Genomic DNA, 44,903 nt, shown 5'->3' on the forward strand with positions numbered 1-44,903 from the left:
GTGTATGCGATGGGGGAAAATTTTAGCGGAAGGGGCGGTGGGCTGGCCCCCGCGGGGCCTTCACATTTTGGAAGAGGGGGTGGCGGCAGGGCCGCGCCCTCCCCCTGCCGAATCAACGGCAACGGCAACAGCAGGCTATCCGTGGGATGGCGGGGTGGGTCCGGTTGCGGGGGACGGCGCAAGTACGTCCATGGCGCTCACGCCCCCGCAACCGGACCCACCCCGCCTTCGACAGTTCTCTGTGATCTGCCGGACGGCGTTCTGCGCTGCTGTTGGTGGGTGCCGACCTTGGTCGGCACACCGGGTTAAAGGCCCTGCATCAATGCCATCTGCGCCGAATGCGGGGCCTCGTCATGGGCCGGGGCGCGCTTGTGGTACACGCCATCGGCATTGAGCTCCCACGCGTTGAGGTTGTCGTCCAGATAGTTCTGCAGCACCTCGCGGTACACCCGCTTGGCCAGTTCCGGATCGAGGATCGGGAAGCAGGTTTCGACCCGGCGCAGCAGGTTGCGTTCCAGCCAGTCGGCGCTGGCACAGTACATCTCCGGCGCGCCGTCATTGCCGAACCAGTACACGCGGCTGTGCTCGAGGAAGCGGCCGACGATCGAACGCACGCGGATGTTGTCCGACACGCCCGGCACGCCGGGGCGCAGGGTGCAGGCGCCGCGGATGATCAGGTCGATCTGTACGCCGGCCTGCGACGCGGCATACAGGGCGCGCACTACCTGTGGTTCGTTCAGTGCGTTCATCTTGGCGATGATCCGCGCCGGGCGGCCGGCGGTCGCGATGCGCGTCTCGCGCTCGATGCGGCCGAGGATGCCGGTGTGCAGCGTGAAGGGCGACTGCAGCAGGCGCTTGAGCTTCATTTTCGAGGCCAGCCCGGACAGCTGCTGGAACAGCAGGTGCACGTCGTTGCCGATATCCGCATCGGCGGTGATGAGACTGATGTCGGTGTACGCACGCGCGGTGCCGCTGTGGTAGTTGCCGGTGCCCAGGTGCACGTAGCGGCGCAGCTTGCGGCCCTCGCGGCGCACGATCAGCAGCATCTTGGCATGGGTCTTGTAGCCGACCACGCCGTACACCACCTGCACGCCGGCTTCCTGCAGGCGATCGGCCAGGCCCAGGTTGGCCTCTTCGTCGAAGCGTGCGCGCAACTCGACTACCACGGTCACGTCCTTGCCATTGCGCGCGGCCTGGATCAGCGCGTCGACAATCAGCGAATCCTTGCCGGTGCGGTACAGGGTCTGCTTGATCGCCAGCACGTTGGGATCGATCGCCGCCTGCCGGATCAGGTCCAGCACCGCGGTGAAGGCATCGAACGGGTGGTGCAGCAGCAGGTCCTGGCGCGCCGCCGTCTCGAAGATGCCGTCGCTGTCGCGCAGCGTGCGCGGGGTCATCGGCGGGTACTTCAGGTCCGGCTGCGCGATCAGGTCGTACAGCTGGATGATGCGGTTGAGGTTGACCGGGCCATCGATGCGGTACACCGCGTTCTCGGTCAGGCCGAAATTCTGCAGGAGGGTGCGCACGATCTCGCGCGGCATGTCGTGGGCGATCTCCAGGCGCACCGCCGGCCGGTAGCCGCGGTCGACCAGCTCGTCGCGCAGCGCCAGCGCCAGGTTTTCCACTTCCTCCTCGTCCACCACCAGCTCGGAGTTGCGGGTGACGCGGAACTGGTAGGCACCCTGGACTTCCATGCCCGGGAACAGCTCATCGACGAAGGTCGACAGCACCGAGGACAGGAACACGAAGTTCTGCGATCCGCCCAGCTTCTCCGGCAGCTGGATGATGCGCGGCAGCGAGCGCGGCGCACGCACGATGGCCAGGTGGCCGGCGCGGCCGAACGCGTCGGTGCCCTTCAGTACCACCACGATGTTCAGCGACTTGTTGAGGATCTTCGGGAACGGATGCACCGGGTCCAGGCCCAGTGGCGACAGCACCGGCATGATCTCGTTGCGGAAGTAGGCGCGCAGCCAACGCCTCTGGCGGTCGGTCCAGGAATGGCGGCCGAGCACGCCGATGCCGGCGTCCATCAGCGCCGGGCGCAGCGTTTCGTTCCAGCAGCGGTATTGCTGGTCCACCAGTTCGGCGGCTCGGTCATGGATGGCATTGAGGATGGCCTGCGGGCTCATGCCGTCCGGTGCCGGCGGCAGGCCGAACTCCTGCGCATGGCGCACGGCGGCGGCGCGGATTTCGAAGAACTCGTCGAGGTTGGTGCAGGAAATGCACATGAAGCGCAGGCGCTCCAGCAGCGGCACCTGCGGGTCCATCGCCTGCGCCAGCACGCGGAAGTTGAAATCCAGCTGCGACAGCTCGCGGTTGATGTACAGCGCCGGGTCGCGCAACGGATCGTTGTCCGGGCTCACGGGGAGGGGGAGGGATCCGAGGCTGCTCATGGCGTCATTCTTCGAGGGTGGTCAGGGGAGCGGACTCACGCGGGCGCACGTGGTCGGCATCGAAATGGCAGGAGAACACCGAGCCCTTGCCGACTTCGCTTTCAATCTCCAGCCGTGCATGGTGCAGACCGAGGATGTGCTTGACGATCGACAGGCCCAGGCCGGTACCGCCGCTCTCGCGCGAACGGCTGCTGGAAACACGGTAGAAGCGTTCGGTCAGGCGCGGCAGGTGGTTGGCCGGAATGCCATAGCCGGAGTCGCGCACCGCCAGCACCGCGCCGTCACCTTCGCGGCGGAACTCCACCGCGATGCGGCCGCCGGCCGGGGTGTAGCGCACGGCGTTGGTGACCAGGTTGGAGAAGGCGCTGTGCAGTTCCTTGGTCGAACCCTGCAGGTCGACACCGGCAAGATCGTCGATGCTGATCTGGTGGCGGCCCTGGCTGTGCGCTTCGGCCTCGCGGCGCAGCGTGGCCAGCATCGGCTGCATGGCCACGGTCTCCTCCTCGCTGTGTTCCTGCGATTCCAGCCGCGACAGGGTCAGCAGGTCTTCCACCAGCTGGGCCATGCGCTGGCTCTGCTTGCGCATTTCTTCCAGCATCGGTCCGGTTCCCGGGAAATCCTCCGGGTCCATCATGTCCAGGTAACCGTGCACCACGGTGAGCGGCGTGCGCAGCTCATGTGAAACGTTGGCCACGAAGTCACGGCGCACCTGTTCCAGGCGCAGCAGCTTGCTGACATCGCGCGCGATCAGCAGCCAGTAATCGGAGGAATAGGGAATCAGGCGCAGGTTGAGGCGGATCGCCGGATCGACCGGCGAGGGTACGTCCAGGATCGGCTCGGCATTGCGGCCGCCGGCCAGCCAATGCGCCAGCGGCATCGGCTGCAGGCGTTCGACCAGCGCTTCGCCGAGGTCGCCGGGGTGGTGAAGGCCGAGCAGGGCAGTGGCCGCTTCGTTGAACCACTGCACGCGCTGGCTGTTGCGGTCCAGCACCACCACCGCATCGGGCAGCGCGGCGGCAGCGGCGCGATAACTGCGCAGCATGTCCAGCAGGCGGCGCTTGCGTACGCGCATTTCCACCTGGTTGCGGTACAGCAGGCGGTCCAGTTCGTTCCAGACTCCGGTGCCTTCTTCGGCGGTGTCCCAGCGCTGGCGCGCGGTCAGCCGGCGCAGCACGCTGCGCAGGCGCCAGTAATGCCAGGCCAGCGTGGCCAGTGCTCCCAGCGCGATGCACAACCACAGGTGGCCCGTGAACCCCCCGACCAGTCCGGCGAACAGCAGTACCGCGGCAACGGTGGCCAGGGTCTTCAACCAGGCAGAGCGGATGTGGCGGGGCATTGCGATCTCGTCGTTGAGGTGCGGCGGTTCACTGGGATGAACCGAGGGTTATAGCAGAGTTGCCGGCACCGGCACCCGCGGGTGCGCGGCGCCGGCACGACGAGACTCAGGTGGCGGTGGAGAAGCGGTAACCGGCGCCGCGCACGGTCTGCACCATGTTTTCGGCGTTGAATGGTTCCAGCGTCTTGCGCAGGCGGCGGATGTGCACGTCGATGGTGCGCTCTTCCACGTACACGCTGCCGCCCCATACATGGTCCAGCAGCTGGGCGCGGGTATAGACGCGCTCGGGGTGGGTCATGAAGAAGTGCAGCAGGCGGTATTCGGTCGGGCCGATCGGCACCGGCTGGTCGTTGGCGAATACCCGATGGGCGGCGCCGTCGATGCGGATCGGGCCGACGGCCACGCTGCCGTCCTCGTCGTCTTCGCGGGCACGGCGCATGACCGCGCGGATGCGGGCCAGCAGTTCGCGTGCCGAGAACGGCTTGACCACGTAGTCGTCGACACCGGCTTCCAGGCCACCGACGCGGTCGTTTTCTTCGCCGCGGGCGGTCAGCATGATGATCGGTACTTCGCGGGTCAGCGTTTCCTTGCGCCAGCGGCGGGCCAGGTCCAGGCCGCTGGTGCCGGGCAGCATCCAGTCCAGCAGGATCAGGTCGGGGACGCGGTCGGCGATCGCAGTCTGGGCCTCACGGGCGTCGCCGGCGTGGACCGGTTCGTAATCGCCCTTGCGGAGGGCGAAGGCGACCATTTCACGGATCGCGGGCTCGTCGTCGACGATCAGGATGCGTTTCTGCACGAGGACACCGTAGGGCTCGGTTACTGGAGTGGTGCCAGTAGACTACGGTTTGATGACATGTTTGTGACTACCTCGCCGGAACCGGCCGCGATTGCCATCGGCCGGTCATCCGCGGCTCAGCGGCGGTCCAGATCCGGGTCCTGCACGCCCTGCCGGCGCAGTTCCAGCACGGTGGGGGTGATCGCCTCGATGCGCGCGTCCACCCGGGCGCGGCCGATGTAGTCCAGTGCCGGGTTGCGCTTGAGCGCCTGCAGCTGCATCAGCGCCTGCTCCGGGCGCCCGCTGAGGAAGGCTGCCTCGGCGTAGGCCTCGCTGGCCCGCACGCTGTCACCGGCCAGCTCGCTGGCACGGGCGTAGCGCTGCTGGAAGACCGGATCGTTACCACTTTGCGACAGCAACGGCCGCAGCATGGCCTGGGCACGCTTGCCGGCCTCGGGGTTGCCCTGCTCGTTGAGGATCCCGGCATAGGTCAGCGCCACCGGGCGGCTGTTGGGGTGCTCGCGCAGCAGCTGTTCGAACCGGCTGTTGGCCTGCGCGGCCTGGCCAGCCCGCGACTCGGCCTCGCCCAGGCCCAGGGCCAGCCACAGGTTGCCCGGATGGTCCTGCAACAGGCCGGCCAGCGTCTGCCGGGCCTGGCCGGCGCCGCTGCGGCCGCCGCGCATCACTGCCAGCGCCTGGCCGTAGCGCTGTGCGTCGTTGAGGCCGTTCTTCTGGCGCTTGGCCAGGTCGGCGTACTCACGCTCCAGCTCGGGGGTCGAGTCGGCGCTGAGCACGCGCAGGCGCTCACGTGCCCAGTCGAAGTCGCCGCTGGCGCCACGGCTGAGCTGCCCCATCGGGACGCGCAGCACACTGGCCGGCAGCAACGGGTTGTTGCCACGCAACAGGGGTTCGGCCAGGCTGGGGTCGGCCGGGTCCACCCGTTCCCTGCGCTCGCCGGTGGGCGTTGTGGTGGTCAGCAGCACCGTGTCCTTCTTCATCTGCTCGGCGCGGGCCTTGGCCTCGCTGATGCGGGTGATGTTGACCGGGTGGGTGCGCAGGAACTCGGGCACGCTGTAGCCGCCCTCGTTGCCACGCATGGCTGCCGACATCCGCTCGAAGAAGCCGGCCATCGCATCCACGTCGTAGCCGCTGCGCGACAGGGTGCGGATGCCCAGGCGGTCGGCCTCGGACTCATTGGAGCGGGTGTAGTTGATCTGCCGCTGCTGCATCAGGCCCATGCCCGAGCTGATCGCCGCCATGGTGGCGTTGCCCGACGAACTGCTGTTGCTGGCCTGGGCGGCCACCACCGCCGCCAGCATGCCCAGCAGGATCGGGATCTGGTCGCGCTGGGCACGTTCCACCCCGCGCAGCACGTGCTGCTGGGTGACGTGGGCGATTTCGTGGGAAAGCACCGCGGCCACCTCGTCCTCGCGCTCGGCGGTCAGCACCAGGCCTGCGTTGACCCCGATGTAGCCGCCCAGGGTGGCGAAGGCGTTGATCTGGCGGTCCTTCATCACGAAGAAGGTGTAAGGCTGGCGTGGCTGGTCGCTGTTGGAGCCGAGCCGGGTCCCCATGGTCTGCAGCCAGTCGTTGACCAGCGGATCATCCAGCAGGTAACCGTAGTTGCGCAGCTCGCGCAGCATCATCGCGCCGTACTCGGCCTGGCGCGCCGGGGTCAGCAGCTCGCCGGCCGAAGAGCCGATGTCGGGCAGCTTCTCCTGGGCCCGGGCCAGCGGCATGGCCAGGGCCAGGGTGACGGCGGTAGTCAGCAGCAGGGCTCGCAAGCAGAAGGTCCTCGGGCGGGGCGCACCCAGCGTGGCAGGGCGGGGGGCAACCATTCGTTAATCCACAGTGTTGCGGCCGTGGCGTGGAAATTCCAGCGCACCGGTACCATATGTAGACCGTCGATCCATCGTGGAGTTTCCCGTGACAGCCCAGACCGCCGGCGGTGCCCCCGCCATCACCATCTATTCCACCGCCGTCTGCCCGTACTGCGTGGCCGCCAAGAACTTCCTCAAGAGCAAGGGCCAGCAGTGGACCGAGGTCCGCATCGACCTGGACCCGGCCGAGCGCGAGAAGATGATGGCGCTGACCCGCCGCACCAGCGTGCCGCAGATCTTCGTCGGCGACGTCCATGTCGGCGGCTACGACGACATGATGGCCCTGCACCGTGAAGGCAAGCTCGAGCCGCTGCTGGCCGGGCAGGGCCAGGCATGAGCGCGGCCGACGACGGCAGCAAGGACCGCATCGCCGAGTTCACCGAGTTCCGCAAGCGCATGAACGAGCGCATCCTGGGCGAACCGAACCAGGTGGTGCGCCGCTTCTTCGCGCTGGACACGCAGACCTACCAGGCCGGCGCGCTGGACGTGAAGACCAAGGAGCTGTTGGGCCTGGTGGCCTCGATGGTGCTGCGCTGTGATGACTGCATCAGCTACCACGTGGCCCAGTGCAAGGACGCCGGGGTGACCCGCGAGGAGTTCTTCGAGACCTTCTCGGTGGGCCTGGTGGTGGGCGGCTCGATCGTGATCCCGCACCTGCGTCGCGCGGTCGACTTCCTCGACCAGCTCGAAGGCGGCGCGGCCGCGCCAGCCGCGCACGAGCACTGAGCCTGACGGGAACCGGCCCATTGCGGACCCCTGGTAGTGCCGGCCAGCGGCCGGCACTACCGCACCCGCAGGGGGCCTCCCCGCGATCCAGCAGCCCAGGAGCCCCCTTGTTGTTCAAGGGGGCGCGCCGACAGGCGCGGGGATAAGGTGGGATGCGCGGGCAATTCTGCCTGAGCCGGGGACTGGGACCATGGTCTATTTGGGACCTCGGCCCCGGCTCAGGCATAATTGCCGGTGAAACTTCCTTTGCGCCGGCGTTTCCGGGCACGTCCGGACGGCGTTTTTCCCCCTGTTCGGAACATCGATCAATGACGCAGAAAATTACGGTCATCCGCGGCGACGGCATTGGCCCGGAAATCATGGACGCCACCCTCTTCGTGCTCGACCAGCTCAATGCTGGCCTGGAGTATGAAGACGCCGACGCCGGCCTGGTGGCCCTGGAAAAGCACGGCGACCTGATGCCGGCGGTGACCCTGGAATCGATCGCGCGCAACAAGGTCGCGCTGAAGAGCCCGCTGACCACCCCGGTCGGTGGTGGCTTCACCTCGATCAATGTCAGCCTGCGCCGTCACTTCGACCTGTACGCCAACGTGCGTCCGGCCCACACCTTCCCGAACACCAAGTCGCGTTTCGACAACGTCGACCTGATCACTGTCCGTGAGAACACCGAAGGTGCCTACCTGGCCGAAGGCCAGGAAGTGTCGGCCGACGGCGAGACCGCCTTCTCCGGCACCCGCATCACCCGCAAGGGTTCCGAGCGCATCGTGCGCTACGCCTTCGAGCTGGCCCGCAGCGTCGGCCGCAAGAAGGTCACCGCGGTGCACAAGGCCAACATCATCAAGTCGACCTCGGGCCTGTTCCTGAACGTCGCCCGTGAAGTGGCCGCGCAGTACCCGGACATCGAGTTCCAGGAAATGATCGTCGACAACTGCTGCATGCAGCTGGTGATGCGTCCGGAACAGTTCGACGTGATCGTCACCACCAACCTGTTCGGCGACATCATCTCCGATCTGTGCGCCGGCCTGGTGGGCGGCCTGGGCCTGGCCCCGGGTGCCAACATCGGCAAGGACGCGGCGATCTTCGAAGCCGTGCACGGCACCGCGCCGGACATCGCCGGCCAGGGCAAGGCCAATCCGTGCGCGCTGCTGCTGGCAGCCGCGCAGATGCTGGACCATATCGGCCAGCCGGAAAACGCCGAGCGCCTGCGCAAGGCCATCGTGGCGACCATGGAAGCCAAGGACTCGCTGACCGGCGACCTGGGCGGCACCGGCACCACCATGAGCTTCGCCAAGGCCATCGCCAGCCGCCTGTAAGCGGCAGGTCGATCGCGGTTGGATCCACAGCGGGGCGCCTTCGGGCGCCCCGTTGCGTTTCTCCGCCGGTGTAGCGTCGAGCCATGCTCGACTGATCTTCGTGTCGGCAACCGCAGAAAGGCCGTCGAGCATGGCTCGACGCTACAGATGTGGCCTGTGCGAACTTCGCACAGATCATGTGCCTCTGTGGGGCTGGTTCGTGCGCCAGGCGCTCCGCATCCTGTGCTCCACACCCATCGCAGGAATCCGCACATGAACCTCACCACCTTCGGCCTGGCCAGCCTGATCGGCATGGCCGCCACCGCCCCGGTTGCCGCCGTTGATCCGGCCCATCCCACCATCCGCCAGATGGCCGGCGCGCCGGTCGCGACCTCGCTGGATGCAGCGAAGACCGCCGTGCTGGTGATCGACTTCCAGAACGAGTATTTCGATGCCAGCGCCGCACCGGGCTTTGCCGGTGGCCGCATGGTCATCCCCGACGGCGTGGCCGCACTGCGCCAGGCGAAGCGGGTGGTCGAATTCGCCGGCGCCAATGGCATCGGTGTGATCCACGTGCAGCATGTGCTGCCGGCCGGCGCGCCGCTGTTTGCGCAGGGCAGCGTCAATGCGGCCTTCCATCGCGACCTGCAGCCGCGCCAGGGCGAGACCGTGGTGCAGAAGGACAACGTCAGCGTGTTCGCCGGTGCGTCCGCCGCCGTGCTCGACCAGGTGCTGAAGAGCGCCGGCATCGACACGCTGATCGTCACCGGCCTGCAGACCCACGCCTGCGTGGCCGGTGCCGCGCGCGATGCGGCCGCCGCGCCGCGCGGCTATCGGGTGATCGTGGCCTCCGATGCCAGTGCCAGCCGTGACCTGGACCTGGCCGGCGGCCAGCGCATCAGCCATCGCGCGCTGCATGAAGCCTCTCTGGCCCAGATCGAGGACACCTTCGGCGATGTCATGACGACTGACGCGATCCTCGCACTGCCGGTGCGCAAGGCTGGCGACGGCGCTTGATAAGCTGGCGGGGCCCGCATGCCGTGGGCCCCGCCAGACGGAGCTGCCCGCCGATGGATCACTTCGCCGCCCTGCGTGCGCTGCGCGCCATCGTTGACGCGGGCAGTTTCACCGCGGCCGCTGAACGCCTGGGGACCACCCACTCGGCGATGTCCCGGCAGCTGCGCCAGTTGGAAGAACACCTGCAGGTGCGCCTGCTCGATCGCAACAGCCGTCGGCTGTCATTGACCGAGGCCGGGCGCGACTACTACCGCGAGGCGGCAACGCTGCTGGACCGCCTGCAGGAGGCCGACGACCGTGCCCGCGCCGGGCAGGCGCAACCCAGTGGCCGCGTACGGATCAGCGTGCCGCAGGTGGTGGCCAGCCAGGAGCTGCCGCACTGGCTGCCCTCGTTCCTGCAGCGCTACCCGCAGGTCACGCTGGACCTGTCGGCGGATGATCAGCTGGTCGATGTGGTGGGCGGTGGTTTCGACCTGGCCCTGCGCATTGCGGCTTCATTGCCGGACAGCCAGCTGGTCGCGCGCGAGCTGGCCAGCTGCCCGCGCATCCTGGTCGCGGCACCGGCCTACCTGGCTCGCCATGGCCTGCCGCGACAGGCAGCAGATCTCGAACAGCACACGCTGCTGGGTTTCAGTCCCACGCCGTCAATGCCGTCCTGGCAATTGCAGGGGCCGCGTGGCGCGAGCGTGAGCGTTGACGCCGGGCAGCGCCTGCGCGTGGATGCCACCCCCGCCCTGTATGCCGCCGCGCTGGCCGGAATGGGCATCAGCCTGTTCACCGCGTTGACCGTGCAGGAGGACCTGCGCGCCGGTCGTCTGATCCGCGTGCTGCCAGCCTGGCATGCCGGCCAGCGGCGCTATCTCGCGCTGTATCCGCATGCACGCGCGCTCGCCCCCAAGGTGCGCGCGCTGGTCGAGCACCTTGCGGCGCACTACGCTGCAGCGATGGGCGCGGCAGGGTAGTCGCGCAGCTGCAACCGAGGTGGTGATGGCGTCGGTGACTCTGCGGGTTGCCCCGCAAAGGGCTGGGATCAGGCTGGGCGGAACATGCGGAAGCGTTGTTCAGCACCGATGCGGAAGTAATCGGCCGGCCCGCCGCCGCGCAGGATCGGTGCCGCCGCCGCGGTGTCGTAGATGCCATCGACCAGCAACCGTGCATCGATATGCACCGCCACGACTTCGCCCAGCACCAGCCAACCGTGGGTGTCCTGTCCGGCGGCATCGCGCAGGCGCACGATCTGGGTGCAGCGGCATTCCATGCTCACCGGGCTCTGTGCCACACGCGGTGGCGCGACCTGCGTGGATGCCAGCGGGGTCAGGCCGGCGAGGGCGAACTCGTCGACATCCGGTGCAACCGCGCGGCAGCTTTCGTTCATGGCCTCGGCCAGGTCGAAGGTGGCCAGGTTCCAGACGAACTCTCCGGTGGCTTCGATGTTGCGCAGCGAGTCTTTGCGGCCCTGGCTGGAGAACCCGATGATCGGCGGGGTGTAGTTGAAGGCGTTGAAGAAGCTGTAGGGCGCCAGGTTCAACGTGCCGCCCGCGTCCTGGCTGGAAATCCAGCCGATCGGGCGCGGGCCGATGATGGCGTTGAACGGGTCATGCGGCAGGCGGTGGCCCTCCGCCGGGCGGTAGCTGTGGAAGGTGTCGGGCATGGGGGCAGGGGACGTGTGGGCCAGCTCGACTCTACAAAAAAGCCGCGACCCTTGCGGATCGCGGCCTGTCGTTTACGGCGTGGCTGGACTCAGCGCTGCTGGATCTTCGAGAGCAGGCGCAGGAATTCCACGTACAGCCAGACCAGGGTCACCATCAGGCCGAATGCGCCATACCACTCCATGTACTTCGGCGCACGCTGGGCCACGCCGGTTTCGATGAAGTCGAAGTCCAGCACCAGGTTCAGCGCGGCCACGATCACCACGAACAGGCTGAAAGCGATGCCCAGCCAGCTGGCGTCGTGGATCACCGGCACGTTGATGTTGAAGAAGCCCAGCACGAACGAGGCCAGGTAGAGCAGGGCGATACCGCCGGTGGCGGCGACCACGCCCATCTTGAAGTTCTCGGTGGCCTTGATCACGCCGCTGCGGTATGCGAACAGCAGGGCGGCCAGGGTGCCGAAGGTCAGCAACACCGCCTGGAACACGATGCCCGGGTACTTCATGTTGAACAGTGCAGACACGGCGCCCAGGAACAGGCCTTCAACCAGCGCGTACATCGGCGCGGTCACCGGCGACCATTCCTTCTTGAAGATGGTGATCAGTGCCAGCACCAGGCCACCGATCGCGCCACCGATGGCGTACAGGCTTGCGCTGCCGGAAATCTGGCCGTACTCGTCGACCGACTGGCTCCAGGCGAACGCTGCGGTCAGCACGGTCAGCAGCAGCAGGAGGCCGGTCTTGTTGGCGGTGCCGTTGAGGGTCATCACCTGGTCGGGGTGGGTCACCACCGAACCGCTGGCGAGATCAAGGAAGGTCGACTCGGAAAGAGCCGGGTTGCCGCTGCGCATGCGAGTTCTCCGTGCGAATGAAAGTCGGGACGGCCATCCGGCCGATGACTGCGAGCATAGCCGATGACCACGCATGGCGCCGTGGCAGGTTCATGACCGGTCTCGCCTGCGTTGACAGTTCGCGATGTGCTTGGCCACAATGAACGACTCCCCGGGCCCGCCCCGAGGGGATTGCAAGACCGGGGTATAGCGCAGTCTGGTAGCGCGCCTGCTTTGGGAGCAGGATGTCGGGGGTTCGAATCCCTCTACCCCGACCAATCCCACATCACGTCGGATTGGACACCGTTCCGGTTCGGGCGCCCGTAGCTCAACTGGATAGAGCACCGGCCTTCTAAGCCGGCGGTTACAGGTTCGATTCCTGTCGGGCGCGCCATCGGCGAGCACCGGGATCGCATCGGCGGATGTGAAGAAGTGCTTGCAAAAGGGTAAAGACTCCACCAGAATATCGGACTCGCTTCGGCGGACCGGAACTTCGGTGACAGTCTCCAGGCAAAGGTTTGAGGTTCCAGCGTCAGCGGTATCGGCGATGGAGTGAAAGTTTCAGTGGTGGCTGTAGCTCAGTTGGTTAGAGTACCGGATTGTGATTCCGGTGGTCGGGGGTTCGAATCCCCTCAGCCACCCCACTGATTCAACCGCATCGGCGCAGCCGAAACGGTATTGCAATAAACAGAAAGCACGCTACAATGTGCGTCTGAGTTTCACGGGCCGTTAGCTCAGTTGGTAGAGCAGTTGACTCTTAATCAATAGGTCCAAGGTTCGAATCCTTGACGGCCCACCAAGACGGAAGCCACCTGGTACGCCAGGTGGCTTTTTTCTTATTAGTGTGACCCTTTCGTTTCGATGGATCACAGGTTGCAGGGCCCCGCCTGGCGTGGATCTGCAACGCAGCGGGATCGCAGTGCTGGTTTCAACGATGTTGAAGAAAGTGCTTGCACCCTCCGAGCGGATCGGGTCATAATTCGCGCCCCGATTTCGGGCTGTTAGCTCAGTTGGTAGAGCAGTTGACTCTTAATCAATAGGTCCAAGGTTCGAATCCTTGACAGCCCACCAGACGAAAGCCACTTGGTTCGCCAAGTGGCTTTTTTCTTGCCTGTATGCCGGGTTGCGCTTCATCCACGCATGGCGTGGATCTACTGAAGCGATGCTGAAATCAGGGGCATACGCGTCATCAGTGTTTTCAATGCTGTGCGCTGCTTCTCAGCGCATCGCGTCCTGCATCGCACCCAATGGATCTTCCGCGCCGATGGCGCATGCACGAAGGAAGATGTTGATGGCTGGTATCAATCGATTGCACCGCACGCTGTGGGTTCCCTTCGCGCTGATGGCGCTGGCTGCCTGTGCGCCGGCCAATGATCCTGCGCAGACCGTCGAGCGCGATGCTGGCACGGAGAGCACTCCGGCGCGCCCGGTCGGTGACGCCCTGCAGATGCGGCCGGCTCAGCCTGCGGAAGGGGAGGTCCTGCCCGACGCGGTGGACGTGCAGCGCAATGCGGATGGTTCGGTGGATGTGCGCAAGGCCACGCCGGAGTCGGTGGCCCTGCGCCGTACCGACGACGGGGGCGTGGAGATCCGCAAGGTGGATCCTGCGGCCGGGCAGGGTGCCGATGCGGCGCCTGCCGAGGCCAGGCCGCAGCACTGAACCACCGCCGCCCCGGCTGAGCGGGCGCTCGCCGGGGCGGTCCCCGCGCGCCAGTCGCGCGGATGGCCATGTTCAGTTTTGTGCAGGCCTTCCGCTTCCTGCGCCCGCCTGCGACAATGAACGCCTGTGCCGGCCACGCGAAAGTGGCGGAATTGGTAGACGCCCTGGATTTAGGTTCCAGTGCCGCAAGGCGTGGGGGTTCGAGTCCCCCCTTTCGCACCAGTGCCGGCCTGTCCCCCGCCCTGATCGGGCCATCGACGCTCCCTTGGCCGGCACGCGCTGGCAGTGCACGCCGAATTGGGCGAAACTAAAGGGCTGCGGCAAGCAGGCGCGTCCCAGACGTCGTGTCCTTACAACCGTTTCATCCCAATCATCGAGCCGGGGGCCTGGGCCACCGGTGGCAGGAGTCAACATGCAAGCTTCGATCGAATCCACCGGCAACCTGGAACGCCGCCTGAGCTTCTCGCTGCCGGAAGACCGTCTGCAGAGCCACATCGCCGGCCGCCTGGGCGAAATCGCCCGTACCACCCGCATCAAGGGTTTCCGTCCGGGCAAGGTGCCGGCCAAGGTGATCGAGCAGCGCTTTGGCGCGCAGGTCCGTGGCGAGGCGCTGGACGGCCTGCTGCGCGAAACCTTCGACGCGGCCGTGCGTGAGCACGACCTGCGCATCGTCGGCAGCCCGCGCATCGACAAGGGCGACGAAGGCGAATTCTCCTTCGTGGCCACCGTGGAAGTGGTGCCGGATTTCGGCGACCTCGACGTCAGCAAGCTGACCGTGGTGCGCCACACCGCTGAAATCACCGATGCCGACATCGACCAGATGATCGAGAACCTGCAGAACCAGCGCCGTACCTGGGCCCCGGTCAGCCGTGGCGCGCAGGACGGCGACCTGGTGGCGGTGGAGACCTGGTCGCAGGCCGGCGAAGAGCGCCTGCCGGCCGAAGGCACCGAGAAGGGTTCGATCGTGCTCGGCCAGGGCATGATGTTCGACACCATCGAGAAGGGCCTGGTCGGCCTGGCCAAGGGCGAAGAGAAGACCCTGGACGTCGATTTCCCGGCTGACTGGCGCGTGCCGGTGCTGGCCGGCAAGACCGTGCAGGTCACCGTCAAGGTCGCTGAAGTGTCCGAGCCGGTCGTGCCGGCGGTGGACGAGGCCTTCATCAAGAGCTTCGGCGTGAAGGGTGGCGATGTGGAGCAGTTCCGCAGCGACATCCGCGCCAACCTGGAGCGCGAGCTGAAGGGCGCGCTGATGAACCGCCTGCGCCGCGAAGTGGGCGAGCAGCTGATTGCCGCCTATTCGTCGGTGGAAATGCCGCCGCGCCTGGTTGAGAACGAAGCCCGCGCCATGCTGGCCCAGCAGGTCGAGCAGATCCGCCGCAACGGCCAGAACGTCGGTGAGATCCCGGCCGACGCCCACGAAGGCTTCAAGGACGCGGCCGCCAAGCGCGTGCTGGTCGGCCTGGTGGTGGGTGAAGTGGCCCGCACCAATGACCTGCGCCTGGAACCCAAGCGCCTGAACGAAACGATGCGTCTGATCGCTTCGACCTACGAAGAGCCCGAACAGGTCATTGAGATGTACCGCAATGACCCCCAGCTGATGTCTGGCCTGCAGAACCGCGTGATGGAAGAGCAGGTGATCGACTGGATCGCCGAGCGTGCACAGCACACCGAAGAGAAGCTGTCGTTCCAGGACGCGATCCGCCAGTAAGCCCGGGCGGATCACCGCATCCCCCGCGCCGTTGCCGGCGCGGGGTTGTTTCCCCCAAAGACAGGTACCTCACGTAATGGACAACCGAACCAAAGCCCTGAACCTGGTTCCGATGGTGGTCGAGCAGACCAGCCGCGGCGAGCGTGCCTACGACATCTATTCGCGCCTGTTGAAGGAGCGCCTGATCTTCCTCGTGGGCCCGATCGACGATCACATGGCCAACGTGGTGGTGGCGCAGTTGCTGTTCCTGGAATCGGAAAACCCGGAAAAGGACATCAACATCTACATCAACTCGCCGGGTGGCGTGGTCACCGCCGGCATGGCGATCTACGACACCATGCAGTACATCAAGCCGAATGTGAGCACCACCTGCATCGGCCAGGCCGCCTCGATGGGCGCCCTGCTGCTGGCCGCGGGCGAAGCCGGCAAGCGCTATGCGCTGCCGAACTCGCGCGTGATGATCCACCAGCCGCTGGGCGGCTATCAGGGCCAGGCCACCGACATCGACATCCACGCGCGTGAGATCCTGACCCTGCGTTCGCGCCTGAACGAGGTGCTGGCCAAGCACACCGGCCAGTCGCTGGAGACGATCGCCCGCGATACCGAGCGCGACAACTTCAAGAGTGCCTTTGAAGCCCAGGCCTATGGCCTGGTCGACCAGGTGCTGGAGCGTCGTCCGGATGAGTCGATCCAGGCCGGCTGACCGGCCTTCACGGGGCCATGGAGGCCCCGTTCCTGCAGGGTCGGGCGGGACTGGTGTCCCCTCGGCCCTGTGCTATTCTCGAATCGAACCCCCGTTCAGCGGGTGGGGCAACTGGGTAAGCGAAGCATGAGCGAAGACCGCCAAGGTCGTTCCACGGACACCGGCAAGATCCTCTACTGCTCTTTCTGCGGCAAGAGCCAGCATGAAGTGCGCAAGCTGATTGCGGGTCCGAGCGTGTTCATCTGCGATGAATGCGTGGAGCTGTGCAACGACATCATCCGTGAGGAACTTGAGGAAAAGGCGCAGTCGGCGCGCAGTTCGCTGCCCAAGCCGCGCGAGATCCTCGAGGTCCTCGACCAGTACGTGATCGGCCAGAACCGCGCCAAGCGCACCCTGGCCGTGGCCGTGTACAACCACTACAAGCGCATCGAGAGCCGGCAGAAGAACGACGACGTCGAACTGGCGAAGTCGAACATCCTGCTGGTCGGCCCGACCGGTTCGGGCAAGACGCTGCTGGCCGAGACCCTGGCCCGCCTGCTCAACGTGCCGTTCACCATGGCCGACGCCACCACGCTGACCGAAGCCGGTTACGTGGGCGAGGACGTGGAGAACATCATCCAGAAGCTGCTGCAGAAGTGCGACTACGATGTCGAGAAGGCGCAGCAGGGCATCGTCTACATCGATGAAATCGACAAGATCTCGCGCAAGAGCGAGAACCCCTCGATCACCCGCGATGTGTCCGGCGAAGGCGTGCAGCAGGCCCTGCTGAAGCTGATCGAAGGCACCGTGGCCAGCGTGCCGCCGCAGGGCGGCCGCAAGCACCCGCAGCAGGAATTCCTGCAGGTGGACACCAAGAACATCCTGTTCATCTGCGGCGGCGCGTTCGCCGGGCTGGACAAGGTGATCCAGGCCCGTTCCACCGACGTGGGCAGCATCGGCTTCGGCGCCAAGGTCAAGAGCAGCGAGCGCAAGCAGGAAGTGGGCAAGGTCCTGGCCGAAGTCGAGCCGGAAGACCTGATCAAGTTCGGCCTCATTCCCGAGTTCGTCGGCCGCCTGCCGGTGGTGGCAACCCTGGAGGAGCTGGACGAACCGGCGCTGATCAAGATCCTGACCGAGCCGAAGAACGCCATCACCAAGCAGTTCAAGAAGCTGTTCGAGATGGAGAACGTCGAGCTGGAGTTCCGTCCGGACGCGCTGTCGGCCATTGCCCGCAAGGCGCTCAAGCGCAAGACCGGCGCCCGTGGCCTGCGCACCATCGTCGAATCGGTCCTGCTGGATACCATGTACGACCTGCCGTCGCAGGAAAACGTCAGCAAGGTGGTGGTGGACGAGTCGGTGATCGAGCACAAGTCCGAGCCGTACCTGATCTACCAGACCCCCGCGGCCCCTGAACAGAAGGCCGCAGGCGCCGAGTGATCCTTCCAGGTTATTGATTGGGAAGGATTTTCAACGAACGCCTTGCATCTGAAAGCCGATGGCCCCATAACGGGGCCATCGGCTTTTTTTGTCTCCGGAAGATGCCCTCCCGGAGGCGGTTTTCCCCTTCCCTGGAGCCCCCATGGCCCGTTCCCCAAGTGAGACCCTCGACCTGCCGGTCCTGCCGCTGCGCGACGTAGTGGTGTTCCCGCACATGGTCATTCCGCTGTTCGTCGGCCGTGACAAGTCCATGCACGCGCTCGAACAGGCAATGGAATCGGACAAGCGCATCCTGCTGCTGGCGCAGAAGTCAGCCGAGACCGACGACCCGCATGCGGCCGACCTCTACCAGGTCGGTACGCTGGCGCAGGTGCTGCAGTTGCTGAAGCTGCCCGACGGCACCATCAAGGTGCTGGTCGAAGGCCTGTCGCGCGTGCAGGTCGCCCACGTCGACGAGCGCAACGGCTCGCTGCACGGCCAGGCGGTGGAGATCGACGCCGTTGACGGTCGCGAGGCGCGCGAGGTCGAGGCGATCGCCCGATCGCTGATGTCGCTGTTCGAGCAGTACGTGAAGACCAACCGCAAGCTGCCGCCGGAACTGCTGCAGACGCTGTCGGGCATCGATGAGCCGGCGCGCCTGGCCGACACCATTGCCGCGCACATCAGCGTGCGCCTGGCCGACAAGCAGCGCCTGCTGGAAACGCTGGCGGTGAGTGATCGCCTGGAGATGCTGGTCGGCCTGGTCGATGGCGAGATCGACGTGCAGCAGATGGAGAAGCGCATCCGCGGCCGCGTGAAGTCGCAGATGGAGAAGAGCCAGCGCGAGTACTACCTCAACGAACAGATGAAGGCCATCCAGAAGGAACTGGGTGACCTGGACGATGCGCCGGGCGAGCTGGAAGAGCTGGCCCGCAAGATCGCCGAAGCTGGCATGCCGAAGGCCGTTGAGGCCAAGGCGCGCAACGAACTGAACAAGCTCAAGCAGATGTCGCCGATGTCGGCCGAAGCGGCGGTCGTGCGCAACTACCTGGAGTGGCTGCTGGGCGTGCCGTGGAAGAAGCGCAGCAAGGTGCGCAAGGACCTGAAGGCCGCGCAGGACACCCTGGACGCCGATCACTACGGCCTGGAGAAGGTCAAGGAACGCATCCTTGAGTACCTGGCCGTGCAGTCGCGCGTGAAGCAGATGAAGGGCCCGATCCTGTGCCTGGTCGGGCCGCCGGGCGTGGGCAAGACCTCGCTGGGCCAGTCCATCGCCAAGGCCACCAACCGCAAGTTCGTGCGCATGTCGCTGGGCGGCGTGCGTGATGAGGCCGAGATCCGTGGCCATCGCCGTACCTATGTCGGTTCGATGCCGGGCCGCATCGTGCAGAACCTCAACAAGGTCGGCAGCAAGAACCCGCTGTTCGTGCTCGACGAGATCGACAAGATGTCGATGGATTTCCGCGGCGACCCGTCTTCGGCGCTGCTGGAGGTGCTCGACCCGGAGCAGAACAACGCGTTCAACGACCACTACCTGGAAGTGGACCTGGACCTGTCCGAAGTTATGTTCGTGGCCACCTCGAACTCGCTCAACATTCCGGGCCCGCTGCTGGACCGCATGGAAGTGATCCGCATCCCCGGCTACACCGAGGATGAGAAGCTCAACATCGCCACCCGCTACCTGGTGCCGAAGCAGATCAAGGCCAACGGCCTGCAGCCGGAAGAGCTGGAGATCGGCAGCGATGCCATCCAGGACATCGTGCGCTACTACACGCGCGAATCGGGCGTGCGCAACCTGGAACGCGAGATCGCCAAGATCTGCCGCAAGGTGGTGAAGGAGATCGCGCTGGCCGGGCCACAGCCGGCAGCGAAGGCGAAGAAGGGTGCGAAGAAGAAGGCGCTGGTGAGCGTGTCCAGCAAGAACCTGGACAAATACCTGGGCGTGCGCCGCTTCGACTTCGGCCGCGCCGAGGAAGAAAACGAGATCGGCCTGGTCACCGGCCTGGCCTGGACCGAAGTGGGTGGCGACCTGCTGCAGATCGAATCGACGCTGGTGCCGGGCAAGGGCCAGCTGATCCTGACCGGCCAGCTCGGCAACGTGATGAAGGAATCGGCGTCGGCGGCGCTGTCGGTGGTGCGTTCGCGCGCGGTCGGCTTCGGCATCGATGGCGACTTCCTGCAGAAGCACGACGTGCACCTGCACGTGCCCGATGGTGCCACGCCGAAGGATGGCCCGAGTGCCGGCGCGGCGATGGTCACCTCGCTGGTGTCGATGCTGACCAAGGTGCCGGTGCGTGCCGACGTGGCGATGACCGGTGAGATCACGCTGCGTGGCCGCGTCACCGCCATTGGCGGCTTGAAGGAAAAACTGCTGGCGGCGCTGCGTGGCGGCATCCGCACGGTCATCATTCCCGAGGAGAACCGCAAGGATCTGGCGGACATCCCGGCCAACGTCACCCGCGATCTGAAGATCGTGCCGGTGAAGTACATCGAAGAGGTGCTGGATCTGGCATTGGAGCGTCCGCTGGCGCCCAAGAAGGCGCGCAAGAGTGCGCAGCGTGTCACTGTGCGCAGCAAGGCCAAACCCAGTGGAAGCGCGCGCGTCAAGCATTGACGCGCGCTGTCCAATGGCCCGAAACCCGCGTCGTTGCTGGCTTTCCAGCTTGCGTGGGGGTAGGGCCGCTGGTATAAAAGCAGCACTCGCGAATGAGTGATCGCTGTCAGCGATGACTGAATCGGCGAACCGTTTCCACATGGCGGCCGCATGCAGAACGCGTGCGGTTGCTTCCCTGTCGAATAAGCGGAACCCACCGCCAAAGGAGTTGTAGAGAATGAACAAGACCGAATTGATCGATGCCGTTGCTGAAGCTGCCGACCTGACCAAGGCCGAGTCCAGCCGCGCTGTCGATGCCGTCGTTGCTGCCGTCACCAAGGCGCTGAAGGACGGCGATGCGGTCACCCTGGTTGGCTTCGGTACCTTCCAGGTCCGCGACCGTGCTGCCCGCACCGGCCGCAACCCGAAGACCGGCGACACCATCAAGATCGCTGCTTCGAAGAATCCGTCGTTCAAGGCTGGCAAGGCCCTGAAGGATGCTGTAAACTAAGCGGCTCGCTGGGGTGCTTAGCTCAGCGGTAGAGCGTCTCCTTTACACGGAGAGGGTCGGGGGTTCGAAACCCTCAGCACCCACCACAGCACCGCGGTAAAAGTTTGAGTGTGGAGCGGTAGTTCAGCTGGTTAGAATGCTGGCCTGTCACGCCGGAGGTCGCGGGTTCGAGTCCCGTCCGCTCCGCCATTACATCGAGGCCCCCGGCCTGAAGCCGGGGGCCTTGTCTTCTCACCGACAGGTTCGGGAAGAAGACGAAAAGGTTCTTGCAAGAACGGAGCGGTAGTTCAGCTGGTTAGAATGCTGGCCTGTCACGCCGGAGGTCGCGGGTTCGAGTCCCGTCCGCTCCGCCATTGCAGAATTCTTAAGTCCCTGTGAAAAAACTTTGAAAAAAGTGTTCATCGGGCTGGGTTTCCAGGGAGTCTTCGGATATACTGGGCGCCTGCAAAGTTTCAGCGCGGAGCGGTAGTTCAGCTGGTTAGAATGCTGGCCTGTCACGCCGGAGGTCGCGGGTTCGAGTCCCGTCCGCTCCGCCAACTCTAAAAGCCCTCGGCGCAAGCCGGGGGCTTTTTCTTTTTGCCTTACCGACGCGGTCGGTGGAGCGGCCGGGGATGGCGGCGCGGATGGGCGCAGCCCACGCCGGAACTGCTTTTGGTCCCTGCCACGAAGCGGGTTACACTGCCGGGCTCGCCAATCAGGCCTTGTGATTCCTCACCATGCTGCAGAAACTCCGCGACAAGACCTCAGGCTGGATCGTCACCGTGATCCTGGGGCTGCTGATGATTCCGTTCCTGTTCGTGATCGACAACAGCTACCTCGGTGGCGTTGGCGCACAGAACGTGGCCAAGGTTTCCGCGCCGCCGACCTGGTGGCGTTCGGCACCGTCGTGGTGGCCGGTGCGCATGCTGTGGCAGCACCACGAGATCAGTGCGCAGGATTTCCGCACCCGCTTCGAGCAGGAGCGCATGCGTGAGCGCCAGCAGCAGGGCGAGAACTTCGACCCGCGCGCGTTCGAAAGCACCCAGAACAAGCTGGCAGTGCTCGACCAGCTGATCGACGAGCAGGTTGTGCGCCTGGTCGGCGAGCAGGCCGGCGTGGTGATCGGTGATGGCGCGGTGCGCGAGTACATCGCCACGATGCCGGCCTTCCTCGATGCGAACGGCAAGTTCAACGAGAACAACTACCGCCTGGCACTGGCCGGTGGCAATCCGCCGCGTACGCCGACCCAGTTCCAGGAACTGGTGCGCGAGAGCCTGCAGCAGTCCGTGATCCCGGCAGGCCTGCAGAACTCCGGCTTCGTTACCCAGGCCGAAACCGAGCGCCTGTTGAAGCTGCTGGGCGAGACCCGCGACGTCGAACTGGCCGCACTGCCGGAAGTGCCGGCCGATACCGCGCCGGTCACCGATGCACAGATCAAGCAGTGGTACGACAGCCATGGCAAGGATTTCCGCCAGGCCGAAACCGTTTCGCTGGAGTATGTCGAGATCAACGGTGGCAACCTGCCGGCGCCGACGCCGGCCGATGAAGCCACCCTGCGCAAGCGCTATGAAGAAGAGAAGGCGAAGTTCACTTCGCCGGAGCAGCGCCAGGCCTCGCACATCCTGATCACCGGTGAGGGTGCCGAAGCCAAGGCCAACAAGCTCGCGGCCGAGGCCAAGGCAGCCGGTGCCGATTTCGCTGCATTGGCCAAGGCCAATTCGGAAGATCCGGGTTCGAAGGCGCAGGGCGGTGACCTGGGCTGGGTCGAGCGTGGCGCGATGGTCAAGCCGTTCGAGGACGCCCTGTTTGCGGCCAGGGCGGGTGACGTGATCGGCCCGGTCAAGACCGACTTCGGCTACCACATCATCAAGGTCGCCGCAGTGCGTGGTGGCGAAGGCAAGTCCTTCGAGGAAGTGCGTGACACGCTGGCGGCCGAGCAGCTCAAGGCCGATGGCGAACGTGGTTTCAACGATCTGGCCGGCCGTCTGGTCGATGCCATCAACAAGAGCCCGAGCGACCTGGCGGCGGCGGCCAAGGAAGTGAACCTGCCGCTGCAGACCCTGGGCCCGATCACCCGTGCCACCGCCAGCGGCATTGCCGCCGATCCGGCCGTGCTGCGCGCTGCGTTCTCCGACGTGCTGGTGCAGGACGGTACCGCCAGCGATCCGATCGCGCTGGGCGGCGCCACCAACCACAGCGTGGTGATCCGCGTGGCCGCGCACACCCCGGAACAGGCGCTGCCGCTGGACAAGGCGCGTGAGCAGGTGATCGCCGCGATCCGTGCCGACCGCCAGCGCCAGGCCAGCGACAAGGCCGCCGATGCCATCCTGGCCAAGCTCAAGGGTGGGGCCACCCTGCAGTCGCTGGCGGCCAGCGAGAAGCTGCAGCTGAGCCCGATGCCGGGCCTGCCGCGCAGCCAGCCGGTGCCGACCCCGGAAATCAACCGCGCGATCTTCAGCGCGCCGGTGCCGGCCGAAGGCAAGCCGAGCTACGGCAAGGTGGATGTCAACGGCCACGCGCTGCTGTTCGCGGTGAACAAGGTCAACCCGGGCGACATCAAGGAAGTGACCGCCGAGCAGCAGAAGCAGCTGAAGGATCAGTTGAGCCAGATCGACGGCATGGCCGCTGCGAAGGGTTACATCGAGACGATGCGCAAGAAGTTCGTGATCCAGACCACTGAAGCGAACCTGTAAGCGCTGCGTCATCCGTGAACGAGAAAGGCCCGGCTTTGCCGGGCCTTTTTTGTCTTCGCGTCGTTTGTGGCGCGCTTGCGCGGGGGGAGTGGTCGAGCCTGCTCGACCGCTTTTTGTAGAGTCGAGCCGTGCTCGACTGCATCTGCCGGGCGCAGGCAAGAAAAAGCCGAGCATGGGCTCGGCTCTACGGGAGTGCCTGGCGGGCGCGTCAGTCTTCGACGCGCAGCACCGCGCCGGGCTTCAGCACGCTGCTGCCGCTCAGGCCGTTCAGCGACAGCAGGGCCTTCACCGGCATGCCGTAGCGGCGCGCGATGGTCCAGGCCGACTCACCATCGCGGACGGTGTGGCGACGGCTGCGCGGACGATCGGCGACCGCGGCAACGGTCTTGGCGGCCTGCGGCACAGGGGCTGCGGCCACCGGGGCGGCGCTGGCGACCAGCGCGGTTGCGGCCTCGGTCACCGTCGCACTGGCAGCCGAGACCGGCGCCAGCACGCGGGTGGTGCCCGAGGCGCGGCCACCGCCGGCCAGGGCGGGGTTGAGGCGGGTGATGCGGGCCGGGTCCAGGGCGCGCTGTGCGGCCCACTGCTGGACGCTGGTGCCGGCCGGCAGGGTGTGGTCCTTCAGCACCGGTACGGTGCGGTCCAGCGAGGCCATCACGCCCGGCTGGTCTTCCACGTCTTCCAGCACGCAGGCCAGGGCATGCAGCTTCTCGACGTAGGCATAGGTAACCGGCGACAGGCCGGGCAGGGCGGACGGCTTGGCGTTCTGCGCATTCATGCCGGCCTTGCGCAGCGACTGCAGCACCCGGTATTCACCGGCGTTGTAGGCCATGGTGGCCAGGCGCCAGTCGCCACCGAACATGCCGTGCAGGGTCTTCAGGTAACGCACCGCAGCCTGGGTTGAATCCACCGCCGACAGGCGGCCATCGTAGCCGTTGCTCATCGGCACGCGGTGGTTGCGTGCGGTGGTGGCGATGAACTGCCACAGGCCGGTGGGGCCGCTGCCGTTGCGGGCGTTGGGCCGGTAGCCGCTTTCCACGAACGGGATCAGGGCGAACTCGGTGGGCAGGCTGGCCTTGCGCAGCTCTTCGACCACATAGCCGAACAGCACCAGCGCATCGTCATCCTGGTTGGCCAGGCGCGAGGGCGCATGGGCGAACTGCTTCTGCCAGCGCGGGCTGGTGGCCTCGGCGTCGCAGCTGGGCTCGGCCAGGCCGTCGCGGAAGCTGGTGAAGATCTCCTGGCCGTTGCGTACCGACGGGGCCGGCAACGCTGACGGATCCAGCGGCAGGGCCGCGGCGGCGGTCAGGTTCTGGCTGATGCCGGCGCCCAGCGACTGCGCGCCCGCGTTCCCGGCCAGCCCCAGGGCAAGCCCCAAGGCCAGCGTCAGACTTCGGCGCATCATGCGCGGAAGCCGTCTTTCCAGTGCCGGAGACCGGCCATCACGTCGACGTCGTCCACGACGTCACGGCCCAGGTGTGCCGACACCGACGCACGGATCGGTGCGGTGTGCACACGCAGGAAGGGATTGCAGTCCAATTCGTTGGCCAGGGTTACCGGCAGGGTGGAACGGTCATCGCGGCGCATGGCCAAAGCCTCCTCTTGGCGCTGCCACAGGGCAGCGTTGGCGGGGTCGACATGCCGCGCGAAGACGGCATTTGACACGGTGTACTCGTGGGCGCAACAAAGCAGCAGTTGCGCGGGCAAGGCACCCAGCTTGCGCATCGACGCCAGCAGCTGGGACGGCGTACCTTCGAACAGGCGTCCACAGCCCAGGCTGAACAACGAATCTCCGCTGAAAAGATGTTCAGCGGTGTGAAACGCGATGTGGCTGCGGGTATGCCCGGGCACGGATAGTACGTGGAACATCTGCCCCAGTGCCTGAACGTGTTCACCTTCGCCGACCCGCTCGGTCGCACCTGCGATGCGCTCCTCCACGGGGGCCACCACCCGCACGCCGGGGAAACGGGCCTGCAACGCGGGCACGCCGCCGATGTGATCGTCGTGGTGGTGGGTGAGCAGGATCGTGTCCACGTGCAGTCCCTGATCGGCCAGTGCGAGCACCGGGGCTGCATCGCCGGGGTCGACGACCACGGCCGCGCCGTCATCGCCGATCAGGGTCCAGATGTAGTTGTCCGCAAATGCGGGCAGGGCAGTCAGTCGCATAGAATTGGACCATGCCCGCGCTGCAGAGCACCCGTCAAGCGAGCCAGGCCCCGTGGTTCGACAGCGAACCGGCGGCGGCCCTGCGCGTTCTGGAACGGCAGGTGCTGTTGCCGCAGCTGTCGGCGCTGCCGACGCAGCCCTGGTTGTGGATCGCGCCGAGTGCGGCCTGGCTGGGCGACGCAGCGCTGGCCGGGCGCGGCCTGCGCCTGTACCGGCAGGGCGGCGGCTATGCCGGCGATACCCGTTGCGCGCTGCCGTTGCCGCTGGCCAACGAGAGCGTCAATGCCATCGTGCTGCAACATGTCACCGCCGCCGATGCGGACCGGCTGCTGGACGAATGCGAACGGGTGCTGATGCCGGGTGGGCATCTGTGGCTGAGCAGCCTCAATCCGTTCAGTCCCTACCGCACGCGCTGGCGCCAGCATGGACTGGTGGTGCGCACGCCGCAGCGGATCCGCCTGCTGCTCGGCCGTCATGGGCTGGAGTGCGACGATATGCGTTACCTGGGCCCGCTCTGGCGCGGCGAGGGCAGTCGCCGCGCCGATGGCTGGGCGCCGCTGCGCGCCGCCTGCCTGTTCCACGCGGAAAAACGCACGCTGGCCCTGCCCGGGCCGAAACCGTTGCCGGTGCGCTGGCACGGCACCGTTGCTACCTGATCCTGGAGTTGTATTGAAAACCATTGAAATCCACACCGACGGTTCCTGCCTTGGCAATCCAGGCCCGGGCGGCTGGGCCGCGCTGCTGCGTTACAAGGGCCACGAGCGCGAACTGAGCGGTGGCGAAGCGCACACCACCAACAACCGGATGGAGCTGATGGCGGCGATCTCCGGGCTGGAGACGCTGACCGAGCCGTGCAACATCGTGCTTTACACCGATTCGCAGTATGTGCGGCAGGGCCTGACCCAGTGGATGCCCGGCTGGATCCGCAAGAACTGGAAGACCGCCGGCGGCGATCCGGTGAAGAACCGCGAGCTGTGGGAGCGCCTGCATGCGGCCACGTTGCGGCACCAGATCGACTGGCGCTGGGTAAAGGGCCACTCCGGTGATCCGGACAATGAACGGGTCGATACCCTGGCCCGCAACGCGGCGATCCAGATCCGCGATTCCAGCCCGGTAAACTGAGCCCATGCGTCAGATCATCCTCGATACCGAAACCACCGGCCTGGAATGGAAGAAGGGCAACCGCATCGTTGAAATCGGCTGCGTGGAGCTGTTCAAGCGCCGCCCGACCGGCAACAACTACCACCAGTACATCAAGCCGGACTGCGAATTCGAACAGGGCGCACAGGAAGTCACCGGCCTGACCCTGGAGTTCCTGGAGGACAAGCCGGACTTCGCGCAGATCGCCGACGAGTTCCTGGCGTTCATCGATGGCGCCGAACTGATCATCCACAACGCGGCGTTCGACCTGGGCTTTCTCGACAACGAACTTTCGTTGCTGGGCCCGCAGTACGGGAAGATCACCGACCGCTGCACGGTGATCGATACGCTGGTGATGGCGCGCGAGCGCTTCCCCGGCCAGCGCAATTCGCTGGATGCGCTGTGCAAGCGGCTGGGCGTGGACAACTCGCACCGCGCCCTGCACGGTGGCCTGCTCGATGCGCAGATCCTGGGCGATGTCTATATCGCACTGACCTCGGGCCAGGAAGAGATCGGCTTCGGGCTGGGGGATGATGAGGGTGGTGGCGCCGGTGCGGCGCTGCAGGCGTTCGACACCAGCAAGCTGCTGCCGCGCCCGCGCGTGGTGGCTACGCCGTCGGAACGGGAAGCGCACGCTGCACGGCTGGAGCGACTGCGCAAGAAGGCCGGCCACGCACTGTGGGATGGCCCGAAGGTGGAAGAAGCCGCCAGCGCCTGATCATCCACGCATGGCGTGGATCCACTGTAGAGCCGAGCCCATGCTCGGCTCATGCGCGGGGCTCAGTGGCAGCGCACCAGGATCACGCTGATGTTGTCGCGGCCGCCGCCATCGAGTGCGGCGGCCACCAGTGTGTCCACGCATTCCTGCGCGCTGGCATCGTCGAAGGCCAGCGTGCGCGCGATGCCACGGTCATCCACCTCTTCGGTGAGGCCGTCACTGCACAGCAGCAGTTGCATGCCCGGGCGCAGCTCACCGCTGGTGGTGGCCACATTCAGATGCGCCGGGTCGGTCACGCCCAGTGCCTGGGTGACGACGTTGCGATGCGGGTGCGCACGCGCCTGTTCGGCGGTCAGGTTGCCCTGCGCGACCAGTTCCTGCACCACGCTGTGGTCCTGGCTGAGCTGGGCGAGCTGGCCGTCGCGCCACAGGTAGGCACGGCTGTCGCCGACCCAGGCCACCTCATAACGATTGCCCTGCACGCGGGCGGCGACCACGGTGGTGCCCATCGGCAGGGTGTCGTTGCGCCGCCGCGAGGCACGGATGATCTCTTCATCGGCGGTGCGGATGGCCTGCACCAGCGATGCACCGCGCCGCACCTCGCGGACAATGGTCTCGCGTGCCAGCGCGCTGGCCACTTCGCCGCAGGCGTGACCGCCCATGCCGTCGGCCACCAGCCACAGGGCCAGCTCGCTGTCACCGTAGTAGGTGTCCTCGTTGAGCTCGCGGCGCAGGCCGGGATGGGTGAGGTGTCCGAATTCGATCATGGTGGGTCGTGGGCGGGGTATTGCGGGGGGAGACAGGCATCATCGGGGGGCTTCAGCCATCCGGCAAGGCATGCACGCAGGTATTTTTCACTTCGTGGGCCGGAATGACTTGTCGCCGGGCTCACTTCCTCGTATGATGCGCGTCCCCGGTCCGCCGGGGACCACCCGGAGAGGTGGCAGAGTGGTTGAATGTACCTGACTCGAAATCAGGCAGGCGTTTATAGCGCCTCGGGGGTTCGAATCCCCCCCTCTCCGCCAGATAAAGAAAAAGGGCTGCCGAAAGGCAGCCCTTTTTCTTTATCTGGCGCGGGATGCGACGCGCAGAACGCGTCGCCCCACACATTGCTGCGCAACGTGTGGGCCCCTCCCTTTGCCTGCCTCTCCCCGCCCCTGCCGGGGCAGCCCCTCAACCGAGGGGCTTGTTGCTGCGGAGGGTTCCGCGCGAGGTGGATCGGAGGGCTTTGATGAATTCTCCTTATCTGCAGGACAGGAGAGGGCGGACAAAAGGCAGCCCTTTTTCTTTATCTGGCGCGGGACGCGACGCGCAGAGCGCGTCGCCCCACACATTGCTGCGCAACGTGTGGGCCCCTCCCTTTGCCTGCCTCTCCCCGCCCCTGCCGGGGCAGCCCCTCAACCGAGGGGCTTGTTGCTCCAGATGCATCAGTAGATCCACGTCATGCGCGGATGCTGTTCCTGCTGGCAGCCTCATCCACTGATGGCATGGCGCTGCCTGGCCGGTCTGTTCGGGCGCTGCGGGTTACGATATGCCCATCACCTGCTGGAGCCTCTCCCCATGACCGCTGAAATCCTCGTTCCCGTTTCCTTCGGCGAGCTGCTGGACAAGATCTCGATCCTGCAGATCAAGTCCGAGCGCATCAGTGACGAGGGCAAGCTGGCCAATGTGCGCAGGGAGCTGTCGGCGCTGGAGAAGACCTGGATGGCACACCCGGCGGCGGTGAAGGACATCGCCAAGCTGCGTGCCGAGCTGAAGGCCGTCAACGAACAGCTGTGGGACATCGAGGACGACATCCGCCTGAAGGAGAAGGCGCAGGCGTTCGACCAGGGCTTCATCGACCTGGCGCGCAGCGTCTACCTGCGCAACGACGAACGCGCGCGTATCAAGAAGGCGATCAACCTGGCGCTGGGTTCAGCGTACGTGGAAGAGAAGTCCTACCAGGATTACGCGCAGCGCGCGTGATCCCGCGCAGCCCGCCGCTCACCCCAGGTGGTCGGCGACGTAGCGTTCGAAGGCGGCGATGCCGTCTTCCACGGTGATCAGTTCCATGACCTCGTCGAACTCGATCTTGGTGCCCCATTTCAGATCGGCGGCCTGCTTGCCAAGGTATTTGCGCGCTGCATCGTCATAGCGGTCCACGCAGTAACGGCGGTCCGAGTAAGGGCCGCTGCGGTGCGGGTTGCTGGCCGCATGCAGGCCCAGCACCTTGGTGCCCACCGCGTTGGCGATGTGCATCGGGCCCGAGTCAGGTGTCATCACCAGGTTGGCGCGGGCCAGCAGCGCGGGCAGCTGCTTGAGCGTGTCCTTGCCGACCAGATCCAGTGCCGGCGTCTGCAGCTGGGTCTGGATGGCGTCGGCCATGCTGCGTTCCAGCTCGCTGCGGCCACCGCACAGCACCACCTGCCAGCCGCGCTGGGCGGCGTGGTTGGCCACGGCAGCATAGCGGTCGGCGTACCAGTTGCGGCGCACGTGGCTGGAACACGGGGAAATCATCAGCACCGGGCGACCGTCGTCCTGCCACTGCGCGGCAGCCCACTCATGAGCCGACGGCGGCACGGCCAGGTCCCAGCTGACCTCGGTCTGGCGCAGGCCCAGCGGTTCGCAGAAGCTGCCGATCGCATCCAGTACGTGGATGCCCGGGCGGTCGGGGATGCGTTCGTTGATGAAGAGCCCGTGCAGGTCCTTGGAGCGGCTGCGGTCGTAGCCGATGCGGCGATCGGCCGGAATGAAGGCCGACAGCAGATTGGCGCGGAATGCGACCTGCATCTGCAGCAGCGCTTCAAAGCGCCCCGATGGCAGCTCCCGGCGCAGTTCCTTGACCCCGGCCATGCCGCTCTTCTTGTCGTAGGCATGGAAGGTGACGCCCGGCAGGCCATCCAGCAGCTTGTGGCCGGCCTTGTCGATGATCCAATGGATCGGCGTATCCGGGCGCGCGGCCTGCAGCGTGCGCACCAGGGGCACGACGTGGGTGACATCGCCGAGTGCGGACAGGCGCAGGAGGCACAAGGATGAGGACGCTGATGCCATGTGTTGTTAGACTCAATGAAATGGTCGCATTCGACGCCAATGAAGCGCTGACGCCATGCCGCGAGGGTCGCGGCATCGGGGCCATTCTGTTCGACCGCGAGCGGCTGCGGCAAGCCGAGATCGGCCTGTTCTCGCCACAGCACTGGGGCAGCAGGGCCCGGCCGGTGGGCGAGGGGGGCCGTGGCAGTGCCTGGTTCGTCGATGCACCGTTCGGCGCCAGCGTGCTGCGGCACTACCTGCGGGGGGGCCTGGCCGCGAAGCTCAGCCACGACCAGTACCTGTGGCGCGGCTCGGACCGGACCCGCAGCTTCGCCGAATTCCGGCTGATGCGTGCGCTGCGCGAGAAGAAGCTGCCGGTGCCCCGGCCGATCGCCGCGTTCTACATGCGCGAGGGCCTGCGCTACCGGGCCGCGATCCTGATGGAGCGGATCGAGGGCGTACGCTCGCTGGCCGACCGCGCACTGGTTGCCGGCCGCGGCGCGCCGTGGGAGGAGACCGGTCGGCTGATCGCCCGCTTCCATCGTGCCGGGCTGGACCATGCCGACCTCAACGCGCACAACATCCTGTTCGATGGCAACGGCCACGGCTGGCTGATCGACTTCGACCGTGGGGTCATCCGTATTCCGGCCACCGCCTGGCGCGAACGCAATCTCAAGCGCCTGCTGCGCTCGCTGATCAAGCTGCGCGGCGAACGCAGCGTGGAAGACGTGCAGAAGGACTACGCGCGGCTGCGCCGCGCCTATGACATGGCCTGGAACCGGGGCACCTGATGGACTGGTCGTTGCGTTTCCTCGGTGTCGGCAATGCGTCGGCGGTCGAGCTGGGGTCGCCGATGTCGGTGATCGAGCGCGATGGCCGGCCGTGGCTGACCATCGACTGTGGCGGTGAAGGCCTGACCGCGTTCAAGGCGCACTACGGGCACATGCCGCAGGCGCTGTTCGTGACCCATGTGCACCTTGACCACGTGGCCGGCTTCGAACGGCTGTTCGTCGATACCTTCTTCAATGCGCAGCGGCGCGGCAAGGTGCGCCTGTACGTGCCGGCCACGGTGGTGCCGCTGCTGCACAGGCGCATCGGTGACTATCCGAACGTGCTGGCCGAGGGTGGTGCCAACTTCTGGGACGCGTTCCAGCTGATCGTGGTGGGCGATGCGTTCTGGCACGAGGGAGTGCGCCTGGAGGTGTTCCCGGTGCGCCATCACTGGCCGGAGACGGCCTATGGCCTGCGCCTGCAGGGCGCGCTGACCTGGAGCGGCGATACCCGGCCGATTCCGGAGATGCTGGCCCGTTTCGCCAGCGACAACGAGCTGATCGCCCACGACTGCGGCCTGCATGGCAACCCGTCGCATACCGGCGTGGATGACCTGGAGCGCGAGTACAGCGCCGAGCTGCAGGCGCGGATGATGCTCTACCACTACGCCAGCGTGGCCGATGGCAGCGCTTTGGCGGCGCGCGGGCACCGCGTGGCGCAGCCGGGCCAGTGCGTGCCGCTGGCCGCCCCGACCGCGCCGCACGTGCTGGCGCAGGATCCGCCGTGAGCGGAGTCGGCCAGCCCGCCGATACGGCGCTGGCCGCCGAACTGGAGGCGCTGGAGCGCGCGCTGCATGCACCGCAGGTGCGTGCGCAGCGTGAGCGCCTTGCCGCGTTGCTGGACGAGGATTTCAGCGAAATCGGCAGTTCCGGGCGGTGCTATGGCCGTGATGCGGCGTTGCAGGAGATCCCGCTGGAGCGCGCGCAGGTGCTGATCGAGTCCGATCAGTACGCGGTGTGGGTGTTCGCCGAGGGGCTGGCCCAGGTGCGCTATCGCAGCCGCCATCACGTCGATGGCCTGGCGCAACGCTGGGTGCTGCGCAGCTCGCTGTGGCGCCGGCATGGGGACGGATGGCGCATGGTCTTCCACCAGGGCACGCCGGAAGCACGATAGCACCGGGCCATGCCCGGCGAAGGGCGCCAACCAGGGTTGGCATCTACCAGAGGCGGGGCGTCGCCGCAAAAGGCGGTGGCCCCGCCGGCTGGCCTCGGCGCCCGCGTCGATCGATACCGTTGCTGCCTTCCGGCCCTGGCGGGGTTTTCGACCTAGCGTCGCGAGGGGCCGAAGGGGCCACCATAGAGACGTTGGCCGCCCGGTGGGCGGCCAGTTCACGGATCAGGGGAAGCAGCGCGGGTTGCGCCGGAGACCACAGCCGGACTGCGCATCGGCTGGCCGATGGCAGGCGCACATTCTACCGCAGGCGCACGCACCGGCGCCAGCTTCACGCACTGAATCGGCTGTAACCCGTTCCCGGCCAGGCCGGCCGCGGCAGTTCCCCGTTGCTAGAATGCCGGCCAGGAGGAACGGCCTCCCCCACATCGGGAATCAAAGACCAGGACGGCCTGGCCCTACCAAGAGGAGGGCCGTCATGGCCTGGATCTATCTGTTGTTCGCCGGCCTGCTGGAAATCGTCTGGGCCGTATCCATGAAGCAGTCCGAAGGCTTCAGCAAGCTCACCCCTACCGTGGTGACCCTCATCGGCATGATCGCCAGCTTCTGGCTGCTGGCAGTGGCCATGCGCAGCCTGCCGCTGGGTACCGCCTACACGATCTGGACCGGCATTGGTGCGGTCGGTGCATTCGTGGTCGGCATCGTTTTCCTCAGCGAACAGGTCAGCCCGATGCGGATTGGTGCGGCCGTGCTTATCGTTTCCGGCCTGGTCCTGATGAAACTCTCCAGTAGCTGAGGGTTTATCCCGCCCGGATTATGCAGTGCAGGTTCGGCCTGCTGTGAATATGCGATGTGCATTTCCGGCAAAATGGATTTACCCACCCGTTTTATTTGACGTACGTCATGAAATTTCGGTGGATGATTCACGCGGCACTGGCGGCGCCGGTCGCACAGTGCCGCCATTCGTTGTGCGGAATCGGGGAGTTTCCGTGCGGAGGAATACGCTGGAATGCCGCTCCTGATGCGGGTCCGCGTGAAGATGTGAAGATTTTCCGAAGTTAATGCAGCAGGCCTTGTTTCCGTGGCGGGAACCGGGATGGGCTGCATCGTCTTCAAAAAAACCTGCCCGCAGTGCCATCCGGTCTTTTCATGGAGATTTACCGATGAACCGCATTTACCGTCTGGTTTTCAATCGCTCCCTCGGCGTAATGCAGGTTGCATCGGAGGTTGCCCGGAATCCTGGCGGTAGCGCGGTTGCCACCGAGCGGCCACCGCGCCTGCGGGCGCATCAGCTGGCGGTTGCTCTGGCCGCCACGCTGGCCAGCGGTTCGGCGTTCGCGGCGTGCACGGGAACCACCACGGTCAATTGCGATAGCTCAACCAACATCACCAACTACGTCAATGGTACCAACGGGCTGACCCTGAACATCGCCAGCGGCGCAGTAATCAGCGTGCCCGTGCTGGTGGGCGGCAACGCGGTGACGCTGACCGGCAGCAACACCACCGTCAGCAACGCCGGCACGATCGATCCGTCCGTGACCGGCGGGCTGAGCCTGGCCGCCGCCGGCCTGGTGGTCGGCAACAGCGCCGCCGGTGGCAGCTTGATCACGGTCAACAACGAGACCGGTGGCCAGATCAAAGGCATCTTCAATATCGGCACGCTGCTTGGCTTCGGCGGCCAGGCGGTGGTTGCGCAGAATGCTTCCGGTGGCACGACCACCCTGGTCAACGACGGTTCGATCGGAATGTCGCTGCTGGGGTTGGGCCAGGTGGCCGACGCAACCTCGGTGGTGACCTACGGCGGTGCACAGGCCAATGTGACCAACCGCGGCAGCATCACCGGTCGCGTCGGCCTGGGTGCTTCGGCGGGAAATACCTTCATCAATGCGGGCACGGTCAGCGGCAGCGTGCATCTGGGTGATTCCACCGGGGGCAATACTTTCACGGCCGTAGCCGGCTCCAGTGTTGCTGCGGGGGGAGGCCTGGCTGCAGCGGGCACGCTGGTTGGCGTGACCGGGGTGAAGGTGGCCGCTGCGGGAACCGTCGATGCCGGCGCCGGTACCGGTGCGGCCAGCAACACGCTGGTGCTGCAGGACAATGCCGGCAACAACGGACCGGCCACGAGCATCGGCTGGAGCAACTACCTCGGGTTCCAGAGGCTGACCGTCAACAGCGGCACCTGGAACCTGCAGGGACCGTGGTCGGGAACCGGCGCCATCACCCTCGGCGGCGGCCTGGTCAACTTCAACAGCAGCACCTCGTTCGGCTCCGGGCTGTTCACCGTCAACGGCGGCACCATCGCTGCCAGCGGCGCGGGCCTGGCGCTGGGCAACAACTTCACGCTCAACAGCGCATTGACCCTGGGCGGCACGCAGGGCTTCAGCTTGAATGGCGTGCTGTCCGGTGGCGGCGGCCTGACCGTCAGCAACACGGGTGTGGTGACGCTGGGCGGTGCAAACCTGTTCGGCGGCGGCGTCAACCTCAATGCCGGCGGCCTGGTGCTGGGCAATGCCGGTGCCCTGGGCAGCGGCAACCTGACCGTCGGTGGCAGCGCCTCGCTCGACACCAGCGGCGGCTTCGTGCTGGGCAACAACCTGGTGATCAACGGCGGCGGCTCGCTGAACCTGCTGGGCAGCAACGCGCTGTCCTTGAACGGCTCGATTTCCGGCGCCGGCAACCTGACCAAGAACGGGGCCGGCACCCTGACCTTGAACGGCAGCAATGCGCTGACCGGCGCCTTCAATCTTCTCGGCGGCGCGTTGGCGCTGGGCGCGGGCGGCAGCCTGTCGCCCACCGGCGCGATCACCGTGGGCGTGGGCACCAGCCTGGATCTTTCCGCGGCCACCAACCAGACCATCGGTTCGCTGGCTGGCCTCGGCGGCACGGTCAACCTGGGCAGCCGCACGCTGACCCTCGGTGGGCTCGGCGATACCAGTTATGCCGGTACGTTCGGCGCGGGCACCGGTGGCCTGATCAAGCTGGGTACCGGTGTGCAGACCCTGTCGGGTGTCAACAATCTCAGCGGCGGCATCGCGCTCAACGCCGGTGGCCTGCTGCTGGGCAACAACGCGGCACTTGGTACCGGCGTGCTCAGTGTCGGCGGCAACGCGAGCCTGGATGGCACCACCGGGCTGTCACTGACCAATGCGATCACGCTGGGCGCAGGCGGAACCTTGAACCTGCCGGGCAACCAGGCACTGACGCTCAACGGCGTGATCGATGGCGTCGGTGGGCTGGCCAAGAGCGGCGCGGCAACGCTGACGCTCAACGGGGCCAATACGTTCGCAGGCGGGTTGGCGTTGAATGCCGGCAACCTGGTGCTGGGCAATGCCGGCGCGCTGGGCACGGGGGTACTGGATGTAGGCGGCGCGGTGACGCTCGATGCTGGTGCGGCGCTGAGCGTGGGCAATGGCATCAATCTGGGCGGCGGTGCGTCGCTCAACGTGCTCGGCAGCAATGCACTGACGCTGGGCGGTGTCATCGGCGGTACCGGCAGCCTGGTGAAGAATGGCGCCGCAACACTGACCCTGAGCGGCGCCAACACCTACATCGGCGGCACCGCCATCAATGCGGGCACGGTGGCGATCGGTGCCGGTGGCCGTCTGGCCGCAACCGGCGCGGTCACGCTCGGCGGCGCCGGCGCGGTGCTGGATCTGTCCGCCGGCGGCAACCAGACCGTGGGCGCGCTCAGTGGCGTGGCCGGCAGCACGCTGGCGCTCGGCGCCACGACGCTGACCTTCGGCGATGCCACCAACCAGACCCTGGCAGGCGTCATCACCGGTACCGGCGGCCTGATCAAGCAGGGCGCCGGTATACAGACGCTGGATGGGGCCAACACCTTCAGCGGTGGCCTGGACCTGGCTGCCGGTGGGCTGCTGCTGGGCAACAACGGTGCCCTCGGCAGTGGCGCCTTGACTGTCAGCGGCAACGGCACGCTGGACGGCACCGCTGCACTGAACCTGGGCAATGCGGTGAACCTGACCGGTTCGCTGACGCTGCCGGGCGCACAGAACCTGACCCTGGGCGGTGTGGTGGCCGGGACCGGCAGCCTGGTCAAGAACGGCGCATCGGTATTGAGCCTGACCGGCACCAATACCTTCAGCGGTGGGCTGACGCTCAATGCCGGCAGCCTGCTGCTCGGCAGCAGTGCCTCGCTGGGCAGCGGCGCGCTGAATGTCAATGGTGCCGCCACGCTTGATGGCCTGACGGCGCTCAACCTGGCCAACAACATCGCACTGGGCGGCGGTGCTTCGCTGACACTGCCAGGCAGCCAGGCAACCACCGTCGGCGGCGTGATCTCCGGCACGGGCACGCTGGTCAAGAACGGCGCCAGCACGCTGACGCTCAATGGTGCCAACACCTTCAGCGGTGGCCTGGCACTCAACGCCGGTGGCCTGCTGCTGGGCAATGTCGGCGCGCTGGGTGCCGGTGCATTGAATGTGGCGGGGAACACGACCCTGGACAGCAGCGTCGCGCTCACGCTGGGCAATGGCGTGAACCTGGCAGGCGGCGCGGTGCTGGATCTGCTGGGCAGCCAGGAGGTGACGCTGGGCGGTGTGATTGCCGGAACCGGCGAACTGGTCAAGAACGGCGCTTCGACACTGACCTTGAATGGCGCCAACACCTTCTCCGGTGGTGTCGGCCTCAATGCCGGTGTGCTGCGGCTGGGCAATGCGGGCGCACTGGGCACGGGCGCACTGGATGTGGGGGGCAATGCCTCACTGGATGCCAGCGCCGCACTGAACCTGGGCAACAGCATCGGCCTGGCCGCAGGTGCCAACCTGACCGTGCTGGGCAGCAACGACCTGACGCTGAGCGGGCCGGTGTTCGGCGCCGGTGGATTGATCAAGGACGGTGCGGCACGGTTGACCCTGAGTGGTGCCAATCTCTATGCCGGCGGCACCACCGTCAACAGCGGCACGCTGGCGCTGGGTGCAGGCGGCAGCCTGGCAGCGGCCGGCGATGTGACGCTCGGCAATGCCGGTGCGGGCTTCGATATTTCCGCGGCCGGTGGCAACCAGACCATCGCTGCGTTGAACGGCGTGGCCGGCACCGCGCTGACCCTGGGCGGCAATTCGTTGACCTTCGGCACCAATGCCAACGCCAGTTTTGATGGCGTGATCAGCGGCACGGGCGGGTTGGTCAAAACCGGTACCGGCATCCAGACCTTGTCCGGTGCCAATACCTTCAGTGGCGGCCTGGCGCTCAATGGCGGTGGCCTGGTGCTGGGCAATGCCGATGCGCTGGGGGTCGGCGCGCTCGGCGTCGGTGCCGCGGTCAGTCTCGACAACACGGTGGCGCTGAACCTTGCCAACGCGGTGAACTTCGGTGCCGGCACGCAGTTGACGCTGGGCGGCAGCAACGACCTCACCCTGGGCGGCGTGCTGAGTGGCAACGGCAGCTTGGTCAAGAACGGTGCTGGCCTGCTGACGCTCAACAACAGCAACACCTTTGACGGTGGCCTGACCCTGAACGGTGGCGGCCTGGTGGTCGGCGCCAGCGGCGCGCTGGGCACCGGTGCGTTGAATGTGTCTGGCAGCACGACGCTGGATGCCGGCGCTGCGGTGACGCTGGGCAACGCCGTGAACCTGGGATCGGGCGTGGCGCTGACCCTGCCGGGCAGCAACGCGCTGACCCTGGGCGGCACCGTGGCCGGCAATGGCAGCGTGATCAAGAACGGCGGTGCGACGCTGACGCTGTCCGGCGCCAACACTTATACCGGTGGCACCACCGTCAATGCCGGCACGCTCGCGTTGGGCGCGGGCGGCAGCCTGGCCGCGGCAGGTGACGTCACGCTGGGGGCTGCGGGGGCGATCTTCGACATCTCCGGTGCAGGCAGCAGCCAGACCATCGGTGCGCTCAACGGCGTGGCGGGAACTTCGCTGGCCCTGGGCGGCAATTCGCTGACCTTCGGCAGCGCTGCCAACGGCGCGTTTGATGGCCTGATCAGTGGCGGCGGCGGGCTGGTGAAGGTGGGGGCCGGCGTGCAGACCCTGTCCGGCGCCAATACCTTCGGCGGCGGCGTCTCGCTCAACGCCGGTGGCCTGGTGCTGGGCAACGATGCGGCGCTGGGTACGGGCACACTCACCGTGGGCGGTGCGTCCACGCTGGACACCACCGGGCTGGCGACGCTGGCCAACAACGTGGTGCTCAATGCCGGGCTGACCGTGCTGGGCACCAACGCACTCACCCTCAACGGAGTGCTTTCCGGTACCGGCAGCCTGACCAAGAACGGCCTTGCAACGCTGACCTTGAACGGCATCAACACCTACAGCGGCGGTACCCTCGTCAATGCCGGTACGCTTGCGCTCGGCGCCGGCGCGAGCCTGGCAGCGAGCGGCACCGTCAATCTCGCCACCGGCGCCACGCTGGACCTGTCGGCCGGCAACGGTACACAGGTGTTCGGCACGCTGGTTGGCGACGGTACGGTCAACCTGGGTGCCAACAACATCGAAGTCGGCAGTGCCGTCAACGGTACCTTCAGCGGTTCGATCGCCGGCACCGGTAGCCTGACCAAGGTCGGAAGCGGTATCGAAACACTGACCGGCAACAACACCTACACCGGTGGCACCCTCATCAACGCCGGCACGCTGGCGATCGGCGCCGGTGGCAGCCTGGCGGCGACCGGTGCGGTGAACGTGGCAGCGCCCGGTGCGGGCTTCGACATCTCGGCCTCCGGCGCCAACCAGACCATCGGCTCGTTGTCCGGCGTGGCTGGCTCGACGGTCAGCCTGGGCGCCAACACGTTGATCCTGGGGGGCGTCAGCAGCAGCACCTTCGATGGCGCGATTGCCGGTACCGGCGGGCTGGTCAAGAACGGTGCGGGCATTCTCACCCTCGGTGGCGCCAACCTGTTCAGCGGCGGCGTGGCATTGAACGGCGGTGGGCTGCTGGTCGGCAACAACGCTGCACTGGGTAGCGGTGCGTTGAACGTCGGTGCCGATGCGACGCTGGACAGCAGCCTGGCGGTGACGCTTGGCAATGCCGTCAATCTCACGGCCGGTGCCAACCTCAATCTGCTCGGCAGCAACGCGCTCACGCTGGGTGGCGTCATCAGCGGAGGCGGTGGCCTGATCAAGAATGGTGCGGCCACGGTGACCCTGACCGGCGCCAACACCTACACCGGCGGTACCACCATCAACAGCGGCACGCTGGCCATCGGTGCCGGCGGCAGCCTGGCCTCTACCGGCGCGGTGAACCTTGCCGGTGCCGGCACGCTGGACATCTCCGGCGGTGGCAACCAGAGCATCGGTTCGCTGGCCGGCGTGGCCGGCAGCAGCGTGGCGCTGGGCGGCAACTCGCTGACCCTGGGCGGCGTGGCCGACAGCACCTACAGCGGCGTGATCAGCGGCAGCGGCGGATTGATCAAGAACGGTGCCGGCGTGCAGACACTGACCGGTGCCAATACCTTCGGTGGAGGTGTCATCCTCAACGCCGGTGGCCTGGTGGTGGGCAACAACGCCGCGCTGGGCACCGGTGCGGTGACCGTGGGCGGCGCTGCCACGCTCGATTCCAGCAGCGCGATCACCCTGGGCAACAACTTCGTCCTCAATGCCGGCCTGACCGTGCTGGGCAGCAACGACCTGACCCTCAACGGCAGCCTCAGCGGCGTCGGTTCGCTCACCAAGAACGGCCTGGCCACGCTGACCTTGAATGGCGCCAACACCTATACCGGCGGCACGTTCATCAATGCCGGCACGCTGGCGCTGGGCGCGGGGGCCAGCCTGCATGCCAATGGCATCGTCAACCTGGCCAGCGGCGCGACCTTCGATCTGTCGGCCGGCGCCGGTACGCAGGTGTTTGGCACGCTGCTCGGCGACGGTACGGTGAACCTGGGTGCGAACACGCTGACCATCGGTGATGCCACCAATGGCACCTTCGCCGGTTCGGTGGCGGGCACCGGTGGGCTGATCAAGGAAGGCACCGGGACCCAGACCCTGACCGGCACCAACACCTTCACCGGCGGCACCACCATCAACGCCGGCACGCTGGCGATCGGCGCCGGCGGCAGCCTGGCGGCGACCGGTGCGGTCACCCTGGCCAATGCAGGTACCGCGTTTGATATCTCCGCAGGCGGTAACCAGAGCATCGGCTCGCTGGCGGGCGTGGCGGGCTCGACTGTGTCGCTGGGTGGCAACACGCTGACCCTCGGCGGCGTCGGCAACACCGCGTTCAACGGCGTCATCGGTGGCACCGGCGCGCTGATCAAGGACGGTGCGGGCGTGCAGACGCTGGGCGGTGCGAACACCTTCACTGGCGGTGTCACCCTCAATGCCGGTGGCCTGTTGGTCGGCAACAACGCGGCACTGGGCAGCGGTGCGCTCACCGTCGCCGGCAACGGCACGCTGGATGCCAACGCGGCGGTGATCCTGGGCAACGACGTCGCCTTGGGCGCCGGCGCCAACCTCGACGTGCTTGGCAGCAACGACCTGACCCTCGGTGGCGCGATTTCCGGCGCCGGCGGCCTGATCAAGGACGGTGCGGCCACGCTGACCCTGACCGGCGCCAGCAGCTACACCGGCACCACCACGCTCAACAGCGGCACGCTGGCGGTGGGCGCGGGCGGCAGCCTGTCCGGCGCCAGCACGGTGAACCTGGCCGGCACCGGCACCCTGGACATCAGCGCCGGTGGCAACCAGAGCATTGGCGGCCTGGCCGGTGTTGCCGGCAGCACCGTCGCGCTGGGTGGCGCAACGCTGACCACCGGCGGCAACAACACCAGCACCACCTTCGCTGGCGTACTCAGTGGTACCGGTGGCCTGGTGCAGGGCGGCACCGGCACGCTGACGCTGAGTGGCGACAACACCTATACCGGCGGCACCACCATCAACGGCGGCAGCACGCTGCAGATCGGCAATGGCGGCAGCACCGGTTCGGTGCTGGGCGACATCACCAACAACGGCAGCCTGGTCTACAACCTGGGTACCACGGCAACGGTAGGGGGCGTGGTCAGCGGCAGCGGCGGCCTCACCCAGGCCGGCAGCGGCACGCTGGTGTTGACCGGCAACAACACCTACACCGGTGGAACCACGATCAATGCCGGTGGCACGTTGCAGGTCGGCAACGGCGGTGCGACCGGCGCGATCGTCGGCGACATCACCAACAACGGTGCGCTGGTGTCCAACGTGGCCGGCAACACCACGCTGGGGGGCACCATCAGCGGCAGCGGCGGCCTGACCCAGGCCGGCGCCGGTACCCTGACCCTCACCGGCAACAACACCTATACCGGCGGCACCACCATCAATACCGGTGGCACGCTGCAGGTCGGCGATGGCGGCGCGACCGGTGCCATCACCGGCAATGTCGCCAACAACGGCAGCCTGGTGTTCGACGTGGCCGGCAACACCACGGTCGGTGGCGCGATCAGTGGCAGTGGCGCACTGACCCAGGCCGGCGCGGGTGTGCTGACCCTGGTCGGCAACAACAGCTACACCGGAGGCACCACCATCAACACCGGTGGCACGCTGCAGGTGGGCAATGGCGGCGCCACCGGTTCGATTGCCGGTGACATCACCAACAATGGCGCGCTGATCTCCAACGTGGCCGGCAACACGCAGCTGGGCGGCACCGTCAGCGGCATCGGTGGCCTGACCCAGGCCGGCAGTGGCACGCTGCTGCTGACCGGCAACAACACCTACAGCGGTGGCACCACCATCAACGCCGGTGGCACGCTGCAGCTCGGCAACGGTGGCGCGACGGGTTCGATCATCGGTGATGTCACCAACAACGGCTCGCTGGTGTCCAATGTGGCCGGCAACACCACGCTGGGCGGCACCATCAGCGGCAGCGGTGGCCTGACCCAGGCCGGCAGCGGCACGCTCACGCTCACCGGCAACAACACCTATACCGGCGGCACCACGATCAACACCGGCGGCACGCTGCAGGTGGGCAACGGCGGCGCGACCGGCGCGATCGGCGGCAATGTCACCAACAACGGCAGCCTGGTGTTCAACGTCGGCGGCACCACCACGGTGGGCGGCACCATCAGTGGCAGCGGTGGCCTGACCCAGGCCGGCAGCGGCACGCTGATCCTGGGCGGCAACAACACCTACACCGGCGGCACCACCATCAACACCGGGGGCACGCTGCAGGTCGGCAACGGTGGCATCGGCGGTGCCATCGCGGGCAACGTCAGCAACAACGGCAGCCTGGTGTTCAACGTCGGCGGCACCACCACGGTGGGCGGCACCATCAGCGGCAGTGGCGGACTGACCCAGGCCGGCAGCGGCACGCTGGTGTTGACCGGCAACAACACCTATACCGGCGGCACCACCATCACTGCCGGTGGCACAGTGCAGGTCGGTAACGGCGGGGCCAGCGGTTCCATCACCGGCAACATCACCAACAACGGCGGCCTGGTGATCAACACCGGTGGTACCACCACGCTGGGCGGCTCCATCAGCGGTGGCGGCAGTATCGTGCAGGCCGGTCCGGGCAGCCTCAACCTCGGCGGCAACAGCGGTGGTTTCAGCGGTACCGGCCAGGTCACCGGTGGTGGCTTGAATGTCACCGGCAACATCGGCGGCCAGTGGACCATCGGCAGCGGCACCACGCTGTCCGGCACCGGCACCATCGGGGGCACTGGCGGTGGCGTGACGGTCTCCAGCGGCGGCGTGCTGTCGCCGGGCAATGGCACGGGCAACGGCAACGGCGCGGGCAACGGCACCGGTACGATCACCGTTGGCGGCAACCTCACGCTGTCCCCGGGCAGCACGCTGGGCATCGATCTGGGCGCCACCGGCAGCGATACCGTGCAGGTCGGCGGCAGTGCGAATGTGGGCGGCAGCATTGTGCAGGTGAACACCATTTCGCCCAGCACCAGCTACCAGCAGGGCCAGCAGTACACCGTGATCAATGCCGCAGGTGGGTTGAACGGGCAGTTCGCTTCGGCGACCACGCCGTCGGCCTTCCTGACCATCACGCCGGTCTACACCGCCAACACCGCCAACCTGGAGATCGACGTGGCGCAGACTGCGGCCTTCACCAGCGTGGCCAACAGCCGCAACCAGTACAACACTGCGGCCGCACTGGACAGCCTGCCGCAGACGGGCTCGGCGCTGGGGCTGTACAACACGCTGCTGATGTACGACGCCGGCACCGCACGCGCGGCGTTCGACCAGCTTTCCGGCGAAGTGCATGCGGCCAGCCGTGCGGTGCTGCTGTACGACAACTACCTGGAAGAAGGCATCCGCCAGCGCCTGGGCAGCGAACTGCCGACCGTGCGCGGCGAGCGCGCTTCGGCCTGGCTGGCCGGCAGCGGCAAGGTGTTCAAGCAGGATGGCGATGGCAACGGTGACCAGATCCGTGCCAATCGCAATGCACTGATGGCCGGTGTGGACTGGCAGCTGGGCGAGCATGTGGTGCTGGGTGCGGCGGCCGGCAATGAGCGCCTGGACACGCGCCTGTACGATCGCAGCTCGCGCGCCCGCCTGCGTGGCAACACCTTCGGCCTGTATGCGCAGGGACAGTGGAACAACGGCTTCGCGGTCGGTGGCAGCGTGTCGCGCGGTGACTACCGTACGCGCACCACGCGCGAAGTGCCGCTGCTGGGCCAGACCCTGTACAGCCGCCAGGATTCGGACGTGACCATCGCCCAGGCCGAAGGCAGCTGGACCTGGACCCATGGCCGGACCCAATTGCAGCCGTACGTGCAGTTCACCCGGCACTGGGTCGACAGCGATCGTGCGGTGGAGCAGGGCGGTACGGCCGCGCTGGTGCTGGAAGGCGGCAAGGACACGCTCAATGTCAGCACGGTCGGCGTGCGTGGCCGTTGGGACGTGGGCAGCGGCGAGCGCTTCCCGGCGCAGCTGACCGTCGGCCTCGGCTGGCAGCACGCCTCCGGTGACACCGACGTGGCCAGCCGCAACCGCTTCGCGGTGGGCGGCAATGCCTTCGATGTCTACAGCGCGGTGATGGCCCGCAATGCGCTGGTCAGCCAGGTGGGCGTGGCGGTCGGCCTGGGCCGCAACAGCCAGCTGTCGATGTTCGTGCAGGGCCAGCATGGCGATGGTCGCCGCGATGTCGGCGGGCAGATCAACCTGCGCGTGGGCTTCTGAGGGGAGCAGGTCAACGAGGGATCCGCGCGCGGTGTGGATCCGGGCCAGGGCGGAGGGCTACACCCTCCGCTCCATCTCCACGGCGTCGATCCCGGCGCCGTGGCCATCGGCGATCACCCGTGTCAGCTGGAAGCCGAGGCCGGCGTAGAACCCTTGGGAGTGCTGGCTGGTGCTGAGCGTGATGCGCTTGATCGAGGGATCCGCTTCGGCCAGGCGCAGGCGTGCCAGCGCCAGTTCGCGGCCCAGCCCCTGCCGGTGCAGCGCGCGCTGCACCATGCCCCAGCAGAAACCGGCACGGCCGTCGCCGTATCGCGACAGGCCGCCACAGGCCACGATGCTGCCATCGCGCTCGATGACCTGGTATGCGCAGTCCGTGGCCTGTTCGCGCAGGAAGCGTTCAAAGTCGCTGCGCTCTTCGGGCGCGAAGTAGGTGGGTACGTTGCTGTCGAAAATCGACAGGCAGGCGCTGGCATCGGCGGGGTGGTACAGGCGGCATTTCATGAGGCCACGATAGACGATCGGCGGCAGGTCCAGGCCCTGCGTGGATTCACCTCCGGAATGCCATTCGCATGCCCCTTGCACCGAATCGCCGGCCAGCGTTGCGTACATCACCACGAAGCTCAGCTGCGGCGGTCTGTCCGCGCATGTCACGCATCTGGAGGAACAAGCCCCTCTGGCTGGCTCTTATTAACATCTGACGCTGCCGACGCCAAGGAGCGCGGTGCACTGCGGGA

Annotated in this window: 32 protein-coding genes, 11 tRNA genes and 1 other RNA gene; 32 read left to right on the forward strand and 12 right to left on the reverse strand. The window is 66.7% G+C overall.

Features of this window, described 5'->3' with window-relative positions; translation table 11 throughout:
• Positions 1-305: 305 nt before the first annotated feature.
• The 4 genes from ppk1 to ARC23_RS08965 all read right to left on the reverse strand — a co-directional run bounded on the left by ppk1 (position 306) and on the right by ARC23_RS08965 (position 6,288).
• Positions 306-2,393, reverse strand: coding sequence for a polyphosphate kinase 1 (gene ppk1 / locus ARC23_RS08950; RefSeq protein ID WP_057496928.1), 2,088 nt, complete (start codon positions 2,391-2,393; stop codon positions 306-308).
• Between the two features lie 4 nt (positions 2,394-2,397).
• Positions 2,398-3,729, reverse strand: coding sequence for a phosphate regulon sensor histidine kinase PhoR (gene phoR, locus ARC23_RS08955; RefSeq protein WP_057496929.1), 1,332 nt, complete (start codon positions 3,727-3,729; stop codon positions 2,398-2,400).
• 106 nt (positions 3,730-3,835) lie between these two features.
• Positions 3,836-4,525 carry a phosphate regulon transcriptional regulator PhoB gene (gene phoB, locus ARC23_RS08960; RefSeq protein ID WP_005408258.1) on the reverse strand — a complete coding sequence of 230 codons (690 nt, stop codon included), beginning with the start codon at positions 4,523-4,525 and terminating at the stop codon, positions 3,836-3,838.
• A 116-nt stretch (positions 4,526-4,641) separates the two neighbouring features.
• Complete coding sequence (locus ARC23_RS08965; RefSeq protein WP_057496930.1) at positions 4,642-6,288, reverse strand: M48 family metalloprotease; 1,647 nt, start codon at positions 6,286-6,288, stop codon at positions 4,642-4,644.
• Between the two features lie 142 nt (positions 6,289-6,430).
• Between ARC23_RS08965 and grxC the strand changes: the two genes are divergently transcribed.
• From grxC to ARC23_RS08990, 5 genes are all read left to right on the forward strand, one after another.
• Positions 6,431-6,721, forward strand: a complete 291-nt coding sequence (gene grxC / locus ARC23_RS08970) for a glutaredoxin 3 (RefSeq protein ID WP_004154541.1) — start codon at positions 6,431-6,433, stop codon at positions 6,719-6,721.
• A complete protein-coding gene (locus ARC23_RS08975) occupies positions 6,718-7,110 on the forward strand; it encodes a carboxymuconolactone decarboxylase family protein (protein ID WP_004154542.1) in 393 nt (130 codons plus the stop codon). Before grxC ends, ARC23_RS08975 begins: the two co-directional genes overlap by 4 nt.
• A gap of 308 nt (positions 7,111-7,418) precedes the next feature.
• Entirely contained in the window at positions 7,419-8,423 is a 1,005-nt protein-coding gene (locus ARC23_RS08980; RefSeq protein ID WP_057496931.1) for an isocitrate dehydrogenase, read from the forward strand.
• A gap of 252 nt (positions 8,424-8,675) precedes the next feature.
• Positions 8,676-9,419, forward strand: coding sequence for a cysteine hydrolase family protein (locus ARC23_RS08985; protein WP_057496932.1), 744 nt, complete (start codon positions 8,676-8,678; stop codon positions 9,417-9,419).
• A 53-nt stretch (positions 9,420-9,472) separates the two neighbouring features.
• Positions 9,473-10,381, forward strand: coding sequence for a LysR family transcriptional regulator (locus ARC23_RS08990; protein ID WP_057496933.1), 909 nt, complete (start codon positions 9,473-9,475; stop codon positions 10,379-10,381).
• A gap of 68 nt (positions 10,382-10,449) precedes the next feature.
• Here ARC23_RS08990 and ARC23_RS08995 read toward each other — a convergent pair whose 3' ends face one another.
• On the reverse strand, positions 10,450-11,070 hold the full coding sequence (locus tag ARC23_RS08995) for a flavin reductase family protein (protein WP_012479264.1): 621 nt from the start codon (positions 11,068-11,070) through the stop codon (positions 10,450-10,452).
• Positions 11,071-11,159: 89 nt separating this feature from the next.
• On the reverse strand, positions 11,160-11,918 hold the full coding sequence (locus tag ARC23_RS09000; protein ID WP_057496934.1) for a Bax inhibitor-1/YccA family protein: 759 nt from the start codon (positions 11,916-11,918) through the stop codon (positions 11,160-11,162).
• A 180-nt stretch (positions 11,919-12,098) separates the two neighbouring features.
• On the opposite strand from ARC23_RS09000, the gene ARC23_RS09005 reads away from it, so the two are divergent.
• The 17 genes from ARC23_RS09005 (at position 12,099) to ARC23_RS09085 (ending at position 23,139) form a co-directional block, all read left to right on the forward strand.
• A tRNA-Pro gene (locus ARC23_RS09005) sits at positions 12,099-12,175 on the forward strand.
• Positions 12,176-12,214: 39 nt separating this feature from the next.
• Positions 12,215-12,291, forward strand: a tRNA-Arg gene (locus ARC23_RS09010).
• Between the two features lie 173 nt (positions 12,292-12,464).
• Positions 12,465-12,541, forward strand: a tRNA-His gene (locus ARC23_RS09015).
• 79 nt (positions 12,542-12,620) lie between these two features.
• Positions 12,621-12,696, forward strand: a tRNA-Lys gene (locus ARC23_RS09020).
• A 196-nt stretch (positions 12,697-12,892) separates the two neighbouring features.
• Positions 12,893-12,968, forward strand: a tRNA-Lys gene (locus ARC23_RS09025).
• A 220-nt stretch (positions 12,969-13,188) separates the two neighbouring features.
• The gene (locus ARC23_RS09030) at positions 13,189-13,557 is read left to right on the forward strand and encodes a hypothetical protein (protein WP_057496935.1); all 369 of its coding nucleotides are present in this window, start codon (positions 13,189-13,191) and stop codon (positions 13,555-13,557) included.
• A 137-nt stretch (positions 13,558-13,694) separates the two neighbouring features.
• Positions 13,695-13,779, forward strand: a tRNA-Leu gene (locus tag ARC23_RS09035).
• A gap of 190 nt (positions 13,780-13,969) precedes the next feature.
• Complete coding sequence (tig, locus tag ARC23_RS09040; protein WP_057496936.1) at positions 13,970-15,265, forward strand: trigger factor; 1,296 nt, start codon at positions 13,970-13,972, stop codon at positions 15,263-15,265.
• A 76-nt stretch (positions 15,266-15,341) separates the two neighbouring features.
• Positions 15,342-15,968 carry an ATP-dependent Clp endopeptidase proteolytic subunit ClpP gene (gene clpP / locus ARC23_RS09045; RefSeq protein ID WP_004146318.1) on the forward strand — a complete coding sequence of 209 codons (627 nt, stop codon included), beginning with the start codon at positions 15,342-15,344 and terminating at the stop codon, positions 15,966-15,968.
• Positions 15,969-16,094: 126 nt separating this feature from the next.
• The gene (gene clpX / locus ARC23_RS09050) at positions 16,095-17,384 is read left to right on the forward strand and encodes an ATP-dependent Clp protease ATP-binding subunit ClpX (RefSeq protein WP_004154600.1); all 1,290 of its coding nucleotides are present in this window, start codon (positions 16,095-16,097) and stop codon (positions 17,382-17,384) included.
• 142 nt (positions 17,385-17,526) lie between these two features.
• Entirely contained in the window at positions 17,527-19,977 is a 2,451-nt protein-coding gene (gene lon / locus ARC23_RS09055; protein WP_057496937.1) for an endopeptidase La, read from the forward strand.
• 217 nt (positions 19,978-20,194) lie between these two features.
• Positions 20,195-20,467 (forward strand): HU family DNA-binding protein, encoded by a 273-nt coding sequence (locus ARC23_RS09060; protein ID WP_004146343.1) that lies wholly within the window; start codon positions 20,195-20,197, stop codon positions 20,465-20,467.
• Positions 20,468-20,478: 11 nt separating this feature from the next.
• Positions 20,479-20,553 (forward strand) — tRNA-Val (locus ARC23_RS09065).
• Between the two features lie 26 nt (positions 20,554-20,579).
• Positions 20,580-20,656: transfer RNA gene (locus tag ARC23_RS09070), tRNA-Asp, on the forward strand.
• A gap of 87 nt (positions 20,657-20,743) precedes the next feature.
• Positions 20,744-20,820: transfer RNA gene (locus ARC23_RS09075), tRNA-Asp, on the forward strand.
• Positions 20,821-20,926: 106 nt separating this feature from the next.
• Positions 20,927-21,003, forward strand: a tRNA-Asp gene (locus tag ARC23_RS09080).
• A 180-nt stretch (positions 21,004-21,183) separates the two neighbouring features.
• Positions 21,184-23,139, forward strand: a complete 1,956-nt coding sequence (locus ARC23_RS09085) for a peptidyl-prolyl cis-trans isomerase (RefSeq protein WP_057496938.1) — start codon at positions 21,184-21,186, stop codon at positions 23,137-23,139.
• Between the two features lie 208 nt (positions 23,140-23,347).
• On the opposite strand, the gene ARC23_RS09090 is transcribed toward ARC23_RS09085, so the two are convergent.
• Together ARC23_RS09090 and gloB are read right to left on the reverse strand one after the other, a co-directional pair.
• A complete protein-coding gene (locus tag ARC23_RS09090; RefSeq protein WP_057496939.1) occupies positions 23,348-24,544 on the reverse strand; it encodes a lytic transglycosylase domain-containing protein in 1,197 nt (398 codons plus the stop codon).
• Positions 24,541-25,305 (reverse strand): hydroxyacylglutathione hydrolase, encoded by a 765-nt coding sequence (gloB, locus tag ARC23_RS09095; RefSeq protein WP_057496940.1) that lies wholly within the window; start codon positions 25,303-25,305, stop codon positions 24,541-24,543. Before gloB ends, ARC23_RS09090 begins: the two co-directional genes overlap by 4 nt.
• 11 nt (positions 25,306-25,316) lie before the next feature.
• On the opposite strand from gloB, the gene ARC23_RS09100 reads away from it, so the two are divergent.
• The 3 genes from ARC23_RS09100 to dnaQ are packed head-to-tail and all read left to right on the forward strand — an operon-like array spanning position 25,317 to position 27,163.
• A complete protein-coding gene (locus ARC23_RS09100) occupies positions 25,317-25,961 on the forward strand; it encodes a methyltransferase domain-containing protein (RefSeq protein WP_057496941.1) in 645 nt (214 codons plus the stop codon).
• A 13-nt stretch (positions 25,962-25,974) separates the two neighbouring features.
• Positions 25,975-26,427: a ribonuclease HI gene (gene rnhA, locus ARC23_RS09105; RefSeq protein WP_014036151.1), complete on the forward strand. Its 453-nt coding sequence runs from the start codon at positions 25,975-25,977 to the stop codon at positions 26,425-26,427.
• Positions 26,428-26,431: 4 nt separating this feature from the next.
• Positions 26,432-27,163, forward strand: coding sequence for a DNA polymerase III subunit epsilon (gene dnaQ / locus ARC23_RS09110; protein ID WP_057496942.1), 732 nt, complete (start codon positions 26,432-26,434; stop codon positions 27,161-27,163).
• A gap of 62 nt (positions 27,164-27,225) precedes the next feature.
• Here the strand turns inward: dnaQ and ARC23_RS09115 are convergent, their stop codons facing one another.
• Positions 27,226-27,930, reverse strand: a complete 705-nt coding sequence (locus tag ARC23_RS09115; protein WP_057496943.1) for a PP2C family protein-serine/threonine phosphatase — start codon at positions 27,928-27,930, stop codon at positions 27,226-27,228.
• 167 nt (positions 27,931-28,097) lie between these two features.
• On the opposite strand from ARC23_RS09115, the gene ARC23_RS09120 reads away from it, so the two are divergent.
• Together ARC23_RS09120 and ARC23_RS09125 are read left to right on the forward strand one after the other, a co-directional pair.
• Positions 28,098-28,188, forward strand: a tRNA-Ser gene (locus ARC23_RS09120).
• Positions 28,189-28,723: 535 nt separating this feature from the next.
• Entirely contained in the window at positions 28,724-29,128 is a 405-nt protein-coding gene (locus ARC23_RS09125; protein ID WP_049466382.1) for a DUF6165 family protein, read from the forward strand.
• 18 nt (positions 29,129-29,146) lie between these two features.
• Here ARC23_RS09125 and ARC23_RS09130 read toward each other — a convergent pair whose 3' ends face one another.
• The gene (locus ARC23_RS09130) at positions 29,147-30,193 is read right to left on the reverse strand and encodes a glycosyltransferase family 9 protein (RefSeq protein WP_057496944.1); all 1,047 of its coding nucleotides are present in this window, start codon (positions 30,191-30,193) and stop codon (positions 29,147-29,149) included.
• Positions 30,194-30,213: 20 nt separating this feature from the next.
• On the opposite strand from ARC23_RS09130, the gene ARC23_RS09135 reads away from it, so the two are divergent.
• Genes ARC23_RS09135 through ARC23_RS09145 form a run of 3 tightly spaced genes read left to right on the forward strand, consistent with a single transcriptional unit; the run spans position 30,214 to position 32,116 of the window.
• A complete protein-coding gene (locus ARC23_RS09135) occupies positions 30,214-30,963 on the forward strand; it encodes a 3-deoxy-D-manno-octulosonic acid kinase (RefSeq protein ID WP_057496945.1) in 750 nt (249 codons plus the stop codon).
• Complete coding sequence (locus tag ARC23_RS09140; RefSeq protein ID WP_057496946.1) at positions 30,963-31,730, forward strand: MBL fold metallo-hydrolase; 768 nt, start codon at positions 30,963-30,965, stop codon at positions 31,728-31,730. Before ARC23_RS09135 ends, ARC23_RS09140 begins: the two co-directional genes overlap by 1 nt.
• Positions 31,727-32,116 carry a nuclear transport factor 2 family protein gene (locus tag ARC23_RS09145; protein WP_057496947.1) on the forward strand — a complete coding sequence of 130 codons (390 nt, stop codon included), beginning with the start codon at positions 31,727-31,729 and terminating at the stop codon, positions 32,114-32,116. The genes ARC23_RS09140 and ARC23_RS09145 overlap by 4 nt, the downstream gene beginning before the upstream one ends.
• Before the next feature lie 78 nt (positions 32,117-32,194).
• Here ARC23_RS09145 and ffs read toward each other — a convergent pair.
• An RNA gene (ffs, locus tag ARC23_RS20440) (signal recognition particle sRNA small type) lies at positions 32,195-32,291 on the reverse strand.
• Positions 32,292-32,591: 300 nt separating this feature from the next.
• On the opposite strand from ffs, the gene ARC23_RS09150 reads away from it, so the two are divergent.
• Both ARC23_RS09150 and ARC23_RS09155 read left to right on the forward strand, forming a co-directional pair.
• Positions 32,592-32,909 (forward strand): DMT family transporter, encoded by a 318-nt coding sequence (locus ARC23_RS09150; RefSeq protein ID WP_057496948.1) that lies wholly within the window; start codon positions 32,592-32,594, stop codon positions 32,907-32,909.
• Between the two features lie 367 nt (positions 32,910-33,276).
• On the forward strand, positions 33,277-44,169 hold the full coding sequence (locus ARC23_RS09155; protein ID WP_057496949.1) for an autotransporter-associated beta strand repeat-containing protein: 10,893 nt from the start codon (positions 33,277-33,279) through the stop codon (positions 44,167-44,169).
• A 57-nt stretch (positions 44,170-44,226) separates the two neighbouring features.
• Here the strand turns inward: ARC23_RS09155 and ARC23_RS09160 are convergent, their stop codons facing one another.
• A complete protein-coding gene (locus ARC23_RS09160; protein ID WP_057496950.1) occupies positions 44,227-44,670 on the reverse strand; it encodes a GNAT family N-acetyltransferase in 444 nt (147 codons plus the stop codon).
• Between the last annotated feature and the right edge of the window lie 233 nt (positions 44,671-44,903).

Origin of the sequence: Stenotrophomonas beteli (assembly GCF_001431665.1) — a bacterium.
Taxonomy (GTDB): Bacteria; Pseudomonadota; Gammaproteobacteria; order Xanthomonadales; family Xanthomonadaceae; genus Stenotrophomonas; species Stenotrophomonas beteli.

Excerpts from the sequence above, each read along its gene's own strand:
- tig (WP_057496936.1), top strand. The coding sequence starts at position 13,970 with ATGCAAGCTTCGATCGAATCCACCGGCAACCTGGAACGCCGCCTGAGC.
- ARC23_RS09030 (WP_057496935.1), top strand. The coding sequence starts at position 13,189 with ATGGCTGGTATCAATCGATTGCACCGCACGCTGTGGGTTCCCTTCGCG.
- ARC23_RS09125 (WP_049466382.1), top strand. The coding sequence starts at position 28,724 with ATGACCGCTGAAATCCTCGTTCCCGTTTCCTTCGGCGAGCTGCTGGAC.
- ARC23_RS09090 (WP_057496939.1), bottom strand. The coding sequence starts at position 24,544 with ATGATGCGCCGAAGTCTGACGCTGGCCTTGGGGCTTGCCCTGGGGCTG.
- ARC23_RS09100 (WP_057496941.1), top strand. The coding sequence starts at position 25,317 with ATGCCCGCGCTGCAGAGCACCCGTCAAGCGAGCCAGGCCCCGTGGTTC.
- ARC23_RS09160 (WP_057496950.1), bottom strand. The coding sequence starts at position 44,670 with ATGAAATGCCGCCTGTACCACCCCGCCGATGCCAGCGCCTGCCTGTCG.
- ARC23_RS08985 (WP_057496932.1), top strand. The coding sequence starts at position 8,676 with ATGAACCTCACCACCTTCGGCCTGGCCAGCCTGATCGGCATGGCCGCC.
- ARC23_RS09130 (WP_057496944.1), bottom strand. The coding sequence starts at position 30,193 with ATGGCATCAGCGTCCTCATCCTTGTGCCTCCTGCGCCTGTCCGCACTC.
- ARC23_RS08980 (WP_057496931.1), top strand. The coding sequence starts at position 7,419 with ATGACGCAGAAAATTACGGTCATCCGCGGCGACGGCATTGGCCCGGAA.
- ARC23_RS08995 (WP_012479264.1), bottom strand. The coding sequence starts at position 11,070 with ATGCCCGACACCTTCCACAGCTACCGCCCGGCGGAGGGCCACCGCCTG.
- ARC23_RS09155 (WP_057496949.1), top strand. The coding sequence starts at position 33,277 with ATGAACCGCATTTACCGTCTGGTTTTCAATCGCTCCCTCGGCGTAATG.
- gloB (WP_057496940.1), bottom strand. The coding sequence starts at position 25,305 with ATGCGACTGACTGCCCTGCCCGCATTTGCGGACAACTACATCTGGACC.
- ARC23_RS09140 (WP_057496946.1), top strand. The coding sequence starts at position 30,963 with ATGGACTGGTCGTTGCGTTTCCTCGGTGTCGGCAATGCGTCGGCGGTC.
- phoR (WP_057496929.1), bottom strand. The coding sequence starts at position 3,729 with ATGCCCCGCCACATCCGCTCTGCCTGGTTGAAGACCCTGGCCACCGTT.
- lon (WP_057496937.1), top strand. The coding sequence starts at position 17,527 with ATGGCCCGTTCCCCAAGTGAGACCCTCGACCTGCCGGTCCTGCCGCTG.
- ARC23_RS09135 (WP_057496945.1), top strand. The coding sequence starts at position 30,214 with ATGGTCGCATTCGACGCCAATGAAGCGCTGACGCCATGCCGCGAGGGT.
- ARC23_RS09150 (WP_057496948.1), top strand. The coding sequence starts at position 32,592 with ATGGCCTGGATCTATCTGTTGTTCGCCGGCCTGCTGGAAATCGTCTGG.
- clpP (WP_004146318.1), top strand. The coding sequence starts at position 15,342 with ATGGACAACCGAACCAAAGCCCTGAACCTGGTTCCGATGGTGGTCGAG.
- ARC23_RS09000 (WP_057496934.1), bottom strand. The coding sequence starts at position 11,918 with ATGCGCAGCGGCAACCCGGCTCTTTCCGAGTCGACCTTCCTTGATCTC.
- ARC23_RS09085 (WP_057496938.1), top strand. The coding sequence starts at position 21,184 with ATGCTGCAGAAACTCCGCGACAAGACCTCAGGCTGGATCGTCACCGTG.
- ARC23_RS08990 (WP_057496933.1), top strand. The coding sequence starts at position 9,473 with ATGGATCACTTCGCCGCCCTGCGTGCGCTGCGCGCCATCGTTGACGCG.
- ARC23_RS09115 (WP_057496943.1), bottom strand. The coding sequence starts at position 27,930 with ATGATCGAATTCGGACACCTCACCCATCCCGGCCTGCGCCGCGAGCTC.
- ARC23_RS09060 (WP_004146343.1), top strand. The coding sequence starts at position 20,195 with ATGAACAAGACCGAATTGATCGATGCCGTTGCTGAAGCTGCCGACCTG.
- ARC23_RS08975 (WP_004154542.1), top strand. The coding sequence starts at position 6,718 with ATGAGCGCGGCCGACGACGGCAGCAAGGACCGCATCGCCGAGTTCACC.
- clpX (WP_004154600.1), top strand. The coding sequence starts at position 16,095 with ATGAGCGAAGACCGCCAAGGTCGTTCCACGGACACCGGCAAGATCCTC.
- dnaQ (WP_057496942.1), top strand. The coding sequence starts at position 26,432 with ATGCGTCAGATCATCCTCGATACCGAAACCACCGGCCTGGAATGGAAG.
- ppk1 (WP_057496928.1), bottom strand. The coding sequence starts at position 2,393 with ATGAGCAGCCTCGGATCCCTCCCCCTCCCCGTGAGCCCGGACAACGAT.